This window comes from Rhizobacter koreensis (assembly GCF_013366375.1).
Lineage (GTDB): Bacteria > Pseudomonadota > Gammaproteobacteria > Burkholderiales > Burkholderiaceae_C > Schlegelella_A > Schlegelella_A koreensis.
The window spans coordinates 170384-226375 of record NZ_JABWMJ010000009.1 but is presented as its reverse complement, the minus strand read 5'-3'; the positions used below and the strand labels follow the sequence as shown (position 1 = coordinate 226375).

General features: G+C 72.6%; 49 protein-coding genes and 2 pseudogenes (2 of these 51 only partly in view). 27 read left to right on the top strand and 24 right to left on the bottom strand.

Translation table 11 applies throughout. The annotated features are described in order from the left end of the window. The 3 genes in view from nirB to HQN59_RS19010 are tightly spaced (at most 29 nt apart) and all read left to right on the top strand, a layout consistent with a single transcriptional unit that may run on beyond the window. Positions 1-113, top strand: the end of a protein-coding gene (gene nirB / locus HQN59_RS19020) for a nitrite reductase large subunit NirB (RefSeq protein WP_176070695.1). It extends 2365 nt beyond the left edge of the window; 113 of the gene's 2478 nt are visible here — the last part of the coding sequence; its start codon lies off the left edge, out of view; its stop codon occupies positions 111-113. A 29-nt stretch (positions 114-142) separates the two neighbouring features. Next, positions 143-610, top strand: coding sequence for a nitrite reductase small subunit NirD (gene nirD, locus HQN59_RS19015; RefSeq protein ID WP_176070739.1), 468 nt, complete (start codon positions 143-145; stop codon positions 608-610). A 16-nt stretch (positions 611-626) separates the two neighbouring features. Beyond that, positions 627-3518, top strand: coding sequence for a molybdopterin-dependent oxidoreductase (locus HQN59_RS19010; RefSeq protein ID WP_176070694.1), 2892 nt, complete (start codon positions 627-629; stop codon positions 3516-3518). 273 nt (positions 3519-3791) lie between these two features. On the opposite strand, the gene HQN59_RS19005 is transcribed toward HQN59_RS19010, so the two are convergent. Continuing rightward, on the bottom strand, positions 3792-4436 hold the full coding sequence (locus HQN59_RS19005) for an FMN-dependent NADH-azoreductase (protein WP_176070693.1): 645 nt from the start codon (positions 4434-4436) through the stop codon (positions 3792-3794). Between the two features lie 109 nt (positions 4437-4545). Here HQN59_RS19005 and HQN59_RS19000 point away from each other — a divergent pair, with 109 nt between their 5' ends. Beyond that, the gene (locus HQN59_RS19000) at positions 4546-5463 is read left to right on the top strand and encodes a LysR family transcriptional regulator (protein ID WP_176070692.1); all 918 of its coding nucleotides are present in this window, start codon (positions 4546-4548) and stop codon (positions 5461-5463) included. A 145-nt stretch (positions 5464-5608) separates the two neighbouring features. After that, positions 5609-7324: a PAS-domain containing protein gene (locus tag HQN59_RS18995; RefSeq protein ID WP_342451251.1), complete on the top strand. Its 1716-nt coding sequence runs from the start codon at positions 5609-5611 to the stop codon at positions 7322-7324. Between the two features lie 9 nt (positions 7325-7333). Here HQN59_RS18995 and HQN59_RS18990 read toward each other — a convergent pair whose 3' ends face one another. Together HQN59_RS18990 and HQN59_RS18985 are read right to left on the bottom strand one after the other, a co-directional pair. Continuing rightward, the gene (locus tag HQN59_RS18990) at positions 7334-8389 is read right to left on the bottom strand and encodes an AI-2E family transporter (protein ID WP_176070691.1); all 1056 of its coding nucleotides are present in this window, start codon (positions 8387-8389) and stop codon (positions 7334-7336) included. Positions 8390-8899: 510 nt separating this feature from the next. Further along, positions 8900-9142 carry a hypothetical protein gene (locus tag HQN59_RS18985; RefSeq protein WP_176070690.1) on the bottom strand — a complete coding sequence of 81 codons (243 nt, stop codon included), beginning with the start codon at positions 9140-9142 and terminating at the stop codon, positions 8900-8902. A 294-nt stretch (positions 9143-9436) separates the two neighbouring features. Between HQN59_RS18985 and HQN59_RS18980 the strand changes: the two genes are divergently transcribed. Then, positions 9437-10000, top strand: coding sequence for a DUF4124 domain-containing protein (locus HQN59_RS18980; RefSeq protein WP_176070689.1), 564 nt, complete (start codon positions 9437-9439; stop codon positions 9998-10000). Between the two features lie 101 nt (positions 10001-10101). Here the strand turns inward: HQN59_RS18980 and HQN59_RS18975 are convergent, their stop codons facing one another. The 4 genes from HQN59_RS18975 to ligD all read right to left on the bottom strand — a co-directional run bounded on the left by HQN59_RS18975 (position 10102) and on the right by ligD (position 15535). Further along, positions 10102-10956, bottom strand: coding sequence for a tetratricopeptide repeat protein (locus HQN59_RS18975; RefSeq protein ID WP_342451250.1), 855 nt, complete (start codon positions 10954-10956; stop codon positions 10102-10104). Then, the gene (gene ku, locus HQN59_RS18970) at positions 10953-11882 is read right to left on the bottom strand and encodes a non-homologous end joining protein Ku (RefSeq protein WP_176070688.1); all 930 of its coding nucleotides are present in this window, start codon (positions 11880-11882) and stop codon (positions 10953-10955) included. Before ku ends, HQN59_RS18975 begins: the two co-directional genes overlap by 4 nt. 155 nt (positions 11883-12037) lie before the next feature. Beyond that, positions 12038-12832: an Ivy family c-type lysozyme inhibitor gene (locus HQN59_RS18965; RefSeq protein WP_176070687.1), complete on the bottom strand. Its 795-nt coding sequence runs from the start codon at positions 12830-12832 to the stop codon at positions 12038-12040. An 84-nt stretch (positions 12833-12916) separates the two neighbouring features. Continuing rightward, the gene (gene ligD, locus HQN59_RS18960) at positions 12917-15535 is read right to left on the bottom strand and encodes a DNA ligase D (protein ID WP_176070686.1); all 2619 of its coding nucleotides are present in this window, start codon (positions 15533-15535) and stop codon (positions 12917-12919) included. Positions 15536-15769: 234 nt separating this feature from the next. Here ligD and HQN59_RS18955 point away from each other — a divergent pair, with 234 nt between their 5' ends. The 8 genes from HQN59_RS18955 (at position 15770) to HQN59_RS18920 (ending at position 22669) form a co-directional block, all read left to right on the top strand. Further along, positions 15770-16027 (top strand): hypothetical protein, encoded by a 258-nt coding sequence (locus HQN59_RS18955; RefSeq protein ID WP_176070685.1) that lies wholly within the window; start codon positions 15770-15772, stop codon positions 16025-16027. Then, a complete protein-coding gene (locus HQN59_RS18950) occupies positions 16024-16944 on the top strand; it encodes a diguanylate cyclase domain-containing protein (protein WP_176070684.1) in 921 nt (306 codons plus the stop codon). Before HQN59_RS18955 ends, HQN59_RS18950 begins: the two co-directional genes overlap by 4 nt. A gap of 93 nt (positions 16945-17037) precedes the next feature. After that, positions 17038-17349: a type II toxin-antitoxin system Phd/YefM family antitoxin gene (locus HQN59_RS18945; protein WP_176070683.1), complete on the top strand. Its 312-nt coding sequence runs from the start codon at positions 17038-17040 to the stop codon at positions 17347-17349. Continuing rightward, entirely contained in the window at positions 17346-17744 is a 399-nt protein-coding gene (locus tag HQN59_RS18940) for a type II toxin-antitoxin system VapC family toxin (RefSeq protein ID WP_176070682.1), read from the top strand. The genes HQN59_RS18945 and HQN59_RS18940 overlap by 4 nt, the downstream gene beginning before the upstream one ends. 8 nt (positions 17745-17752) lie before the next feature. Further along, positions 17753-20470: an alanine--tRNA ligase gene (gene alaS / locus HQN59_RS18935; RefSeq protein WP_176070681.1), complete on the top strand. Its 2718-nt coding sequence runs from the start codon at positions 17753-17755 to the stop codon at positions 20468-20470. Positions 20471-20586: 116 nt separating this feature from the next. Then, positions 20587-20940 carry a dihydroneopterin aldolase gene (locus tag HQN59_RS18930; protein ID WP_176070680.1) on the top strand — a complete coding sequence of 118 codons (354 nt, stop codon included), beginning with the start codon at positions 20587-20589 and terminating at the stop codon, positions 20938-20940. Between the two features lie 23 nt (positions 20941-20963). Then, entirely contained in the window at positions 20964-21638 is a 675-nt protein-coding gene (locus tag HQN59_RS18925; protein WP_176070679.1) for a RibD family protein, read from the top strand. Further along, the gene (locus tag HQN59_RS18920) at positions 21635-22669 is read left to right on the top strand and encodes a dienelactone hydrolase family protein (protein ID WP_176070678.1); all 1035 of its coding nucleotides are present in this window, start codon (positions 21635-21637) and stop codon (positions 22667-22669) included. The genes HQN59_RS18925 and HQN59_RS18920 overlap by 4 nt, the downstream gene beginning before the upstream one ends. A gap of 101 nt (positions 22670-22770) precedes the next feature. Here the strand turns inward: HQN59_RS18920 and egtD are convergent, their stop codons facing one another. Both egtD and HQN59_RS18910 read right to left on the bottom strand, forming a co-directional pair. Next, positions 22771-23739: an L-histidine N(alpha)-methyltransferase gene (gene egtD / locus HQN59_RS18915; RefSeq protein ID WP_176070677.1), complete on the bottom strand. Its 969-nt coding sequence runs from the start codon at positions 23737-23739 to the stop codon at positions 22771-22773. 202 nt (positions 23740-23941) lie between these two features. Then, positions 23942-24673 carry an HAD family hydrolase gene (locus tag HQN59_RS18910; protein ID WP_217704214.1) on the bottom strand — a complete coding sequence of 244 codons (732 nt, stop codon included), beginning with the start codon at positions 24671-24673 and terminating at the stop codon, positions 23942-23944. A gap of 69 nt (positions 24674-24742) precedes the next feature. Between HQN59_RS18910 and HQN59_RS18905 the strand changes: the two genes are divergently transcribed. From HQN59_RS18905 to HQN59_RS18895, 3 genes are all read left to right on the top strand, one after another. After that, a complete protein-coding gene (locus HQN59_RS18905; protein ID WP_217704213.1) occupies positions 24743-24970 on the top strand; it encodes a hypothetical protein in 228 nt (75 codons plus the stop codon). 49 nt (positions 24971-25019) lie between these two features. After that, on the top strand, positions 25020-25484 hold the full coding sequence (locus HQN59_RS18900; protein ID WP_176070676.1) for a tellurite resistance TerB family protein: 465 nt from the start codon (positions 25020-25022) through the stop codon (positions 25482-25484). A gap of 115 nt (positions 25485-25599) precedes the next feature. Beyond that, the gene (locus tag HQN59_RS18895) at positions 25600-25998 is read left to right on the top strand and encodes a cupin domain-containing protein (protein WP_176070675.1); all 399 of its coding nucleotides are present in this window, start codon (positions 25600-25602) and stop codon (positions 25996-25998) included. A gap of 81 nt (positions 25999-26079) precedes the next feature. On the opposite strand, the gene HQN59_RS18890 is transcribed toward HQN59_RS18895, so the two are convergent. Continuing rightward, complete coding sequence (locus HQN59_RS18890; RefSeq protein ID WP_176070674.1) at positions 26080-27258, bottom strand: acetyl-CoA C-acetyltransferase; 1179 nt, start codon at positions 27256-27258, stop codon at positions 26080-26082. A 184-nt stretch (positions 27259-27442) separates the two neighbouring features. Here HQN59_RS18890 and HQN59_RS18885 point away from each other — a divergent pair, with 184 nt between their 5' ends. Continuing rightward, the gene (locus tag HQN59_RS18885; protein WP_176070673.1) at positions 27443-28561 is read left to right on the top strand and encodes a Kelch repeat-containing protein; all 1119 of its coding nucleotides are present in this window, start codon (positions 27443-27445) and stop codon (positions 28559-28561) included. A 146-nt stretch (positions 28562-28707) separates the two neighbouring features. On the opposite strand, the gene HQN59_RS18880 is transcribed toward HQN59_RS18885, so the two are convergent. Continuing rightward, a complete protein-coding gene (locus HQN59_RS18880; RefSeq protein WP_176070672.1) occupies positions 28708-30822 on the bottom strand; it encodes an ATP-binding protein in 2115 nt (704 codons plus the stop codon). A 314-nt stretch (positions 30823-31136) separates the two neighbouring features. Continuing rightward, on the bottom strand, positions 31137-32135 hold the full coding sequence (locus tag HQN59_RS18875; protein ID WP_176070671.1) for a DUF72 domain-containing protein: 999 nt from the start codon (positions 32133-32135) through the stop codon (positions 31137-31139). Positions 32136-32432: 297 nt separating this feature from the next. Between HQN59_RS18875 and HQN59_RS18870 the strand changes: the two genes are divergently transcribed. The 3 genes and pseudogenes from HQN59_RS18870 to HQN59_RS18860 form a co-directional block, all read left to right on the top strand. Continuing rightward, positions 32433-33818, top strand: a complete 1386-nt coding sequence (locus tag HQN59_RS18870; RefSeq protein WP_176070670.1) for a toll/interleukin-1 receptor domain-containing protein — start codon at positions 32433-32435, stop codon at positions 33816-33818. A 239-nt stretch (positions 33819-34057) separates the two neighbouring features. Beyond that, a pseudogene (locus HQN59_RS18865) lies at positions 34058-35155 on the top strand (PilT/PilU family type 4a pilus ATPase); the annotation flags it as partial. A gap of 307 nt (positions 35156-35462) precedes the next feature. Then, positions 35463-35744 (top strand): annotated as a pseudogene (locus HQN59_RS18860) (GNAT family N-acetyltransferase); the annotation flags it as partial. Positions 35745-35906: 162 nt separating this feature from the next. On the opposite strand, the gene HQN59_RS18855 reads toward HQN59_RS18860, so the two are convergent. Then, complete coding sequence (locus HQN59_RS18855; RefSeq protein ID WP_176070667.1) at positions 35907-36662, bottom strand: BON domain-containing protein; 756 nt, start codon at positions 36660-36662, stop codon at positions 35907-35909. A 211-nt stretch (positions 36663-36873) separates the two neighbouring features. On the opposite strand from HQN59_RS18855, the gene cuyA reads away from it, so the two are divergent. After that, positions 36874-37890: a D-cysteate sulfo-lyase gene (gene cuyA, locus HQN59_RS18850; RefSeq protein ID WP_176070666.1), complete on the top strand. Its 1017-nt coding sequence runs from the start codon at positions 36874-36876 to the stop codon at positions 37888-37890. A gap of 9 nt (positions 37891-37899) precedes the next feature. Here the strand turns inward: cuyA and HQN59_RS18845 are convergent, their stop codons facing one another. After that, positions 37900-39507 carry a phospholipase D-like domain-containing protein gene (locus HQN59_RS18845; protein WP_176070665.1) on the bottom strand — a complete coding sequence of 536 codons (1608 nt, stop codon included), beginning with the start codon at positions 39505-39507 and terminating at the stop codon, positions 37900-37902. Between the two features lie 306 nt (positions 39508-39813). Here HQN59_RS18845 and HQN59_RS18840 point away from each other — a divergent pair, with 306 nt between their 5' ends. Next, positions 39814-42456 (top strand): DUF6351 family protein, encoded by a 2643-nt coding sequence (locus HQN59_RS18840; RefSeq protein ID WP_176070664.1) that lies wholly within the window; start codon positions 39814-39816, stop codon positions 42454-42456. A 127-nt stretch (positions 42457-42583) separates the two neighbouring features. On the opposite strand, the gene HQN59_RS18835 is transcribed toward HQN59_RS18840, so the two are convergent. The 5 genes from HQN59_RS18835 to HQN59_RS26575 are packed head-to-tail and all read right to left on the bottom strand — an operon-like array spanning position 42584 to position 46305. Then, positions 42584-43282, bottom strand: coding sequence for an ABC-type transport auxiliary lipoprotein family protein (locus tag HQN59_RS18835; RefSeq protein ID WP_176070663.1), 699 nt, complete (start codon positions 43280-43282; stop codon positions 42584-42586). Beyond that, positions 43279-44301 (bottom strand): MlaD family protein, encoded by a 1023-nt coding sequence (locus tag HQN59_RS18830; protein ID WP_176070662.1) that lies wholly within the window; start codon positions 44299-44301, stop codon positions 43279-43281. The genes HQN59_RS18835 and HQN59_RS18830 overlap by 4 nt, the downstream gene beginning before the upstream one ends. Beyond that, positions 44298-45056, bottom strand: coding sequence for an ABC transporter ATP-binding protein (locus tag HQN59_RS18825; RefSeq protein WP_176070661.1), 759 nt, complete (start codon positions 45054-45056; stop codon positions 44298-44300). Before HQN59_RS18825 ends, HQN59_RS18830 begins: the two co-directional genes overlap by 4 nt. Continuing rightward, complete coding sequence (locus tag HQN59_RS18820) at positions 45056-46186, bottom strand: ABC transporter permease (protein WP_176070660.1); 1131 nt, start codon at positions 46184-46186, stop codon at positions 45056-45058. Before HQN59_RS18820 ends, HQN59_RS18825 begins: the two co-directional genes overlap by 1 nt. After that, positions 46183-46305: a hypothetical protein gene (locus HQN59_RS26575; protein ID WP_259372748.1), complete on the bottom strand. Its 123-nt coding sequence runs from the start codon at positions 46303-46305 to the stop codon at positions 46183-46185. Before HQN59_RS26575 ends, HQN59_RS18820 begins: the two co-directional genes overlap by 4 nt. A gap of 310 nt (positions 46306-46615) precedes the next feature. On the opposite strand from HQN59_RS26575, the gene HQN59_RS18815 reads away from it, so the two are divergent. The 3 genes from HQN59_RS18815 to HQN59_RS18805 are packed head-to-tail and all read left to right on the top strand — an operon-like array spanning position 46616 to position 50639. Beyond that, positions 46616-47935 carry a c-type cytochrome gene (locus HQN59_RS18815; RefSeq protein ID WP_217704212.1) on the top strand — a complete coding sequence of 440 codons (1320 nt, stop codon included), beginning with the start codon at positions 46616-46618 and terminating at the stop codon, positions 47933-47935. After that, entirely contained in the window at positions 47932-48402 is a 471-nt protein-coding gene (locus tag HQN59_RS18810) for a (2Fe-2S)-binding protein (RefSeq protein ID WP_176070658.1), read from the top strand. The genes HQN59_RS18815 and HQN59_RS18810 overlap by 4 nt, the downstream gene beginning before the upstream one ends. Beyond that, positions 48399-50639: a xanthine dehydrogenase family protein molybdopterin-binding subunit gene (locus tag HQN59_RS18805; RefSeq protein ID WP_176070657.1), complete on the top strand. Its 2241-nt coding sequence runs from the start codon at positions 48399-48401 to the stop codon at positions 50637-50639. Before HQN59_RS18810 ends, HQN59_RS18805 begins: the two co-directional genes overlap by 4 nt. Positions 50640-50651: 12 nt before the next feature. Here the strand turns inward: HQN59_RS18805 and HQN59_RS18800 are convergent, their stop codons facing one another. The 3 genes from HQN59_RS18800 to HQN59_RS18790 form a co-directional block, all read right to left on the bottom strand. Continuing rightward, positions 50652-52172 (bottom strand): PQQ-dependent sugar dehydrogenase, encoded by a 1521-nt coding sequence (locus tag HQN59_RS18800; RefSeq protein WP_176070656.1) that lies wholly within the window; start codon positions 52170-52172, stop codon positions 50652-50654. A 164-nt stretch (positions 52173-52336) separates the two neighbouring features. Beyond that, positions 52337-53080 (bottom strand): hypothetical protein, encoded by a 744-nt coding sequence (locus tag HQN59_RS18795; RefSeq protein ID WP_176070655.1) that lies wholly within the window; start codon positions 53078-53080, stop codon positions 52337-52339. Between the two features lie 140 nt (positions 53081-53220). Beyond that, a complete protein-coding gene (locus tag HQN59_RS18790; RefSeq protein WP_176070654.1) occupies positions 53221-53604 on the bottom strand; it encodes a VOC family protein in 384 nt (127 codons plus the stop codon). A 372-nt stretch (positions 53605-53976) separates the two neighbouring features. Between HQN59_RS18790 and HQN59_RS18785 the strand changes: the two genes are divergently transcribed. After that, positions 53977-54207: a hypothetical protein gene (locus tag HQN59_RS18785; protein WP_176070653.1), complete on the top strand. Its 231-nt coding sequence runs from the start codon at positions 53977-53979 to the stop codon at positions 54205-54207. Between the two features lie 148 nt (positions 54208-54355). Here the strand turns inward: HQN59_RS18785 and HQN59_RS18780 are convergent, their stop codons facing one another. After that, positions 54356-55198, bottom strand: coding sequence for a 5'-3' exonuclease (locus tag HQN59_RS18780; RefSeq protein ID WP_176070652.1), 843 nt, complete (start codon positions 55196-55198; stop codon positions 54356-54358). 28 nt (positions 55199-55226) lie between these two features. Further along, a protein-coding gene (locus tag HQN59_RS18775) for a response regulator (protein WP_176070651.1) crosses the window boundary here: on the bottom strand, positions 55227-55992 show its 3' portion. Its footprint extends 1394 nt past the window's final position; the window shows 766 of its 2160 coding nt (coding positions 1395-2160); its start codon lies beyond the right edge, outside the window; the stop codon is at positions 55227-55229.

Sequence of the window (55992 nt, the reverse complement as noted above, 5' to 3'; positions counted from 1 at the left end):
GCCGGGCCCTCGCCGAGCGGCTCGCGTTCGCCCTCGACGGCGTCCCCGATCCCTGGGTCGAGCACGAGCAGGCGAAGGTCGACCTGCGCCAGTTCGAGGCGATCGCGCTGTGAGCGCGCGCGACGAGCCCGGGGTGCCGGGCATGACGCCGGCGCCCGATGCGCGTGCCGGCAGCGCGAGCCCTGCCGGCGCGCAGTGGAAGACGATCTGCCGGGTCGACGACATCCCGAGACTCGGCGCGCGGCGCGTGTCGCGCCCACACGGCGCCGACATCGCGGTCTTCCGCACTGCCGACGACCGCGTGTTCGCGCTGCTCGATCGCTGCCCGCACAAGGGCGGGCCGCTGTCGCAGGGCATCGTCTTCGGCGACAGCGTCGCGTGCCCGCTGCACAACTGGACGATCGGCCTGGCCGACGGCTGCGCGGCGGCGCCCGACGTCGGCTGCGTGCAGCGCTTCAGCGTGCGCGTGAGCGCCGGCAGCGTCGCCCTCGACCTCGCCGAGCTCGCGCACCCGCGATCCGACGCCGACCCGGGCTCGGCAAGCCACGCCGCGGGCGGCAACGACGCCGCAGGCGCCTCCGTCGAGAGCCCGGCCAAGACGGCCGCCTGAACCGAGGGCTCCACGCGTGACCGAGACGCGCTCGACCTGTCCCTACTGCGGCGTCGGCTGCGGCGTGATCATCGAGAGCGCCGGGGACGCGATCACCGGCGTGCGCGGCGACCCCGACCACCCGGCGAACTTCGGGCGCCTGTGCAGCAAGGGCAGCACGCTGCATCTCACCGCGACCCGCGAGGTGACGCTGCAGACGCGGCTGCTGCAGCCGATGCAGCGCGCGGCGCGTGGCGCGACGCCGCAGCCGATCGGCTGGGACGCGGCGCTCGAGCTGGCCGCGGACCGCTTCGCCGCGACCATCGCGGCGCACGGCGCCGACGCGGTCGGCTTCTACATCTCGGGCCAGCTGCTGACCGAGGACTACTACGTCTTCAACAAGCTCGCCAAGGGCCTGGTCGGCACCAACAACGTCGACAGCAATTCGCGGCTGTGCATGAGCAGCGCGGTCGCGGGCTACAAGATGACGCTCGGCGCCGACGCGCCGCCGTGCTGCTACGACGACATCGCGCACGCGTCGACGCTGTTCATCGCCGGGTCGAACACGGCGTATGCCCACCCCATCGTGTTCCGCCGCATCGAGGACGCGCGGCGCGCCAACCCGGCGCTGAAGATCGTCGTCGTCGACCCGCGCCGCACCGAGACGGCGGCGAGCGCCGACCTGCACCTGGCGATCGCCCCGGGCACCGACGTGGCCCTCTTCAACGGCCTGCTCCACGTGATGCTGTGGGAAGGCTGGACCGATGCCGCGTACATCGCCGCGCACACGAGCGGCTTCGATGCGCTGAAGGCGCGCGTGCGCGACTTCGCACCCAAGGACGTCGCGCGGCTGTGCGGCATCGACGAGGCCGACCTCGTGCAGGCGGCGCGCTGGTTCGCGAACATCGACGCCACGCAGCCGGCCGGCCGCGCGCCGACCCTCTCGATGTACTGCCAGGGCCTGAACCAGAGCACCAGCGGCAGCCTGAAGAACGCGGCCCTGATCAACCTCCACCTCGCGACCGCCCAGATCGGCCGCCCCGGCGCCGGGCCGTTCTCGCTGACGGGTCAACCGAACGCGATGGGGGGGCGCGAGGTCGGCGCGATGGCGAACCTGCTGTCGGGCCACCGCGACCTCGCCGACGCCCGCGACCGGGACGAGGTCGCCCGACTCTGGGGCGTCGTCGACGTGCCGTCGACGCCGGGCCTCAGCGCGGTGGAGATGTTCGAGGCGGCCGCGGACGGCGCGCTGCATGCGCTCTGGATCGCCTGCACCAACCCTGCCCAGTCGATGCCGGACCAGGCCACGGTGCGGCGCGCGCTCGAGCGCTGCGAGTTCGTGGTGGTCCAGGAAGCGTTCGCGACGACCGCGACCTGCGGCTACGCCGACCTGCTGCTGCCGGCCACCACCTGGGGCGAGAAGAGCGGCACGGTCACGAACAGCGAGCGCCGCATCAGCCGGGTTCGCGCGGCGGTCGCGGCACCCGGCGCCGCCCGCGACGACTGGGCGATCGCCGCCGACTTCGCTCGGCGCCTCGAGGCGCGCCTGCGCGCGAGCGGCGGGTCGCGTGCGGTCGTCGAGCGATCGCTGTTCGAGCACGCGAGCGCCGAGGCGATCTGGAACGAGCATCGCGAGACGACGCGCGGCCGCGATCTCGACATCGGCGGCCTCGACTACGCCCGGCTCGAGCGCGAGCCTGCGCAGTGGCCGTGGCCGGCCGGCGCCGGCGCCGGCCGCAGCCGGCTCTATGCCGACGGCATCTACCCGACCGCCGACGGGCGGGCACGCTTCGTCGACGCCGCTTACGAACCGCCGGCCGAGCGGCGCGACGCCCGCTTTCCGTTCGTGCTGAACACCGGGCGCCTGCGCGACCAGTGGCACGGCATGAGCCGCACCGGCACCGTGGCCCGGCTGTTCGGGCACGTGCCGGAGCCGGCTGTCGAGATGAACCCGAGCGACATGCAGCGGCTTCGGCTCGCCGACGGCGATCTGGTGACGGTGACCTCCCGCCGTGGCGCGATCACGCTCGCGGCGCAGGCGAGCGTGGCGCAGGCGCCGGCGCAGGCATTCATCGCGATGCACTGGGGCGACGAGTTCCTGTCCGGAGCCGCCGGCGGCCCCGCCGAGACGCGGGCGCCCGGGGGTGCAGCCGATGCGCGTCCGGGCCGTGCCGCCGGCGTCAACGCGCTCACCCAGCCGGCGTTCTGCGCGCGCTCGAAGCAGCCCGAGCTGAAGCACGCCGCGGTGCGCATCGCCCGGGCGGACCTGCCGTGGCGGCTGCTCGCGCTGGCCTGGCTGCCCGCCGAGCGCGCGCTTGCGGTGCGCGAGGCCTTGCGGCCGCTCCTCGGCGAGCTCGCATTCGCGACCTGTGTGCCGTTCGGGCGCGAGCGCAGCGGCGTGCTGTTCCGCGCGGCGGCGCTGGCACCGCCGCCCGCCACCCTGGTCGAACGCATGGAGGCCCTGCTCGATCTCCGCGCCGACAGCGCTCCCGCGTCGCGACCCCGGCTGCACTATTCGGACCCGCGGCGCGGCCAGCATCGCACGATCCGGCTGTCGGGCGCCGGCGCCGGTACGCGCGTCGACGGCTTCCTGATCGCGGGCGACATCAGCGCCGAGGCGTGGCTGCGTCCGCTGCTGCAACAGGAGCTGCCGGCGGCCGCGCACGGTCGCGCGCTGCTCTCGGCAGGAGCAACGCCGCCGCAGCCGGTCGTCGCGCGCGGCCGGCAGGTCTGCAGCTGCTTCGACGTCAGCGAGGATGCGGTGGTCGCCTGCGTCGCGCGCGTGCCCGGCCCTCCGGCAGTCCGGCTGGCGGCACTGCAGGGCGAGCTCAAGTGCGGAACCAACTGCGGCTCGTGCCTTCCGGCGCTGCGCGCGTTGGTGGACGCGCCCGCGGCGCAGCACGTCGAGGGCGCATCAGTCGCAGCATGACTCCGTGCACGGGTGGCGCATCGAGAGCCTCGCGACAGGGCAGCCCGCTGACGCAAAAGGCACTCGGGTCCGACCGGCCGCTGGCTCGACGCGTCAACGATGAGCGGCTCTCGACGATCGGCTGGCCGTCGAAACGCTGGCTTGCGTAGGAGACCGCGCGGCCGTTCGAGTCGCTTCACCCTCTCGAGTCGAGCATCTCGAACGTCCCGAGGACCGATTTCCTTGTCTGCCAGTCGCGCCAACCCCCGCGTGCCCGGCTGCGGCGGGGCCGATTCACGCCGCCAGCGCCGCCGCCGCCTCGTTCGCGGCGCGTGCGGTGTGGGCGCGGATGTCCACGGCTGCCGCCGCGAGCGCGCGTGCCTTGGCTTCGTCGCCCATCGACAGGCCCTCGGCGCGCACGATGCGCACGTCGGCGATGCCAAAGAAGCCGAGCACGGCCTTGAGGTAGCTCTCCTGGTGGTCCATCGCCTCGGCCGGCACGCCGGCGTAGCGGCCGCCGCGCGTCGAGACGACGATCACGGTCTTGCCGGTCGCGAGGCCTTCCGGGCCGGCGGCGGTGTAGCGGAAGGTGCGGCCGGCCTGCGCGATGCGATCGATCCACGCCTTGAGCTGGCTCGTCACGCCGAAGTTGACCATCGGCGCGCCGATCACGACCACGTCGGCGGCGAGGAACTGGCTCACCAGGCGCTCCGTGAGGGCGTTCTCGCGCTGCTGCGCGGGGGTGGGTGCCGCGCCGGTGGCGAGCCGGAAGCCGAGGGCGTCGGCGTCCAGGTGCGCAGGGCCCTCGGTCACGAGGTCGAGGTATTCGACGCGGGTGCCGGGATGGCTCGCGGTCCATTGCGCGACGACCTCGCGGCCGAGCGCACGCGAGACGGAGGCGGAGCCCAGCGGGCTCGAATCGACATGCAGCAGCTTCATCGTCTTTCTCCAGGCGGCCACCAGCGGCCACGACAGGAAAGAGTGTGAAGATGATCCGATCTGCCGAGAAGTCGCCAGAATCGCGTTTCACTGTCCTGCAGGTGGAACGATGCAGAACCTCAACGACATGCTGTTCTTCGCCGAGGTGGTCAGCAGCGGCAGCTTCGCGGCGGCCGGACGGCACCTCGGCATTCCGAAGTCGCGGCTTTCCAGGCGCATCGCCGAACTCGAGGCACGGCTCGGCGTGCGGCTGCTGCAGCGGACCACGCGCAAGCTCTCGCTCACCGAGGCCGGAGAGATCTACAACCGGCATTGCGTCGCGATGCGCGAGGAGGCCGAGGCCGCCGACGAGGCGCTCGCGCGGGTGCGCGGCGAGCCACGCGGCACGGTCCGGGTGACGGTGCCGGTCACGCTCGCACAGACCAGCCTCGGGCCGGTGCTCGCGCGCTTCGTTGCGGCGCATCCGCACGTCCGTGTCGAGATGCAGGTGACCAACCGCGTGGTCGACCTGGTGCAGGACGGCGTCGACGTGGCGCTGCGCGTGCGCACCGCCATCGACGACAGCGGCAGCCTGGTCGTGAAGAACCTCGGCGAGACGCGCGCGGTGCTGGTCGCGAGCCCGCGTCTGCTCGAGCGCATCGGCGCGCCCACCACGGTCGACGACCTGCGCGAGCTGCCGACGCTTGCGATGTCGGCGGCGGACGGACGCGCCAGCTGGCGGCTGGTGGGCCCTGGCGGCGGGGGGTTCGAGCTGCAGCACCGACCGGTGTGCACCGTCGACGACCTGTTCGTCCTCAGGTTCGCGGCGCTCGACGCGATCGGCATGACGGTGCTGCCCGACTACCTGTGCGCGAACGACCTGCGCGACGGACGGCTGGTCCCGGTGCTGCCGGGCTGGGGACCGCCGCCGGCCCATGTGCTCGCCGTCTTTCCGTCGCGGCGCGGCATGGTGCCGGCGGTGCGGCGCTTCCTCGATTTCCTGGGCGAGCACGTCAAAGGCGGCGGTGAGCTGCCACGCGGCTGCTGAGCCACGGAGGTGGCGCTCGCGCGCGCACGCCGCTGTAGGAAGGCTGGCGCCGGCGACGTGGGACATTCCCGAACTTGCGCGCACGCGACCGCGTGCCGCGGCTGCCTTCGGTACGCTTGCGCGTCTTCGACTAGGCTTCGCCCTCGTGCCGCACAACGCCGCCGCCAACGTCAGCGCTCTCGTTCGCCCGTCGCTGGAGGCCCTTGCCGAGATGCTCGACGGGCTCGAGCTCGCCCTGTGCGTGTTCGACGAGGCCGACCGCGCGCTGCTGTGGAACCGCACGTTCCTGCGCTTCTTTCCCGAGCACGAGGGCCACGTGCACGTCGGCGAGCCCTACGCCGACAACCTGCGGCGCTTCTACCGGGCGCGGCTGCGCCCCGAGGAGATGGGGGCGCTCGAGCGCTTCGTGGCAGAAGGCGTGCTGCGCCACCGGGGCCAGCAGCGGCCGTTCGTGTTCAAGCACCGCGGCGTCGAGCTGAGGGCGGCGTCGCTGCCGCTGCCGGGCATCGGCCGCGCCCGCATGTGGAAGGTCGAGAACCGCGCCGAGGCTGCGTCCGTGGCGCCGGCGCCCAGCCTCGTCGATGGTGCCGAGCGCTTCCGCTGGCTCGATCACGTGGCCGACGGCGTCGCGATCACCCACCCCGACGGCAGCATCGTCTGGGCCAACGACTCGTTCGCCGATCTGTACGGCTTTGCCCAGCGCGCCGCGGCGATCGGCCTCACCTTCGTCGACGTCTACCGCAGCGCCTGGCAGGGCGATCTCGACGCGGACGAGGAACGCCTCTACGCGTCGGGGCTCGAGGTGCTCGGCGAGCACCTGCGTTATGCCGGCGCCCCGTTCGAGGTGCCGCTGCCGCGTGAGCGCTGGAGCCGCGTCGTCGAGCAGAGCGGGCCCGACGGGCTGCGCTTCTTCACCCACCTCGACGTGACGACCATGAAGCACCAGCAGGAGCTGCTGCGCATCGCCGAGCAGCGCGCGCGGGAGAGCGCCGCGCTGCTCGAGCTGACGCTCGAGCGCATGGAGCAGGGCGTCATCATGGTCAACGCCGACGGCGTCGTCGAGGTCTGCAATCCACAGGCGATGGCCTTGCTCGACCTGCCCGAAGCGCTGATGAAGTCGCGGCCGTCCTTCGAGCAGGTGATCGCTTACCAGTGGGCGCGCGACGAGTTCGCCCCGGCCTCCGAGGATCTCAAGGCGTTCATCCGCGCGGGAGGCGTGCTCGACCGACCGCATGCCTACGAGCGGCAACGCCCCGACGGCCGCGTGCTCGAGGTGCGCAGCGTGCCGATCCACGGCGGTGGCATCCTGCGCACCTACATGGACGTGACGCAGCGGCGGCGCAGCGAAGAGCGCATCCAGCACATGGCGCGTCACGACGGCCTCACCACGCTGATCAACCGCGAAGCGTTCCTCGAGCGCCTGGCCGAAGCGGCGCGGCCGCCCGCTGGTGCCTTCCACGGCTTTGCCGTGCTGTTCATCGACCTCGACGGCTTCAAGCCGATCAACGACCAGCACGGCCACCACGTCGGCGACAAGGTGCTGACGATGGTGGCGAGCCGCTTGCGCGCCGCGGCGCGCGAAGGCGACGTGGTCGGCCGGATGGGGGGCGACGAGTTCGCGGTGCTGCAGCGCGGCGCCTGCACCCGCGCCAATGCGCTCGGACTCGCGCAACGGATCCTCGAGAGCGTGCGCCAGGACATCGAGGTCGAGTCGCACCGCGTGCGGGTGAGCGCATCGATCGGCATCGCGGTCGCTGCCGAGCCCGGCTGCGACCCCGACACGCTGCTGCGCCAGGCCGACGCCGCGATGTACACCGCCAAGGCGCGCGGCCGCAACCAGGTGCAGCTGCACGAGAGCTGACGGCTCGCGCTATCGGCGAGCCTCGGACCCGGCGCCGTGGAGCTGCCAGATCGCGACGAACATCGCCGCCACGACCGGGCCGATGACGACGCCGCTGACGCCGAAGCTCGCGATGCCGCCGAGCGTGGTGACGAGGATCATCGAGCCGGGCAGGTGGGTGTCACGGCCGACCAGGATCGGACGCAGGATGTTGTCGACCGCGGTGAGCACGACGACGCCGAAGAAGACGAGGCCCAGGCCCTTCCACCAGGCGCCCGTGACCAGGAAGTAGAGCGCGATCGGTGCCCACAGCAGGCCTGCGCCGACCGCCGGGATCATCGAGAGCAGCCCGAACAGCACCCCCCAGAACAGCGGCGCCGCGATGCCGAGAGCGCCGAGCACGACGCCACCGAGCGCGCCCTGCGTCGCGGCCATCACGACGCCGCCCTTGACGGTCGCGCGGATCACCGTCGCAAACGTGCGGGCGAGCGCGCCGAGCTCGTCCGGCTCGAGCGGACTGAAGCGCTCGACCTGCGCGGCGAGGCGCCCGCCGTCGGTCAGCAGCACGTAGAACAGGTACAGCATGATCGCGAAGCCGAGCGCGAACGCGAACACGTTGAGCCCGATGCCGAGCAGGTGCGTCGCGACGTACTGGCTCGCCTCGACGGCGTTGGCGGCGAGCTTGTCGCGCAGCGACGCCAGGTCGTCGAGACCGGCACTCTCGAGCGCCTGTCGCGCCGCGGGGGGCAGCGCGTCGACGATGCGGCCGACGTAGGCGCCAATGTCGACCCGCCGCGCCACGATGTCGGCGTAGAGCGCACGCGCCTGGCGCAGCAAGGCGAGCACGAGCAGCATGGTCGGGATCCCGGCAGCGACCGCCACGATCAGCAGCGTGCTGGCGCCGGCGACGCCGCGACGCCCGCCGCTCGCGCGCAGGAGCCATCGGTAGAGCGGCGCGAACACCACCGCGAGGACGATGCTCCAGAAGATCGCGCCCACGTAGGGCCAGATCACCCACAACAGTGCGGCGCTGGCCAGCAGCGTGAGCGCCTGGCGGGCCTGCGTTGAACGGAACGGGCGACTCACCTTGTGGCCTCGTGCCGCGCAGGGCCCCAGGCCATCGGCGAAGCCGGCCCGATGAAGCCTGCCGGCGTGAAAGCGGCTGTGCGCATCCGTGCTCCCGACGGGTTGAACGACGTCGAGCGCCACCCGCTGCGGCGGGCGCTCGAGGCGCGACTTGGGCGGGCAGCGTAACGTGGCGCGGCGCAGCCTTGGGACGGCGGCGCGCGCTGCCGTGCCGGCGCGCCGCCTGGAGATGCTTCTGCACGTGCACGTCGTCGCCGCTTCGGTGTCAACGCGCCGCGCGCGGTCCAGGGCAGGGCACACGAGTCTCGATGCGCGGCTCGCGCGCGCGTGCGCGGTGCCGATCGGCGCGGGCCGCGCTCCGGCGCCGCGTTCAGCCGAGCACCGGCACGAAGACGTACACGAGGACGATCACGAGCGCCACGCCGAGCCAGTCGAGCAGGGCTCCGGAACGATCGTCCATCGGCTGACTTGGTCTGCGGAGCGCGTCGGCGTCGCGCGCGAGCTGGCGCATCAGTGAAGTGGCAGGTCGGCGGAGGCGTCGGCCGCGCGGGCGCTGGCGGCCGCACCGTCGAGCCGACGCTGCGCCGCGGCGAGCAGGTGATGCAGCTCGCGAAACGTTGCGGGCTCGAGGCGCACGCTCAGGTGCTGCAAGGTGACGGTCACCACGCCGCAGGAACAGAAGTCGACACAGCCGACCTCGTTCTCGGCGAGGGTGGCACGCGGTCCGTGGTCGTTGCGGCTGTGGTGCGACATGCGTTGGTTGCGTTATCTGGTCGGGTGGAGCCTGCGGGCGGCCGAAGGTGCAGCCGGGTTCGGGTGCAGTGTAGATGCGAACGATTCGCATTCGCAAGTTTGACGAAACGCCAGGTCTTTCGGTTTGCTCGAGGGACCGACGGCCGGTGCAGGCCCGTCAGCGGCCGCGCGGCGGACGTGCGGCGCGCCGCATGGTGCGCGTGCGCGGTAGATTCGCTGGCGTTCGCAGCGGACGTGCGGCTGGTGCAGGGTGTCGGCCGTCGCACCGTCGGTGTCGCTCGTTGGAGGTGCCTCATGTCCGGTTCCCTGCCGCCGCTCGCCCGCCGCCGCAGCTGCCACACGCGCAGCGGTGCGCCAGCCATGGCGCGCGGACTCGTGCTTTGCGCCGGGCTGCTGAGCGCACTCGCCCCGGCGCTCGCTGCCGACATCTACCGCTGGACCGACGAGAGCGGGCGCACCCATCTCTCGGACGTCGTGCCCGAGCGCTACAAGCGATCGGCGCAGCGCGTCGACTCGCGCCAGTTCGAGCTGAGCGAGGCCGAACGGCGCCAGGGCGAGGCGCGCGCGGCGGCGTTGCGGCAGGCCGCTGCGACGCCGGCGAGCGCCGCGTCCGCGCCGCGTGGCGCGCGGCTCGGCGCCGGGGGCGTCAGGTCGGCTGCCTCGGGCGCGCCGACCGCCGGCAGCACGGCGCCGACAGCCGAGGACTGCTCGATGCTGCAACGCCAGTACCTCGCCTCGCAGGGCTGCTTCGCACCGTGTCGTCAGGCCAACGGCTCGATCAACGCCGAGTGCGCGGCACGCTGCCCGCAGGTCGTCGATCCGTCGCCGCGCTGCGGCTTGCCGACGCTGCAACCGTAGGCGTCGCCGGCAGGCGCCGCGGACGGCGGCCGCGACGTCCGCACGGCTCGTGGTCCCGGTCGGCTCGGCGGTTGGGGTTTGGAGCGCTGCCGCGCGTCCGGTCAGCGCTGCAGGCGCCGATACGCGTTGAAGTGGCGCAGCGCCTTCTGGGTGTCGCCGCTGCGCTCGTAGAGGCGCGCGGCGTTGAAGTGCGCGTCGGCCAGGTCCGGCGCGAGCGCGACCGCGCGCTCGTAGCTCGCGATCGCCTCGTCGACGCGGCCCTCGTCCTCGAGCGCGAGGGCGCGGTTGAAGTGGAGCAGCGCGGCGTCGGGGCAGCGCACGATGGCGTCGTCGTAGAGCCGGGTCGCGGCGGCGAAACGGCCCTGGTCGTGCAGCAGCGCGCCGAGGTTGAGGTAGGCGTCGGCGTAGCAGGGTGCGAGCTCGATCGCGCGCCGGTACGCCGCCTCGGCGGCGGCCGGGTCGCTCGCCTCGGCCGCCTCGGCGCGCGCGAACCACGCACCGGCGTCGTCGCCCAGCTCGTCGGCTTCGGGTGACGACGCGCGCGGTGCCGCCGGTTGCAGGAAGGTCACCGCGCCGTGCACCGGCGCCACCTCGAAGTCGAGCAGCAACTGGCCCGACTCGGCCGCGACCTGGTGCGCGCCGTCGCGCACCGCGATGTCGTTGCCGACGGCGGTCACGCGCAGCCCCGAAAGCGGCAGCGACTCCGGAAGCGTCGCGCGCAGGCGCTCGAGTGCGCGCACGATGCGGCGGTGCGACATGTTGGCCGCCTGCAGCCCGTAGGCGGTGCGCAGCAGGACGACATCGCGAAAGCCGAAGCGGTATTCGTTGCGTGCGCCGCGCGTGGGCGTCACGAAGCCGGCGCGGACGAGACTGGTGACGACGGCGCGCGAGATGCCCAGCATCTCCTGGATGCCGGCGAGCGTGTAGGGCGTCTCGGCGTCCGTCGGCTGGGTCACTTCTTCGTGCGTGCCCGCACCGGCGCGGCCGGGGCTTCGGCCGGCGCCGCACGGCGCACGCCCTTGCGCTTGCCGGCGTTCGCCGCTTCGGCGGGCGCCGCCGTGCTCCGGGCCGGCGCCTTCGTTGGCGCGGCAGCGGACTGGGCGCCGGCGCGCTCGCCGAGGCTCGCGCGCAGCGCTTCCATGAGGTCGATCACCTGGGCGCCGGCGGCGGGCTCGACGTGCTCGGCGGCGACGATCTGCTTGCCCGCGATCTTCTCGTCGATCGCGGCGAGCACGCGCTTCTTTTCCTCGTCCTCGAACGCGGCCGGGTCGTAGCTGTCCTCGGAGATCTGCTCGATCAACTGCAGCGCGAGCTTGAGCTCACCGTCGCCGACGGCGACCTTCTCGATGTCGAGGTCCTTGAGCGAGCGCACCTCGTCGGCGTAGAGCAGCTGCTGCAGCACCAGCCCGCCATCGCCCGGACGCACCTGCACCACGTACTGCTTGCCCTTCCACGCCCACTTAGCGAGCGCGCAGCGCCCGCTCGCGCGCATCGCCTCCATCAGCAGCGTGTAGGGCTTGCCGCCGCGCTTGTCGGGCGCGAGGAAGTACGCCTTGTCGAAGTAGATCGGGTCGACCGCCTTGTCGGGAATGAACGCGACGATGTCGATGGTGTGGCTCGAGCCTTCCTCGAGCGCCTTCAGCTCGTCGGGCGTGAAGATGACGAAGCGGTCCTTCTCGAACTCGTAGCCCTTGACCATCTCGGAACGCTCGACCACGCGGCGGTCCGTCTCGGAGACGTACTGCTGCTTGACGCGGGTGCCGTCCTTGGCGAGCAGGTTGAAGCGGATGCTCGACGAACTCTCGGTCGCCGAGTACAGGCGCACCGGTATCGACACGAGGCCGAAGCTCAGCGTAAGGGAAGCGATCGAGCGTGCAGCCATCGGTCCTCCTGAAGGGCGCGGCCTCGTCGGGCCGTCGTCGGGGCTCGGATGGTGCGTCAGGAATGGCGCGCCGGGCAAGCGCGGCGCGTCGGACGGCGCCGCCGGCGGGAGTCAGGCGTGGCGTCGAGCGGACACTCGGCGCCGCCGGCAGGCGATCAGCGCTGGCGCCACTCTTCGGTCCACAGCCGCTCGAGCTCGCGCGCGCCCAGCGGCGACGCCGTTCCGACCAGCGAGCGGCGGCCGCCTTGCTGGATCAGGGCGCTGACGGTGCCCGCGTCGCGGTTCCAGACGAAGACGAGGCTGTTGTCGCGGCAGTCGTGCGGCTTGCAGGCGGCGCCGAGCACGAGCGAGGCGCCGCCGGCGCCCAGCTCGCGCAGCGGTGGCGCCGGGCCTTCGAGACGCGCGATCCAGCGCTCCTTCGCGAGCGGCCCGAGCACCGTGGTCCAGGCGGCGCGGAAGCGCCGGTCGGCGAGCAGCGAGGTCGGCCCTTGCGGCCCAGCCGCGCCAGCGGCGGCCTCGTGGCCGGGCAGCGCGTTGCAGTTGGGGTCGCAGTGGCGCAGCACCTGTCCTGCCACGCCGGCGCCGAGCGGCGCGAGCGCGCGCTCGCTGCCGTCGATGCGCGCGAAAAGCCCCTGGGCGTTGTGCGTGAGCGTGAGCGCGACGGCAGCACCGCGTGCTTCGCCACGCACGGCGGCCTTGAAATCCGGCGGCGCATCGGCCGGCGGGGTGCGGTCGGCGCGCACCCGGGTGGCATGGACGACGCTGCCGCCGCGCTCGATGTCGAGCGTGTCGCCGAACAGCCGGATCATCAGCTGGCTGCGGTCGTTGCACGCGTTCGAATAGGCGCCGCCGATCCGGCCCTCGGTCGCGGCGTCGAGCGCCGCCTGCGCGGGGCTCCCGAGAGCCAGCAGCCCGAGGCACACCACGATGAGGCGCATGGATCCACGCATGGCCTGCTCCTGCGACACGCCGCGGGATTGTGGTCGCGGGGTGAGCTGCGGACAAGCCGGGCGCGTCGCGGCGACAGCCTGCTTTCAGCTCCTCGCGGGATCGACCCCGAGCGTCTTCATCGCCCGGGTCAGGGTCTGGCGCGCGCTCCAGTAGCCGGCCCACGGATCGTCCCGCTCGAAGCTGAGGTGCTCGCGTGCGGTCGCGATGGTCCACTGTGCGCCGCCCTTCAGCGCCATCAGCTCGTCCCACGGCACCGGCATCGAGACGCCGAGCCCGGGCCGCGCACGCGCCGAGAACGCGACCGCGGTGGTCTGCGCGCGACGGTTGCGGATCCAGTCCACGAAGATCCGGCCGACGCGATTGGCCGCGCCGCTCTTCGCGACGAAGCGCGACGGGATCGTCTTCGCGAGGTGCAGCACCACCGCGCGCGCGAGGTCGCTCACCACCGCGTCGACGTGACGTGGCGTGATCGGCGCGACCACGTGCAGGCCCTTGCCGCCGCTCGTCTTGAGCCAGCTCTCGAGCCCGAGTTCGGCGAGCAGGGTGCGCGTCAGCAGCGCGGCCTCCTGCAGGTGGGCCCAGCTCACGCCCTCGCCGGGGTCCAGGTCGAACACCACGCGGTCGGGCTTGTCGATGCGCGTCTCGGTCGAGTTCCAGGTGTGGAACTCGATGGTGTTCATCTGCGCCGCGGCGAGCAGCGCGTCGGCGTCGTCGATCGCGAGCAGGCGGCCGTGGCCGGGCCAGAGCCCGTCGGCCATCACGCGCAGGCCCGGCAGCCGCGTCTCGGGGTGCTTCTGGAAGAACAGCTCGCCGCCAATGCCGTCGGGCGCACGCACCAGCGACACCGGCCGCGCGGCGAGGTGCGGCAGCATGCGCTCGGCGACGCTCTCGTAGTAATGCAGGAGGTCGCGCTTCTTGAGACCGGTGGAGGCATCGATCACGCGCTCGGGATTGCTGATCTTGAGCGGGGCGGCGGGCCCGCGCGCGCGTCCGGGCGCCGCGGCGGCGGTCGTGCGGGCGGCCACGGATGGCGCCTTCGGCATTGGTGGCGTCGTCGGCGCGGCGACCACCGGCACCGCCTCGGCATCCTCGCGCGTCACTTCGGCCGCATCCTTGTCGTCGCGCAGCGCCTTGAAGAGCGGGTGTCGGACGTGGCCGTCGGGCGTCCAGTCGGTGAACGCGACCTCGGCCACCAGCACCGGCTCGACCCAGCGCTCGCCGCCCGCACTGCGCTTGGACCAGCGCCCGGGTTTGACCGCCTCCGGATCGAGCGTCGGCGTCGCGACCTCGATCGCCACCAGGCGCCGGTGCAGCGCGCTGCCGGTGCGGCCGTCCCAGCCGGTGCCGACGTTGCCGGCGTAGCGCAGCACGCCGTTCGCGTGATAGCCGAGGATCAGGCTGCCGACCTCGTCCTTGGCGCCGCTGCGATCGGTGAACCCGCAGATCACGAACTCCTGGCGCCTCGCGCACTTGAGCTTGAGCCACGTGGTGGTGCGCGCCGACACGTACGGCGCGTCGGCGCGCTTGGCGATCACGCCTTCGAGCTTCATGCGGCACGCGGCCTCGAGCATCTGCGCGGGCGTCGCGGGAAAGTCCTCGCTGAAGCGCACGGCGCTCGGCGGCGCGGCGGCGAACACGCGCCGCAGCGCGGCGCGCCGTTCGGCGAGCGGCAGCGCGCGCAGGTCGCGGCCGTCGAGGAACGGCGCATCGAACACGAAGTACTCGATCTTGTCGGGCGCGCCGCCGTCGATCGCGCTCTGCAGGGCGTTGAAGTCCGGAACGCCCCCGGCGCCCATCACCACGATCTCGCCGTCGAGCCAGGCATCGCCGGTGGCGAGCGCTTCGAGCGCCGCGGCGACGGGCGCGAGGCGGTCGGTCCAGTCGTGGCCGCCGCGGGTGATGAGCCGCGCGCGCCCGTTCTCGACGCGGCTCATCAGGCGGTAGCCGTCGAGCTTGGTCTCGACGATCCAACCGGCACCGTCGGGCGGTGCGGCTGCGAGCGTCGCGAGTTGCGGCGCGAGACGGCGCGGCAGCGCGCTGCGCGGAGCGCCCGCGACGTCGACGTCGATGCGGTCGACGCGAGCCGGCGCCGCACACGCGTCGCGCGGCTCGCGGGCCTCGACCGGCCCGAGCGGGGTCGCGACCACGCTGTCCGGCAGCGCCGCGATCACGTCGTAATCGGCGAGCGCGCGCGCCCAGGCGTCGCGCTTCTTGAAGAGGATCCAGGTGTCCTGGCGGTCGCCCGGCTTGGCGATGCGGACCAGTTCCCACAGGCCCGCGAGCTTCTCGCCGTGCAGGCGGAACACGAGCTTGCCGTCGCGCATGCCGGCAGCCGGGTCGCCGACCGGCTCCCAGGTGCCGCGGTCCCAGACGATCACGCGGCCGGCGCCGTACTGCTTCGGCGGAATCGTGCCCTCGAAGCTCGCGTAGCCGAGCGGGTGGTCCTCGACGTGCACCGCGATGCGCTTCTCGGCAGGGTCGAACGACGGGCCCTTGGGCACCGCCCAGCTCAGCAGCACGCCGTCCCATTCGAGCCGGAAGTCGTAGTGCAGGCGGCTCGCCCAGTGCTTCTGGATCACGAAGCTTGGCGACGTTCCGGCGGAGCGGGCCGCGGGGTCGCCGGCGGGTTCCGGCGTGCGGCCGAAGTCGCGCTTCTGGCGGTAGCGCGCGAGCGGGGCGGCGGGACGCGGGGGTTCGGCCATCGGCTTGGAGCAGGATCGACGCGGGGCAGTATCCCGCAGCGCCGCCCTGCTGCCGGCGGCGGGCTCCCGCAGCGCGGCGCGCTGCCGTGCGTGCGGTGCGCGGTGCCGGGGCCCTCTGGCGCAGCCCGCCGACCCACTTTCAACGCGGGGATCGGAAGGGCTATGCTCTCGCCGCCGCAAGCGGGCGGGCGTCGTCGCCCGCTCGTCGTACCCGCCGCCTGCAGGACCTGCCGCATGCCCGCCGACACGCCGTTCGACCGTACCGAAGTCATCCCCACCAACTGGAGCGCCGGCGCTGCCTACGTGCGCGATACCGACGAGTGGGTCGAGCGTTGCCTGGCGCGCGTGCTCGAACTCGATGCGGTGCTCAAGCCCGAAGAGGCGCGCGCCGTCGTGCGCGAGCTCGCGACGCGGGAACGCTGGCGGACGATGGCGCCGGAAGCGGTCGCGGACCAGCTCTACGCAAAGCCGCCGACGAGAGGAGCGGGTTGAACGCACGCGGCCCCGCGGCGGTCGCACCGTTCCGCGTGCTGGTGCTCGCGGAGGTCGACGACGCGGCGCTGGCGGGCTTCTGCGATTCGCCGTTCGGCCCGTTCACGCTGGCCGATCGCGAGGTGGCATTGCAGACCAACGACGCCATCGCGGCGGCCGGGTTCGACGCCGTCATCGTCGATGCGTCCGTGCGCGCGCTGCTCGACGCCGGCATCCCGCTCAGCGCGGTGCTCGCGATCGACGCCGACCCTGCGCCCGAAGCGGTGCTGCACTGGATCGGCGCCGGCGCGCACGACGTCGTCGAGCCGGCCGGGCTGACCGGCCGCGCGCTCGCGCGGCGCACGCGACTCGCCATCGAGCGCCAGCGCGCTGCGCTGGCGGCGCGCCGCGCGTACTCGACCGACACCGCGACGGGCCTGCCGCATCGCGAGCAGTTCGTCGAGCACGTGAGCCATCTGCTCGCACTGCGCGAGCGCGAACCGTCGCCGATGGCCGTGCTCGGCATCCGCATCGAAGGGCTCGCCAGCGTCGCGGCGCGCTTCGGCACGTCGGTGGCCGACGTGCTGCGGCGCCGCGTCGCGGTGCGCCTGCGCGCCGGCGTGCGCGCGAGCGACGTCGTCGCCTCGATCGGCGAGGACCGCTTCGCGGTCCTGCTCGGCAGCCTGCTCGCACCGGCCGACGCCGATCGCGTCGCCGCCAAGGTGACCGAGACGCTGCTGCGCACCTTCAGCGTCGGCGGCAACGACGTCTCGGTCGCGGTCGCGGTCGGGCAGTCGACCTACCCCGAGGACGGCGTCGACGCCGAGCGGCTGCTGCGCAAGGCGCTCGCCTTCGCCGCCGCCGCCCCGGCCGAGGGCCGCAGCGGCTTCTCGAACTTTCACGAGCACCAGGTCCGCGACGCCGCCAACGACGAGTGATCGAGTGCGCGATCCGCGTCGGCGCAGCGGGCTGAAGGCACGGGCCGCCGGCGCACCCGCCGTAGAATCTGGTTGGTTCAACCAGAACCCCCCATGAGCAGCACGACCATCGGCCTCTTCGAGGCCAAGACGCATCTTTCCGAGCTCGTGGCGCGCGCCGAGCGCGGCGAAGAGGTCGTCATCACGCGCCACAACAGGCCGGTCGCCAAGCTCGTGCCGGTCAGGAGCGAGCCTGCGTTCGACCGTGAGAAGCGCATGCGCGCGATCACGGAGATGCAGCGGATCGCCGCCGAAGCACGCGCGAAGTACGGCCCGATCACGAGCGATGAGATCGTCTCGTGGATCCGCGAGGACCGCGACAGCCGCGGCGACCAGATCCTGAAGGCTGCGACGGGTCAGCCATGACCGTGGTCGTCGACAGTTCGTACGCGCTGGCTTGCGTGCTGCCCGATGAGCCGACGCCGACGTCGATCTCCGATGTGTTCGGCGACGCGTTGCTGGTCCCCTTCATCTGGCCGCTCGAAGTCGCCAACGCGATTCGCAGCGCCGTGCGCAGCAGGCGTTTCGATCGCGACGACGCGGCCGCGTTCATCGCCGAAGTCGCCAGCCTCGACGCGCGTGTCGCGGCGCCGTGGCACGACGATGCCGCACGCTATCTGGAACTTGCGCTGGTCCATGACCTCAGCGCGTACGACGCGATCTACATCGACCTGTGCCTCGGCGAGCGCGTGCCTCTGGCCACCCGCGACGCCAAGCTGGCGCGCGCGGCCGAGCGCGTCGGCATCCGAACGTTGACCTGAGAAATGCGATGAAAGCCTCCGAGATCCGCTCCACCTTCCTCTCGTTCTTCGAGGGCAAGGGCCACACCGTCGTGTCGTCGAGCCCGGTGATTCCGGGCGACGACCCGACGCTGCTGTTCACCAACGCCGGGATGAACCAGTTCAAGGACGTCTTCCTCGGCTTCGACAAGCGGCCCTACATGCGCGCGGCGACCGCGCAGAAGTGCATCCGCGCCGGCGGCAAGCACAACGACCTCGAGAACGTGGGCTACACCGCGCGCCACCACACGTTCTTCGAGATGCTCGGCAACTTCTCGTTCGGCGACTACTTCAAGCGCGACGCGCTGGCGTTCGCGTGGGAGCTGCTGACCGAGGTCTACAAGCTGCCGAAGGAACGCCTCTGGGCGACCGTGTACGCCGAGGACGACGAGGCCTACGACATCTGGAAGGACGTGATCGGGCTGCCGGCCGAGCGCATCGTGCGGATCGGCGACAACAAGGGCGCGCGCTACGCGTCGGACAACTTCTGGATGATGGGCGACACCGGTCCGTGCGGGCCGTGCTCGGAGATCTTCTACGACCACGGCCCCGACGTGGCCGGCGGCCCGCCGGGCTCGCCCGAGCAGGACGGCGACCGCTACATCGAGATCTGGAACAACGTGTTCATGCAGTTCAACCGCCAGTTGGACGACAAGGGCGCGTACCAGATGCACCCGCTGCCCAAGCCGAGCGTCGACACCGGCATGGGCCTCGAGCGCCTGACGGCGGTGCTGCAGCATGTGCACTCGAACTACGAGATCGACCTCTTCGTGACGCTGCTCGCGGCGGCCAAGAAAGCGGTCGACGAGTCCGGCGCGAAGGACTGCGACGCCGCGAGCCCGTCGCTCAAGGTGATCGCCGATCACATCCGCGCCTGCGCGTTCACGGTCGCCGACGGCGTGATCCCGGGCAACGAGGGGCGTGGCTACGTGCTGCGCCGGATCACCCGGCGCGCGATCCGTCACGGCTACAAGCTCGGCGCGCGGCAGCCGTTCTTCCATCGCCTCGTCGTCGACCTCGCTGCCGAGATGGGCGACGCCTACCCCGAGCTGCGCCGCGAGAAGCAGCGCGTGATGGACGTGCTCAAGCAGGAGGAGGAACGCTTCTTCCAGACCATCGCGACCGGCATGGAGATCCTCGAGCGTGCGCTCGCCGAGCTCGGCGCGCCGGGCGCGACCGACGCGGCCGGGGTGCGCGCCGCCGAGCAGGCGACCGACGCGATCGGCAGCTCCGCGAAGGTGCGAACGCTATCGGGCGAGCTCGCGTTCCAGCTCCACGACACGTACGGCTTCCCGCTCGACCTGACCGCCGACGTCTGCCGCGAGCGCGGCGTCGCAGTCGACACCGACGCCTTCGAGGCGGCCATGAAGCGGCAGCGCGAGCAGGCGCGCGCAGCCGGCAAGTTCAAGGTCGCGCAAGGCCTCGACTACACCGGCGGCGACACCAGCTTCCACGGCTACGACAAGCTCGTGCACGACGCCGCCACGGTGGTCGCGCTCTACGTCGACGGCAGCCAGGTCGAGGTCGCGCGGGCCGGCGACGACGCGGTGGTCGTGCTCGACCACACGCCGTTCTATGCCGAGTCGGGCGGGCAGGTCGGCGACACCGGCGAGCTGCGCAACGGCACCACCCGCGTTGTCGTCGAGGACACCATCAAGATCCAGGCGGCGGCGTTCGGCCACGAAGGCCGCGTGATGGAGGGCGAGCTGCGCGTCGGCGACGTCGTCGACGCCAAGGTCGACGTCGAGCGGCGCGCCCGCACGATGCGCAACCACAGCGCGACCCACCTCATGCACAAGGCGCTGCGCGAGGTGCTCGGCGAGCACGTGCAGCAGAAGGGCTCGCTCGTCACGCCGGAGCGCACGCGCTTCGACTTCGTGCACCAATCGCCGCTGACCGACGAGCAGATCCGCGCGGTCGAGCAGAAGGTCAATGCCGAGATCCTCGAGAACCGCGCCACCGTCGCGCGCGTGCTGCCGATCGGCGAGGCGCAAAAGCTCGGCGCCATGATGCTGTTCGGCGAGAAGTACGGCGACGAGGTTCGCGTGCTCGACATCGGGTCGAGCCGCGAGCTCTGCGGCGGCACCCACGTGCAGCGCACCGGCGACATCGGCCTCTTCAAGATCGTCGCCGAGAGCGGCGTCGCCGCCGGCGTGCGGCGGGTCGAGGCGGTGACCGGCGAGAACGCGCTCGCCTACCTGCAGTCGCTCGAGACGACGCTGCAGCGCCTGGCCTCGGCGCTGAAGGCGGCGCCGGCCGAAGTGCCGGCGCGCGTCGGCCAGGTGCTTGAACAGGTGCGCACGCTCGACAAGGAGGTCGCGGCGCTGAAGGGGCGCCTTGCCTCGTCGCAGGGCGACGACCTGGTGGCGCGCGCGGTCGACGTGAAGGGCCTCAAGGTGCTCGCCGCGCGCCTCGATGGCGCCGATGCGAAGACGCTGCGCGACACGCTCGACAAGCTCAAGGACAAGCTCAAGACCGCAGTGATCGTGCTGGCCGCGGTCGACGGCAGCCGGGTCCAGCTCGCGGCCGGCGTGACCGCCGACGCCACCTCGCGCGTGAAGGCGGGCGAGCTCGTCAACTTCGTTGCCGGCCAGGTCGGCGGCAAGGGTGGCGGCAAGCCCGACCTCGCGATGGCCGGCGGCACCGACGCCAGCAAGCTCGAAGCGGCGCTGGCGTCGGTCGGCGGCTGGGTCGACGCGCACGCCTGACGCAGCGGCGACGCGCCGGAAGCCTCTCTCGCGCGGCTCGCCGGCGCCGCCAACGCTTCACCCGGCGCCGACTTTCGGCGCCGCTCTCCCGACATCCTCGAACCGGAAGGCCACCGATGGACGTGCTCTTTCTCGAAGGCCTGGAAGTCCCGTGCCGGGTCGGCTGTTCGGCGCCCGAGCGCGCGACCCCGCAATCGTTGCGCGTCGGCGTACGCCTCTTCTGCGGCTCGCTGCAGAAGGCCGGCCTTGCCGACGACCTGGAGGCGACCGTCGACTACCGTCTCGCCGGCGACATGATCGATGCGGTGCAGGACGGCGAGTACCTGCTGATCGAGCGGGTCGCCGAAGTGCTGGCGGAAGTCGCGCTGCGCCATCCGCTCGTGCAGTCGGTCGAGGTCACCGTGCGCAAACGTCCACCGGTGCAGGGGCTCGAGTGGGCCGGCGTTCAGATCACCCGCGACCGCGGCTGATGCTGCACTGATGCGGAGGCCGCATGAAGGTCTTCAGCAACAACGCGGTCTCGCTCGACGGCCGCATCAACACGCGCGAGGGTCGCTTCACCTCGCTCGGCAGCGCGCACGACCTCGTGCGCATGAGCGAGCTGCGGGCCCAGGCCGACGCCGTGCTGGTCGGCGGCGCGACGTTCCGGCGCTGGCCGAACCCGTCGCTGGTCGAGCCGCCGGTGCCCGCGCCGCCGGGCCACCGGCCGTGGAACGTCGTCGTCACTCGCGCGCTCGACGTGCCGCTCGAGCGTGCGTTCCTCACCGACGCGCGGGTCCGCCCGCTTTTCATCACCCGTGCGGCGGCGTTCGAGCGCCCGGAGGCGCGCGACGTGCGCGACGCGTTTCCGGACGCGTTCGAGGCGTGGCCCGGCGGGGACGAGGATCTGCCGATCGGCTGGATCGTCGACGTGCTGCGCCGGCGTGGCGTCGAGCGCGTGCTCGTCGAAGCCGGCGGCGACCTGGTGTTCCAGTTCCTCGCTGCCGACGCCCTCGACGAGATGCACGTGACGCTCTGCCCGCTGGTGATCGGCGGCCGGACGCCGTCGCTCGCCGGCGGCACCGGCTTCACGTTCGACGAGATGCGGCGGCTGCGCCTGCTCGACGCGAAGCAGGTGGGTGACGAGCTGTTCCTGCACTACCGCGTCAGCCGCACGGAGCCGCGATGAAAACCACCGGCGCCGAGCGTGCCGACGCCTCAGCCCCTATCGTGCGGGGCACGCCGCTGCCGGTCGTCGCGCCGGCTCGCATGGCGCGCCCGCCCGGCGTCCGTCCGGTCCGTCGGGCGGGCCGTGCGCTGCTGGCGCGCCTGGGTTCTGCTGCCTCGCGCGTGTTGCCCGCGCTCGGCCTCACGGTAGCGATGACCACCGCGTCGGCCGCCGAGCGGGTGACGCTGCCGAGCCTCGACGCGGGCGCCACCGGTGCCGTCGAGCTCGTCGGCTGGTGGTTCGCCGCGCCGGCTGTCGGTGCAGCCGGGGCGGCATCGGAGCCCGCGGTGGCGGCGCGGCGCGCACCCGCGGTCGCGCTGTTCCACGGTTGCAACGGCGCCTATGCGCCGCGCAGCCAGCGCCTCACCCGGCAGATGCTCGACTACGCCGCGTTCTTCAACGCGCAAGGATTGCATGCGCTCGTCGTCGATTCGATGCGGCCGCGCAGAGTGGTCGAGGTATGCACCCGCGGTCGCGGCGAGCAGCCGGCGGTGACGATCGCCGCGCGCCGCCTCGACGCTCTCGGCGCGGTGGCGTGGCTTGCGACGAGGGCCGACGTCGACTCCCGGCGCATCGGCATCGTCGGTTTCTCGCACGGCGGCAGCACCGTGCTCGCGGCCGTCAACCGACGCGACCCGGCGGTTGCGGCGGCGCCGGCGCAGCCGGCGTTCGCGGTGGCGTTCTACCCGGGCTGCGCACCGGCGCGCCGGCACGGCTTCGAGGCGGCGCTGCCGCTACTCATCCTGATCGGCGACGCGGACGACTGGACGCCGGCCGCCCCCTGCGTGGCGCTCGTGGCCGAGGCGCGTGGGGTGCGGCCGCAGATCGAGCTCTATCCGGGCGCTGCGCACGCGTTCGACATCGACGCGGCGCTGCGCTTTCGCACGGACGTGTCGAACGGCGTCGACCGCGCCGGCGTTCACGTCGGCCGGGACGAGTCCGCGGCGCGTGCGTCGCGCGAGCGGCTCGCCGCGTTCGTCGCGGCGTTCTGAGGCGGCCGACGATGGGCCGCGCGAGCACCTGCGGCTCGCCCGGCGCTGTCATGCCTCCGACGTCGCGCGGGCTCCGGCCGGCGAGTGATCGCCCCGACGTGCTAGTCGGCCGGCGCCCAGAACACCCCGAACCAGCCCTGCGCGTCGGTCCACTGGCGCGGTTTGCCGAAGCCCGCGCGGCCGAGCAGGGCCGCGAACGACTCGGGGGTGTACTTGCACGAGTTCTCGGTGTGGATGCGCTCGCCGGCGGCGAAGCGGCGCGCGATGCCCGGGCAGCGGACGGTGAGCTCGCGCCGCGCCTCGAGGTGCATCTCGACGCGGCTCGCCGCGGCGTCGAAGAACGCCACGTGGCGCCAGTCGGCGGGGTCGAAGTCGCTCGCGAGCAGGCGGTTGAGGTTGCGCAGCGCGTTCAGGTTGAACGCCGCCGTGACGCCGAGCGCATCGTCGTACGCTGCGTTCAGCAGCGCAGCGGGCTTGACGAGGTCGACTCCGACGAGGAGGCCGCCGCCGCTTGCCTGCTTTCGCACGCCGCGCAGCAGCTCGACTGCGGCGTCGGGCGTGAAGTTGCCGATGCTCGACCCCGGATAGAAGAACACCGGGCGCTCGCCGGCGAGGCCCTCGGGCAGCGCGAGCGGCTCGGTGAGGTCGAGCCCGATGCCGACCACGTCGACCGCCGGGTGCTCGTGCGCGACGCGTTGCAGCGCATGGCGCAGGAACTCGGCCGAGATGTCGACGGCGACGTAGCGGCGCGGCTCGAGCAGCGGAAAGAGCCGCAGCGCCTTCTCGCAGTTGCCCGCACCCAGGTCGACCAACGTCGCACCGCTGCCGATCGCCTCGGCGATCGCTGGTCCGTGCGTCTCGAAGATCGCGGCTTCGGTGCGCGTCGCGTAGTACTCCGGCAGCTCCGTGATCGCCTCGAAAAGACGCGAGCCGAGCCCGTCGTAGAAGTGCTTGGGCGAAATCGTCGCCGGGCTCGCCATCAGACCGGCTGCCGCCGCGTCGCGCTCGGCCGCGGAGTCGCCGACGTGGAGCTGGATGAAACGGGCGGATCGATCGGCGGCAGGACGCATGCGCGGGGGCTCCTCGCCCGGCGCGAGGGCCCGGCTGTCGCCGCATTCTCGCGCGGTGCGTCGCCGGGGGCCGGCCGGGTCGTCATGCCCGTTCCGCCGGACGGCCATGCGAGCTCGCGGCAGCCGGATCGACCGGCTCGGTAGCCGCCTGGGTGCCCGCTTGGCGCTGCCCGCGGCGGCTCGGCGGCGCCGCCGCGCGGGCTCAGCGTCGGCTGGCGCGCCGCGCGAGCGGCGACTCGTCCCAGTGCGCGAGGAGGTCCGCGGGATCGTCGTAGATCGCGACCGCGCCCGCGAGCGCGGCATCGTTCCACCAGCCACCCGAGCGCAGCGCGATGGTACCGACGCCGGCGCGGCGCGCCGCCTCGATGTCGTACGGCGTGTCGCCGAGCATCAGCACCGCCTCGGCGTCCAGGTCGGCCTTGGCGAGCGCCGCGCACACGATGTCGGGGTCCGGCTTGGAGTGCTCGGCGTCGCCCGAGCTCGTCGCGATGTCGACGAGGTCGGCGATGCCGGCCTGGCGCAGCAAGCCGTCGAGCTCGGATTCGCCCGCCGAGGTCGCGATCACGCGCTCGATGCCGGCGGCCTTCAGACGCTCGAGCAGTTCGCGCGCGCCGCGCGTCGGCGCGAGCTTCGGCAGCCAGTCCGCGACGAAGCGGCGGCGGCGGTCGGCGACCAGTCGTTCGCCGAGCGTGCCGTCGGCGTCGATGCCGAGCAGGTCGGGCAGCAGATGGTCGGACCCTTTGCCGATGAGGCTGCGCACACGCTCGTACGGAACCGGGCAGCCGTGCTGCTCAAGGGTCTGGGCCCAGGAACGCGCGTGCGCGTCGTTGCTGTCGAGGAGCGTGCCGTCGATGTCGAGCAGCAGCGCGCGCAGGGGTGGTCGATCGTTCATGCCGGGGACGATGAAGGTGTCGCCAAGGGCAGCAACCCGCATGCCGGCATGCCGCATGCGGGTTCGGCGCGCGCGGGGGCGGGCCTGCCCGATCGGCGCTATCTTCCGCGCATGAGCCTTCGCGTCGAGTGCCAGCCCGGTTACCGCGGCGATCCGGAGCCGCTGGCGATCTGGTTCGGCGAGCGGCGCGTCGCCGTGCGCGGCATCGTCGACCGCTGGTTCGGCGCCACCCAGCGCTGGTTCAAGGTCGACGCCGACGACGACCAGCTGTACGTGCTGCGCCACGACGAGGCCGAGGGGCAGTGGGAGCTCGCCGCGCTCACCCGGCAGAGCGACTGACGCCACCGACCGCGCCTGGCGCAGGCGCGGCTGGCATCATCCGGACCCCATGCTCTCGAGCCTCAAGGACTTCATCGACAGTCTGCGGCCGGCACCCGCCGACGCGAGCCCGAGCGTCGCCGAGCACCTGCTGCAGCTCGCCACCGCGGTGATGCTGGTCGAGGTGATGCGTGCCGACGCCACCTTCCACGCCGACGAGCGCGACGCGGTGCTTGCCGCCCTGCGCGACAAGTTCGCGCTCACCCAGACCGAGGCGCGGCGCCTGGCCGAAATCGCCGAGACGACCGCGCAGAAGGCGACCGACCTCTTCACCTTCACCTCGCGCATCAACGAGCGCTTCGACATGGCGCAAAAGCTCCGCATGATCGAGCACATGTGGAACGTGGCCTATGCCGACGGGCACCTGTGCGAGCACGAGCGCCACGTGCTCTGGCGCGTCGCCGACCTGCTGCATGTGCCCAAGGGCGCCTACGTGCAGGCGCGCCTGCGCGCACAGGCGGCGGCCGGCGTCTAGGAGCGACCGGCGCCGGCTCGAGCGCGCCACCCGCGCCGTCGGTGCGCGCGCAGCGTCGGCCGGGCACTCTCCGTGCTGGCGAGCGGTCAGCAACGCAGCTACCGGAGACCGATCGATGGCGCTTCCCCATGCCCAACTGCTCGACATCATCAACGTCAGCCCGCTCGGCGACGCGCTCGGGACGAGCGTCAGCACGAGCCTCTTGAAGTCCGACCGCATCCAGCTCCTGCACCTCGTGCTGCGCGAGCACGAGGACCAGCCCGAGCACCACGTCGGCGACGAGTGCACGATCCACTGCCTCGAGGGCGACGTCGAGGTCGTGATGGCGCTCGGCGTACGTCGCCTGCGCGCCGGGCAGCTGGTCGTGCTGCCGGCGCGTCAGCGCCACTCGTTGCGTGCACGCGCCGACTCGGCGGTGCTCGTCACGCTGCTGCTGCGCGACGGCGACGCGGGTGACGGCGGCGGCGCCGGCGCGCGCACGCTGAAGGAGGGCGGGGCGACGCCGGCGAGCTGAGTCCGCGCCTGCCACGGCGTCGCAGGGACGGCCCGCCGGGCGGGCGCTCGGGCTGCCGGGCAGGTCCGTCGACGCTCGGCCCTACACCCGCTCGACGATCGTCACATTGGCCATGCCGCCGCCTTCGCACATCGTCTGCAGCCCGTAGCGGCCGCCGTCGCGCTGCAGCCCGTGCAGCAGCGTGGTCATCAGGCGCGCGCCCGACGCGCCGAGCGGATGGCCGAGCGCGATCGCGCCGCCGTCGGGGTTGAGACGCGCCGGATCCGCGCCGGTCGCCTGCAGCCACGCCAGCGGCACCGACGCGAACGCCTCGTTGACCTCGAAGCGGTCGATCGCGTCGATCACCAGGCCCGCCTTCTTCAGCGCCGCCGCCGTCGCCGGGATCGGCGCCTCGAGCATGATCACCGGGTCGTGGCCGAACACGCCGAGGTGATGAACGCGCGCGAGCGGACGCACGCCGAGCGTCCTGAGGCCACGCTCGCTGACCACCATCAGCGCCGCCGCGCCGTCGGCGATCTGGCTCGCGCTCGCGGCGCTGAGGCGCCCGCCGGGCGCGATCAGCTTGACGGCGCGGATCGCCTCGAGCGACGCGTCGAAGCGGATCCCCTCGTCGACGCGGTGACGGTCGCCGGTCGGCTGGCCGTCCGCCGACCGCACGCCCACCTCGACGATCTCGGCGTCGAAGCGGCCGGCGCGACTCGCCTCGGCGGCGCGCCGTTGGCTCTCGCAGGCGTAGGCGTCGAGTGCGTCCTTGGTGAGGTCGTAATTCTCGGCAAGGCGCTCGGCGCCGACGAACTGGCTGAACTCGACGTCGGGGTAGCGTGCCGCCATCGCCCGCCCGACGTAGGTGCCCATGCCGGCCTTCTGCGCCAGGCTGGAGGGCGAGAACATCGGCACCCGCGTCATGCTCTCGACGCCGGCGGCGATGACGACGTCCATGCTGCCGGCCATCACGGCCTGGGCCGCGAAGTGCAGCGTCTGCTGCGACGAGCCGCACTGCCGGTCGACGGTGGTCGCCGGCACCGACTCCGGCAGGCGCGACGACAGCACGATGTTGCGGGCGACGTTCATCGCCTGCTCGCCGACCTGGCTGACGCAGCCCACGATCACGTCCTCGACCAGCGCCGGGTCGGCGCCGGTGCGGTCGAGCAGGGCGTCGATGACGGCGCCGCCCAGGTCGGCGGGGTGCCAGCCGGCGAGGCGGCCGCCCCGGCGGCCCGTTGCGGTGCGGACGGCAGCGACGATGAAGGCTTCGGGCATGGCGGCGACTCGCGGCAACGGGGCGGAGACGCGAGCTTCGCATAAGGGGCGCTACGGGCACACGCCGGCGTGGCCGCAGCCCCAAGGTACCCGCGCGGCCCGCGAGCCATCCGGGCTTCGGCACCGCGCGGGCTGCGCCGTCGGCGGGCGTGCACGTAGACTGCGCCCGACCCACGAGGACGGCATGCAGAGGCGACTCTTTCTCGGCGGCGGCGCCGCGCTCACCCTCGGCGCGTGCGCAGGCCCGACGCCGCACCACCACGCGGGCCCGTCGCCGGCAACGCCGTCGCCCGAGCCGTATCACAACCTGCGCGGCGGGGTTCCGCACCACCTCACGCCCGAGCAGGAGGCGCAGCGGGTCACCGCCAGCCCGGCGCCCGCCGGTGCGCCGGGCCGTTGGGTCGGCCGCGCCGCGCTGCCGCTGCCGCGCAGCGAGATGGCGTGGGCGACCATCGCGCAAGGCCGCATGCACATCGTCGGCGGCTACGGCGAGGGCGCGGTGAACCGGCCGTACCACCACATCTACGATCCGGTGGCGGACCGCTGGCTGATCGGCGCGCCGCTGCCGCGCGGCGCCAACCACGTCGCGGTGGCGAGCGACGACGCACGCGTCTACGCGTTCGGCGGCTTCACCGAGCAGAACCGCGGCGCCGACAGCCACGCCTATGCGTACGAGGTGGCGACGAACCGCTGGCAACCGATCGCGCCGCTGCCGCGGCCGCGCGGCGCCGCCGCGGCGGTGCTGCTCGACGGCCGCATCCACCTGATCGGCGGGGCGTCGGAGCCGGCGGCCGAGCGCGCGAGCGTCGGCTGGCACGAGGTCTACGACCCGAAGGAGGACCGCTGGACCACGCGAAAGCCGCTTCCGGGTGCGCGCGACCACGTCGGCTGCATCGCCGACGCCGGCCGCATCCACGTGATCGGCGGGCGCTTCAACACCTTCGAATACAACACCGAGCTGCACCACGTGTACCTGCCCGCTGCCGACACCTGGGAGCTGCGCGCGCCGCTGCCGACCGCGCGCAGCGGCCACGGTCTCGTCGTCTATCGCGGGCGCTACTTCGCGATGGGCGGCGAAGGCGGTTTCCTGACCGGCGGCGTGCCGCGCCAGGCCAAGGTGTTCGGGCAGATGGAAAGCTACGACCCCGCGAGCGACAGCTGGCAGCACCACGCGCCGATGCCCACGCCGCGCCACGCGGTCGGCGCGGTGACGATCGGCGACTGGGTCTACGTCGCCGGGGGCGGCGCGGTGCTCGGCGGCTCGGTGCAGTCAGCGATCCACGAGGCGTTCACGCTGGGGTAGCCCCTCGTACGGCGCTTGCCGGCAGGTCGCGGATGAGCCGGAGGCGCCGCGGCAGGCGGCGCAGTGCCGCACCCCGAGCCCGGAGCCGCCGCGTACCCCGGGGGTTCGAAGCCGCGCCTTCGACTCGGCGCGCGAGCCGAGCGCGCTCAGGCCCGAGGAACCGCCTGCTCCGCGCGGATGCGCTTCAGGAACGTCTGCAGCGCCGCCGGGTCGACCGGCTTCGTGAGGTGGTGGTCGAACCCGGCGTTGCGCGTGCGCTCGCGGTCGCGCTCGGCGCCCCAGCCGGTGAGCGCGACCAGCACCGCACCGGGCGCCGCGCCCTCGGCACGCAGCGCGCGCGCGACGTCGCAGCCGTCCATGCCCGGCAAGCCCAGGTCGAGCAGCACGATGTCGGGCGCGAAGGCACGCGCCGCAGCCAGCGCCGCCGGCCCGTCGGCCGCCGCCTCGGCGGCATAGCCGAACGCCTCGAGCAGGCTGAGCAGCGACCGCAGTCCGTCGGGGTTGTCCTCGACCACCAGCACGCGGCCGCGGGGCGCCGGCGCGCGTTCGACCGACGCTGCCGGCGCGGAACCGGCATCGGACGGCCCGTGCGGCAGTGCCTGCTCCAGACGCTCGCCCCCGGTGTCGGCGGGCACCCCGTCACGGCCTTCGGGTGCCCCGGCGAGCGGCAGTTCGATCGTGAACGCGGTCCCGGTGCCCGGGCCCGCGCTGCGCACGCGCACCGCCCCGCCGTGCATGTCGGCGAGGCGCTTGACCAGCGAGAGGCCGATGCCGAGGCCGCCCTTGGCGCGGCTCGCGCTGTGCTCGAGCTGCGAAAACATCTCGAACACGCGCGCCTGCTGGTCGAGCGGGATGCCGATGCCGTTGTCGGCGACTTCGATCTCGACCCGGGCACCGACCGGGCGCGCCGCCAGCACGATGCGGCCGCCGTCGGGCGTGTACTTGGCGGCGTTGTTGAGCAGGTTGCCGATCATCTGCACGATGCGCGCCGGGTCGGCGTCGAGCTCCAGATCGGCGGGCGCCAGGCGCACGTCGAGCGAGTGGCGCGCCGCCTCGATCTCGGGGCGAGACGCCTCCACCGCCTGGCGCATCAGCGCTGCCACGCCGATGCGCTCGCGGCGCAGCTCGATCATCCCGCGGTTGATGCGCGACTGGTCGAGCAGGTCGTCCACCAGGCGGGCCATGTGCGTGACCTGGCGCTCGACCACGGCGCGGGCATCGGCCACCTTCGCGGGATCCTGGGTGCGCTGCATGATCGCGAGTGCGAAACGCATCGGCGCGAGCGGATTGCGCAGCTCGTGGGCGAGCGTCGCCAGGAACTCGTCCTTGTGGCGGTCCTGCTCGCGCAGCAGCGCAGCGTCGCGCACGCGCTCGATGTGGGCCCAGCAGCGCTCGACCACCTCGCCGACCAGCGCGATGTCGCCGTCGCTCCAGCGGCGCGGGGTCGTCTCGTGCACCGCCATCATCGCGACCAGCCGGTCGTCCTTGACGAGCGGCGCGCAGATGATCGCCTTGATGCCGATCGCGTTGAACATGCGGCCGCCGCCGTCGTCGCCGAGCTCGCGGTCGACGTCGTTGACGACGAGCTTGCGGCCGCGGCGCAGGTTGCTGGTGGCCTGCGGCCCGAACAGGTCGAGCGAATAGACGCCGGCGCTGGTGGCGACCCCTTCGGCCGACCAGTCGCTGCGGATCGTGAAGCGGTCGTTGTCGGCCTCGACGTCGGCATAGGCACAGCGCTGCGCGTCCAGATGGCGCCCGAGCAGCTCGGCGCTGACGGCCATGATGCGCGTCGCCTCGTTCTCGCTGCGCGTCGCTTCGCTCAGCCGGTCGAGAAAGCGCAGGCGTTCCTCGCTCGCCTGCAGCGTCTCGCGCGCTGCCTTGCGGTCGGTGACGTCGATGCAGACGCCGACCCACTCGCGCACCTCGCCGTCGGCGAGCACCGGCACGCCCTGCGCCTCCATGTCGCGCCAGACGCCGTCGCGCCGGCGCAGCCGGTACTGCATCTCGACCAGCGCACGGCGGGCGACGCCATCGCGCCAGCTCGCCACCACGTACGACACGTCCTCGGGGTGGATGGCCGCGAGCCAGCCCCAGCCGGCGGACTGCTCGGGCGACTGGCCGGTAAAGGCCGACCACGACGGGTTGACCTCGACCGCACTGCCGTCGGGGGCGGTATGCCAGAGCACCGCTGACGTATGCGTCGAGAGCGCGCGCAGGCGCGCCTCGAAGGCATCAGGCGGCGGGTCGACGGGGGCGGTCACGGCGAAGAAGGGAGTGGCACGGAGGCGGCCGGCCGGCGAAAGCGGCATCGATGGAGGAAGGGCCATGGTGAGACAGCGCAGAACGCGGCTTGAAGCGCCGGGGCCCGGACGAGAGTGACGTTGCCAGGAAGGATCGGCGGATCAGCAGTCGGCGTGCCCGCGCGCCGGGAGGCAGCGCCGTCGGCCCCGGAACCGTGCGTCATTTCACGAAGAGCGCCGGCCGCCGGCGCGCATGGCTTTTCGCCGCGGTCGCGGCGTGCCGCCTCGCCCTGGACGCCGCGCCGCGGCTCCGCGTCAGCGCGCGCTCGGCGGCCTCAGAACACCCACTCGCTCGCCGCGACCGCCTCTTCGCTTTCGGGATGCTCGGCGCCGACCGGCTGCGGCGGTGTCGCCACCAGGTGCGGCACGCGGGCACGGCGCCGCGCCTCGAGGATCCGCGTCAGCGTCGCGGCGTTGCGCTGGCCCTGATCCTCCATGTTGTTGTTCATGATCACGTGCGTCGTGAAGGTCTCCGGCGCGAGGCGCTCGACACGCGCGGCGATGTCGGCGAGCTCGACATCGGGGTAGTCGTAGTTGAAGCGCTCGGACGCCACGCTGGCGCCCTTGATGTTCCAGGTCTCGTGGTTGCGCCCGTGCAGGCGCACCAGCGAATACTGCATGTGGGTCGACTCCCACACCGGCGGCACGCTGCTGGAAAAGCCCTGCGGCGCGTCGATCACGGTGTGGACGACGTCCAGTTCGCGCTCGAACGCCAGCGTCTGCCCGAGGTGGGCGTCGTCGAACCACGTCCGGTTGCGGAACTCGACGCTCACCGTGTAGTCCTGCATCTGCTCGACGCAGTGGGCGACGTGGGCGTGACCGGCGCGGTTGCGCAGCAGCCAGGGCGCGAACTGAAAGTGCACCATGCCCAGCTTGCCGCTGGCGCGCAGCGGCTCGAGCGCGTCCTTGAAGCGCTGCCAGAGCGCGTCGCGCAGGACCGGCGGCACGTCGCGGTAGTAGAAGGTCGCCTTGTCGAACTTCGGCAGCTCGGCGCGCAGGTCCGGCGGCAGCACGTTCGGCGCCGTCGCGTGGCCCGTGAACAGGCGGAACGCCTTCATGTTGAGCGTGAAGTGGGCCGGCGTGCGGTCGACCCACGCCTGCGCCGTCGCCGCCAGCGGAATCGCGTAGTACGAGGTGTCGACCTCGACCAGCGGGAACTGCGTCGCGTAGAAGCGCAGCCGCGCCTCGGGCGTGTTCGCCTCGCGCGGGTAGAACTTCTTCGACGCGACCAGCGACTTGTCGCTCCACGACGCGGTGCCGACGAGGACCTTCATCGCAGGTGTGCGCGGAGCCGACCGCTGCCGTTCTGGGCGCTGCGCGGGCGGCCGCGCCGGGGAACCGCGCGGCGCCGCGACGGTCCGTCCAAGCCGACCCGGGTGGCGGCAGCGTCGGAGGCGAAGGCGCAATCGGGCGTCGTCATGACCCGCGAGTTTGCGCGAACGAGGCGGCGCGCGCTCTTTCGCGCCCCTGGGGCGCCGGTGTAACGTGCGCGCCGCACGCCCGAGAGTCGCCGGGCGTCGCGCCGGCCCGCGCCCGGGCGACCACCTCGCGGCTCGCTGCGGGAGCTGTCGATGGGAATCGTGTTCATCAGCTATCGGCGTGAGCAGACCGCCGGCGAGGCGCGCGCACTCTACAACGACCTCGGCGAGCTGCTCGGCCCCGGCCGCGTCTTCATGGACGTCGACGACATCGCGCTCGGCCGCGACTTTCGCGAGGTGCTGCGCAGCCGCCTCGACGACTGCGAGCTGCTGCTCGCGCTGATCGGGCGCGACTGGCTGAACGCGCGCGACGCGGCCGGCGCGCGTCGCCTCGACGGCGCTTCCGATTTCGTGCGCCTCGAGATCGCGACCGCGCTGCAGCGCGGCATCGCGGTCACCCCGCTGCTGCTGCAGGGTGCGCGCATGCCGTCGCCCGAGGAGCTTCCAGCCGATCTGAAGGACCTCGCGTTCCGCAACGGCTTGGAGATCACCCACGCGCGCTGGGAGTCGGACGTGCGTGAACTGGTGCGGCGGCTGGAGCTGGCGACACCGAGCGAGCCGACGCGGGCAATGCCGGCGGCGGCGGCGACCGCGAGCCTGCCGGCGGCACGGCGCTCGCCGGCGACGCCGCTGCTCGCGTTCGCCGCGGCCGCGCTCGTGGTCGCCGCCGGCGTGGCGTGGCTCGCGTTCGGGCGGTCGAGTCCGGCGCCGACCGTCGCGATCCCGGCGAGCATGCACGAGCCGGTCGAACCGGCCGCGGCGGGCGTGCCGGTGGCAGCCGCCGTGTCGCCCGGCGGGGCCAGCGCGCCGCTGGCGTCCATCGCGCCGGGCAGCGTCGCCCGGGACTCGCCGGGCGCACCGCGCCCCGGCGCGGGGGCGCTGCCCGGCGTACCCGGCGCGGCGGCGGTCGCGCTGTCGCCCGCGCCCGGCGGCACGCCGGCGGCGTCAGGGGCTGCCGCCGCGAGCGCCGCTCCGACGCCGGCCTCGGCAGCGAGCTCGGAGACGCGCGCTGCGCCGCTGGCGGCACCGCTGCGCGGTGGCGGGCCGGCGCCCGAGCGGACCGCCCCCCAAGGGGCTGCTCGCGATCCGGCGCCGCGCGCGGCTGCCAGGGCGCCGCGCGACGCGGCGGTCACGGCCGAGATCGAGCGCCTGATCACCGAGCTCCACGACCGCTCGCCGGCGGTGCGGCGCTCGGCGAGCGAGCGTCTGCAGAGCGAGCACGCGGGCTCGCCGCTCGCGGTACGGCTGGCGGTCGACCAGCTCGGGCTCGGCGCGTTCCAGCAGCTCGGCAAGGAAGGGCGCGTCGGGACGCTGCAGTTCCTGCTCGCCACCCGTGACAGCGCCTGGAACGCCGCCCAGCGCGCCGAAGCCGCCGAAGCGGTGCGCCGCATCCGCGGCCGGGTCGACCGCGGTCAGGCGCGGCTGCAGCCCGAGGTGCTCGACCTCGTCGAACGGCTCGGCGCGCGCGTCGGCGCCTGAAGGCGCGGCCGCACCGCAGCGCGCTGTCCGCTGCGGGTCGTCGATAGGCGCGCGGCCGTCGACGCCACGCAACGTCGGCCGAGCCTTCCGTCCGCCACGCCCGCCGGCGCGTGCGATCTCACCGCAGCCGGTCACGGCGCGCGGCGGCCGTGCTGGCAATCTCGCTCGCCATCGCCGCGCGGCGCTGTCGCCGTCATTCCGCCCGTGATCCCGACCGGAGAACCATGTCTGCTCCCGCCCTGACCGAAGAACAAGCCCGTGCCTACATGCACAAGTTGCTGGGGGCGATGAGCCAGGCCGGCGGCTCGGACCTCTTCATCGCGACCGACTTCCCGCCGAGCATGAAGGCGCACGGCAGCATGCAGCCGCTCACGGGTCAGAAGCTCACCGCCGAGGTGACGCGCATGCTGGCGCACGCGCTGATGAACGAGGCGCAGCGCGCCGAGTTCGTCAAGGAGCTCGAGTGCAACTTCGCGATCTCGATCCCGGGCGTGTCGCGCTTTCGGGTGAACGTGTGCCAGCAGCAGCGCTGCGTCAGCATGGTGATCCGCACCATCGCGGCGGAGATCCCGAGCTTCGAGAAGCTCAAGCTCCCCGAGACGCTGAAGGACGTGGTAATGACCAAGCGCGGGCTCGTGCTGGTGGTCGGCGCGACCGGCTCGGGCAAGTCGACCACGCTCGCGGCGATGATCGACCACCGCAACCGCTCGTCGGCCGGTCACATCATCACGGTCGAGGACCCGATCGAGTACGTGCACCCCTCGCAGAAGTCGCTCGTCACGCATCGCGAGGTCGGCATCGACACGCATTCGTGGCATCACGCGCTCAAAAACACGCTGCGGCAGGCGCCCGACGTGATCCTCATCGGCGAGATCCGCGATGCCGAGACGATGGAGCACGCGATCGCGTTCGCCGAAACCGGTCACCTCTGTCTCGGCACCCTGCACGCGAACAGCGCGAGCCAGACGATCGAGCGGATCATCAACTTCTTCCCCGACGAGCGCAGGAAGCAGCTGCTGATGGACCTGTCGGCGAACCTGCGCGCGATCGTCTCGCAGCGCCTGGTACGCCGCGAGGACGGCAAGGGCCGCTCGGCGGCGATCGAGATCCTGCTCAACACGCCGACCATCGCCGAGCGGATCTTCGAAGGCGAGTTCCACGAAATCAAGTCGATCATGGCGAAGTCGCGCGAGCTCGGCATGTGCACCTTCGACGCCGCGCTGTTCGACCTCTACAACGCGGGCCTCATCAGCTTCGACGAGGCGATCCGCAACGCCGACTCGGCCAACGAGCTGCGCCTCAACATCAAGCTCAAGAGCCGGCGCGGCGAGCCGCCGCCGAGCGGCTACGCGGCGCTCGCGCTCGACGCGATGACGACGCCGGGCGAACTCGCCGAGCGCGAGCACCGCAAGGCGCAGGAGGCGCACGAGGCGCGCCGGCGCGCCGAGGAGGAGCAGCTGCGCCAGCTGCGCGAGAAGAAGCGGGCGGCGGAACTGGCGATGCGCGGCTGAGGCCGACGGCGCCGCGGGGTCGCGGTATCGACGTCCCGGGCCGCGCGCCCGGGGCGCGCTTCCACATCGCGCAAGCCCGGGCACACGGCGGCACGGTACGTGCCACACGAGGGCCTTCGTTCAGCCCCTACGCCGCACCATGCAGCCCACGATCACGCACCAGCCCGACCAGCATCGCTTCGTCGCCGAACTCGACGGCGCCCGGGGCAACCTCGCTTACGAGCTTGGCGACGGCCTGATGACGATCACGCATACGCACGTCGCGTCCGAACTCGAGGGGCGGGGCGTCGGCGCCGCGCTCGTCGAAGCGGCGCTCGACCTTGCGCGCAGGCAAGGACTCAAGGTGCGGCCCGTCTGCTCGTACGCGAACGCGTACATGAAGAAGCACCCCGAGGCCGACAAGCTGCGCGCCTGAGCGGGGCTCGACGCGCCTGCCGATCGGCCCGCGGTCGCCCGCTCGGCGCGGACCACGCGGACGATCGCGCCGAGGTCGGCAGCCTCGGCGTCTGCCGGAGCACTTGACCGGCCCGGCTCGTGCGGCAATCGGCAAGGGCCGATCACCGCTGCCGCACGACGATCAGCCCGGCGACTTGAAGGTCAGCCGGTTGTTCACCGACTTGACGCCGTCGACGCCCTTGGCGATCGACTCGGCGCGCTGGGTGAGCGCGCGTTGCTCGAGCGAGCCGTTCAGGGTGACGACGCCATCCTTGCTGTCGACGTCGATCGCGAGACCCTTCACGTCGGGATCGGCGAGCAGCGCCGTCTTGACCTTGGCGGTGAGCGCGGCGTCGCCGAGCACCTCGCCGGCACGGTCGGCGGCGCGGCCGGCGCTGTCGGCCGCGCGGTCCATCGCACGTCCGGCGCTGTCGCCGGCGCGGTCGAGCGCGCGGCCGGTGCGATCGGCCGCCGACGAGGCCGAGCCGGTCACCACCGCCGAGGTCGCCGGCGCCCCGACCGTCAGCCGGTTCTCCACCGAACGCACGCCGTCGACGCCGCGCGCGAGCGTCTCGGCGCGCGTGACGTTGTCGGCACTGTCGGCGGTGCCGTTGAGCGTGACGACGCCGTCGCGCGAGTCGACGTCGATGCGCATGCCCTTGACGCTCGCGTCGGCGAGCAGTGCGGACTTCACCTTGGCAGTGAGGGCGGCATTGGCGACCGCGCCCCCGGCGGCATCGAGGGCGGCCGACGCGCTCGTGCTCGGCGCGATCGTCGTCGTGGTGGTGGTGCCGGTCGGCGTCTGGACGGTCGTGGTGCGCTGTTCGCAGGCGCTCAGCAGCGCGGCGGCGATGGCGATCGCGGCCGTGATCGGGGTCGTGACGTTCGGGCGAGACATGTCGATTCCTTTCGAACGGCCGCATGGGAAGCGCGGCCCGTTTGGACAGCCCGCACGATGCCCGCGTGCCCGGCCGACGTGTGTAGGTCGCCTCAGCGCGCTCGTGTAGGTGCGGATCGGCGCGCGGCGTCCGCGCGCGGACGAGCAGGCTCGCGCCGCGTCCCCGCTGCACGAGCCGGACGCCGGCAGGGCCGCTCTACACTTGCGCCCCATGGACCTCTCCCGCTTCCCCCGCCGCATCTACACCGAACACCCGACTCCGATCGAGCCGCTGCCGCGCTTCAGCGAATGGCTCGGCGGCCCGGAGATCTGGATCAAGCGCGACGACCTGCTCGGCCTCGCGCCGGGCGGCAACAAGACCCGCAAGCTCGAATTCCTGGCCGCCGACGCGCTCGCCAAGGGCGCCGACACGCTCGTGACCTGCGGCGCGCCGCAGTCGAATCACTGCCGCATCACGCTCGCCGCCGCGGTGAAGGAAGGCCTGCGCTGCCGCTTCGTCATCGAGGAGCGGGTGCCGAACAGCTATCGCGAGGACGCGAGCGGCAACAACTTCATGTTCCGCCTGCTCGGCGTCGAGGCGGTCACCGTCGTCCCGGCCGGCACCGACATGACTGCCGCGATGCAGAAGGTCGCGGACGATCTCGCCGCCGAAGGTCGCAAGGGCTACATCATTCCCGGCGGCGGCTCGAACGCGCTCGGGGGGCTCGGCTACGTCGCCTGCGCGCAGGAGATGCAGCAGCAGTGGTTCGAGAAGCAGCTGCGGTTCGACCATTTGGTGGTCGGCTCGGGCAGCTCGGGCACGCACGGCGGCCTGCTCGCCGGCTTTCTGGGCAACCGCATCGACGTGCCAATCACCGGCGTCGGCGTGAGCCGCGACCCCGCCGACCAGGAGCCGCTGGTGCACCGCGAGGCGCAGGCAGTGGTCGACCTGCTCGGCCTCGACATCCAGGTTCCGCGCGAGGCGGTGGTCAGTGTCGGCGGTTATTGGCAGCCGAAATACTCGGTGCCGAACGCCAAGATGGTCGAGGCGGTGCAGGCGCTCGCCCGCACCGAGGCGATCCTGCTCGACCCGGTCTACACCGGCAAGGTGATGGCCGGCCTCATCGGCCTCGCGCGCCAGGGCCGCTTCAAGGCCGGCGAGCGCGTGCTGTTCCTGCACACAGGCGGCGCGCCGTCGGTGCACGCGTACGAAGCCGAGCTGCTGGGCTCGATGCCGGTCGCCGACTGACGGCAAGGTTCACAGCAGGTCCTCGCTGACCAGGCGCGCCGCGAGGCGCAGCCACAGCGAGTGACGTGCCCCGCCAGCCGGTTCGCTCGCGTGCACGGCGCCGCGGGCGGCGTCGCCGGCGACCCACTCGATGCGCCGGTCGTCCTGCGCAAGGCGCAGGCGCCAGCTGCTCGGCAGGCGCTCGTGCTGCAGCAGGCTCGTCACCTCGGCGGCGAGCGGCGCGCTGTCGATGACGAGCCCGATCTCGGTGTTCCAGCGCGCCGAGCGGCGGTCCATGTTCATCGAGCCGATGAAGAGGTGCCGGTGGTCGACCACCGCCACCTTGGCGTGCAGGCGGCCGAGCGAGCCGTGGAAATCGAGCGTGGTCTCGTTGCGCCGGTTCTGGTCGGTCGGCATCAGCTCGTAAAGGCCCACGCCCATGGCGAGCAGGCGGCTGCGGTGGCGTGCATAGCCGAGGTGGACCAGCGGCTCGTCGGTGGTGGCCAGCGAGTTGGTCACCACCGAGAGGCGCACCCCGCTCGCGACCGCCTGCCGCATCACATCGACGCCGCGCGCGCCGGGAATGAAGTAGGGCGTCGCGATCAGCACGTCCTCGCGCGCGCTGCCGATCAGGTCGAGCGTCGCGCTGCTGACGGCGCTCTCCTGCGGCGCCGCTTGCGTGGCGACAGCGACCTTGCCGGGCAGGTCGGCGAGCACGCGGGCGCGGCCGAGGTGCTGGTCGATGCGGCCGGCGTCGAGCTCGGCGCTCACGGCGCCGGCCGCGTGGCGGTCGTCGCCGTGGCCGGCGAGCGCTCGCGCGAGGCTGTCGCGCAGCGCCGGAGCCGTGCGACCGCTGACCACGCTGCGCGCGGGGTATGCCTGCTCGCTGTTCCAGTAGCGGTCGAACACCGCCGACAGCTCGCCGACGACGGGGCCGGAAGCCAGCACGTCCATGTCGATGAAGTTGGCCGGCGCGCCGCGCCCGAAGTATTCGTTGGCGACGTTGCGCCCGCCGGTGACCGCGAAGCTGTTGTCGGCGATCAGCAGCTTGTTGTGCATGCGCCGGTTGATGCGCGAGAACTCGTGCAGCGACAGCAGCACGCGCGAGGCGACGCCGCCGCGCCGTGACGGCAGCGGGTTGAAGAGGCGGACCTCGACGTTCGGCAGCGCTTCGAGACCGGCCAGCAGCGCGTCCTGCCCGCCCGCGTAGAGGTCGTCGATCATCAGCCGCACGCGCACGCCGCGCGCCGCGGCGTCGCGCAGCTCGCCGAGGAACTCGAGCCCGGTGGCGTCGCTCGCGATCAGGTAGTACTGGACGTCGAGGCTCTTTTCGGCGCGGCGCGTCAGGCCGATGCGCGCGTCGAGCGCGTCGGCACTCGAGGCGAGCAGGCGAAAGCCCGAGCGTGCGTCGCCGCCGTCCGGCAGCGACGCGGCGGCGACGCGCGCCAGCGCCGTCGAGGCGACGTCGTCGAGCGCGTGCGAGGTCGGGCGCTCGACGGGGCTCGGCAGGCTCGCGCAGCCGGCGAGCGCGAGCATCACCACGGGCAGCGCGCGCAGCAGCGTGCGCAGGGCGCCGAGCCATCGTGGGCGCGCAGCGGCGGGCGGTGGGTCGTGACCGGCTTGGTGGAGGTGGTTCATCGCAGCTCCTTCGTTCGCGGCGCGGGCAGCGCCTCGCAGGGTCGGCAGTGTTCGAGCGCCCGGCCGAGCGTTCCATCGCTCGGAAGAGCCATCCGGCGCGTGCCGTTGCTCGGTTTTCGGTCAATGCCGCGGTGCGCGCATCCGCAGTCGGCATGACGGCGCGCTTGCCGAGTCGCCACCGCGCCAGCGTGCTCGGCCTGCGCGACGCATACTCCAGAGAGCCGCGATGCATCCATGGCTTGGGTGATGAAGGGCGGCGTATACAAGGGCGTGCGCGGCACGGCCCATCAGGAGGAGACAGAACCGATGAAACGAGGAACCTGGGGCGCCGTCGTGCCCGCGCTGGCGCTGGCCGGCGTGCTCGGCGGCTGTGGCGGCAGCGACGACGACAGCTCGCCGGTCGCGGTGACGAGCCTCTCGTCGCCCGAGAACCTGACCAGCGGCGGCGACTCGCTGCTTCGCATCACGTCGACCATCACCGACGCGCTGCCTGCGGTGGTCGTCACGCTCAACGGCAGCGACGTCAGCACGAGCTTCCAGAAGGCCGCGGACGGGCGCACGTCGACGGGGCTCGTGACGGGCATGAAGCTCGGCGAGAACACGGTCGAGGTGCGCGAGGCCGGCGCCACCGGGCGGCGCCTGGCCAGCCTCACCCTCACCAATCACCCGTTGCAGGGGCCGGTGCTGTACGCACCGCAGGAGGGAAGCTTTCACTGCCAGACGCACCAGTTCACGGTGTACCCGGGCGGGCCGCGGCTGAGCGAAGCGCCGAGCACCGACCCGAACTGCGTCGTGCCCACGCGCATCGACTGGGTCTATCACGACAGGACCCGCGCCGGCACCGCGGTCTGGCAGAAGTACGACCCGGCGGCGCCGCCGCCGAGCGTCGAGACCACGACGCTGCAGGACGGCCGGCAGGTGCCGTACATCGTGCGGGTCGAGACCGGCGTGATCAACCGCGGCATCTACCAGATCGCGATGCTCGCGAATCCGGCGACCGACACGGCGCCGAGCCCGCTCAAGGCGCCGAGCTACTGGAACGGCAAGCTGGTCTATCCATTCGGGCAGAGCTGCGGCAGCGGCTGGTACGTGCAGGGCACCGCGATGGGCCCGGTCGGCGGCTCGGCGAACTCGTCGAACGGCGCCAGCGGCGACAACAACGCACTCAACGACCTGCCGCTCGGCAAGGGTTTCGCGGTCGCCAACTCGACGCTCAACTACTTCGGCCAGAACTGCAACCACATCATCTCGGCCGAGACCATGATGATGGTCAAGGAGCGGGTGGTCGAGGGCTACGGGCCGGTGCGCTACACCATGGGCTGGGGCAACTCGGGCTCGGCGATGCAGCAGAGCATGATCGCGGACGCGTACCCGGGCCTGCTCGACGGCAGCGTCACCCTCAACGGCTTTCCGGACAACACCAACCCGGCGAGCGTCGACAGCCGCCTGCTCTACAACTATCAGCTCAACCACACCAAGGGCGGCACGACCGAGAACGGCACCTACACGCCGGTGCCGAACACCGCGTACAGCCCGGTCTACGACAACGCGACCGCGGCGCGGCGCGCGGCCGACCCGACGCTGCCGCTCTGGAGCAATGGCGAGATCGCGGCGGCGTCGGGCTTCTCGACGTACCACAGCGTGCGCCAGCAGGCGAGCTTCTGGGCGGGTCGGACCGATTCGGTGCTGCGCCCCGCGAATGCCGGCGACCGCGACAACGTGACCGGCGGCGCCGGCAACAGCTCGGTGTTCAACGCGATCATCGGCGCGCAGGAGAAGTACAGCCCGCCGAACGCGGTGACGAGCGCACCGCTCGGCCAGCTGCCGGCACCGCCGGTCAGCACGCTGGCGCCGAACCCGACCGGCCTGCGGCCCAACGTGGCCGACCACAACCGGAACACGCTCGGCGTCGACGCCAACGGCTTCGGCCGCTCGTACACCGCCAACGTCGGCGTGCAGTACGGGCTCAATGCGCTCAACAGCGGCCAGATCACGATGGCGCAGTTCATCCACCTGAACCAGCGCATCGGCGGCTTCGACATCGACGGCAACCTCACCGCCGCGCGGGTGCAGCCCGACGCGACCGGCCTGCGCAACGCCTACCGGAGCGGGATGATCATGTGGGGCGGCGCGGGCCTTTCGCAGACCGCGATCCTCAACATGGACGGCCTCAACAACGAGGCCACCGGCGCCGGCGACCTGCACCTCAAGTTCTTCCACTTCATGGTGCGCGCGCGCCTGATCGCCGCCGCCGGGCACGCCGACAACCACGTGATGTGGAATGGTCAGGCCAATGTGGCGGCCTTCACGCAGGACCCGCACGCGCATCCGGCGAGCCCGGTGCAGGCACCACGCCCCGCGTCGAGCGGGCGCACCGTGATCGTGGCCCAGAAGGCGTTCGACGCCATGGATCAGTGGCTGACCGCGGTCAGCAACGACCGCTCGAATCTGAGCCGTGCGCAGAAGGTGGTCCGCAACAAGCCGACCACGCTGGTCGACGGCTGCTACGGCGCGACGACGCCGGGCGCGGCCGACGACTTCATCGCGGAGCGCCAGCTGTTCGGCGGCTACAACAGCGTGTTCCGGCGCGGCAACGGCAGCAACTCGCCGGCCGGCACCCTCGACATCGGAGCGACGCCGACGCGCTGCAACGCGAAGTACCCCGCGTCGTCGTATCCGCGCTTCGAGGCCGGCGAGCCGCTGCAGGGTCGCACCATGCAGTGCACGTTGAAGGCGGTGAGCGCGGCCGACTACGCCGGCTATGCGGCGCTCGACCCGACGTGGACCGGCAGCCGGCGCGACGGCGACCTCGCGGCGATCGCGGCGGCGTTCCCGGGTGGCGTGTGCGACTACTCGAAGCCCGGGCTCGAGGAGCAGCCGCTCGCGGGCACCTGGATCCAGGTGACCGGGCTCGGCCAGATGCGCGCGCTGCATCCGCTCGAGCGCTGAGCACGGTGCTGCGTCACCGGCTCGTGCCGGCGGCGCAGCTCGCGAACCGCTGCTCGCGCCGTCCCGCGACACGCTCGCGCGGCGACCGCTCGAAGCGCCTCGCCCAGCTGCGCGTCGGCGAACCGCTCTACCGCATGCGCGGTGCGCTGGCTTCGAGCGCGGCCAGGTCGAGCCGCCCGAGGTCGTCGGCGAGCGTCGCCAGCACCTGGTCGAGCGCCGCGCCGAGGCCGTCGACGACGGCGCGCGCGGACGTGTCGGGCAGGGCGACGCGCTGCTCGACGAGGCGGTCGTAGACCAGCCGGTCGGCGGGTGGGTCGGTCGCGACCAGGTAGAAGTGGATCGCCAGCACGGCGGCCGGCGCCGCCTTGTGGCGCACGTCGCCGAGCATCTGGGTGACGACGCCGCGCAGCTGGTAGCGCCCGGCCACGCGCGGATCGAGCGCGATGCTGCGGAACGGCCGCGCAGCCGTCAGGTAGGCGCCGACGCGCTCGCGGACCATTGCGCCGGGCGCGACGAAGAACTCGTTGTAGAAGTCGGACTGGTAGTTGACTTCCGTGGTGCGGAACACGATGCCGCGGCCCTCGAACGGCGCGACGACGCCGAAGCTGCCGATGCGCAGCGTCGCCGCGTGCGGTCGCGGCGAAGCGGTCGGCGCCGCCCGCGACGCCAGCATGAAGGACTCCTTCACCGGCGGCGGCTGGGTGAGGCCGCAGCCGGCGAGCAGCACCAGTCCGACGAGGACCGCGGCGACCTGGCGCGTGCGCGCGCCCACGCGCCAGGTGGTGTGCGGCAGGGAGAGGTGCTGCTCGGTCATCGGGATCGTCACGGTTCGATACGGCGCGGCGGCTCGCCGCGCAGGATCTGCGACGGGTTGCGCCGCAGCTCGTCGGTGAGGATGCGCAGGTTGTCGGTGGCCTGGCGCAGGTTGTCGACCGTCGTGCCGATGTCGTCCTGCTCGGCGTCGACGAGTCGATTGAGGCGCTGCACCAGCTGCTGACCTTGCCCGAGCGTGGTCTGCAGGCCTTCCGATTCCGCGAGGCGCCGCAGCTGCGCCGACGCCGCGGCGGCATCGCGTGCGGTCGCCGCCAGGTCGGCGGGGATGCGCTTGAGCGCCGGGTCGCCGAGCACCGCCTGCACGCTGCCGATCGTGCCCTGCAGGCGCTGGTTGGTGGTGCGCAGCTCGGCGAGCAGCTGCGTCGTCTGCGCGCCGAGCCGCTCGACCGGCAGCTGCTGCAGCAGGTTGTCGGCGGTGCGGGTCAGCGCGATCACGTTGTTGACCATGCCCTCGATGTCGAGCGCGTCGAAGCGGCGCGCCAGGCCCTCGGCCACGCTCGTGATCTGTGCGACCAAGCCCGGCGCCGACGGCACGTAGAGGTTCTCGGGCACCCAGGCGATCGGCAGCACCGGGCTGCGCGCAGGGTCGGTGTAGTCGAGCTCGAGGAAGTAGATGCCGGTCACGCCCTGCAGCGTGTTCTTGACGCGCAGACCCCGGTCGACCTGGCGCTGCAGCGCCTCGCGGCCGACGTCGCTGCCGCGCAAACCGACGAGCTTGGGCTCGACCTCGCCGATCACCAGCACGTACGACCTGCGATCGGCGAGCGGCTTGTCCTGCTCGTAGCGCACGTAGCTGAACGAGATGTTCTTGACCCGTCCGACCGTCACGCCGCGGTACTTGATCAGCGAGCCGACCTCGAGGCCCTGGATCGTCGAGTCGAAGTAGGTCTCGATCAGCAGGCGTTCCTTGAACAGCGAGCCGGCGCCGAGCGCGACGACCAGGGCGACCAGCGCCACCACGCCGCCGATCATGAACAGCCCCAGTCGGAAGTAGCGCGGCTTCTCGGTCATGGATTGACGACCTCCCGGTGAAAGAACCGTCGGACCCAGGCGTGTTCGCTGTGGTCGCGCAGCTCGCGCGGATCGCCGGCCGCGACGATACCCTTGCTCGCCCCGTCGAGCATGACGACGCGGTCGCCGATGCCGAAGATGCTTTCGAGCTCGTGGGTCACGATGACGAAGCTGACGCCGAGCTCGCGCGAGAGGCGCAGCAGCAGCTGGTCGAGCTCGGCCGAGGTGATGGGGTCGAGCCCGGCCGAAGGCTCGTCGAGGAACAGGATCTTCGGATCCAGCGCCATCGCGCGTGCGATCGCGGCGCGCTTCTTCATGCCGCCGCTCAGCTCGGCCGGCATGCGTGCCTCGGCTCCGCCGAGCCCGACCTGCGAGAGCTTCATGCGCGCGACGAGATCGATCGCGTCCGGCGGCAACGCGGTGAACGCCTCCAGCGGCAGCACGATGTTCTCGAGCAGCGTCATCGAGCCGAAGAGGGCGCCCGACTGGAACGAGACGCCGAACTTGCGCAGGATCCGTTCGCGCGCCGCGCCGGTGGTGCCCACGAGGTCGTCGCCGTCGATCAGAACGCGCCCGGCGAGCGGCTCGTACAGGCCGATGATGTTCTTGAGCAGCGTGCTCTTGCCGCTGCCGGAGCCGCCGAGGATCATGAAGATCTCGCCGCGTGCGACGTCGAAGGTCACGTCCTTCATCAGGATGCGATCGCCGAAGCCGGCCGCAAGGCCCTCCACGCGGATGATCGGCGCCGGGTCCATCAGATGCCGAGATAGAAGAAGACGACCGCGAAGATGCCGTCGGCGACCACGATCAGCACGATGCCGCTGACCACCGCGCTCGTCGTCGAGAGGCCCACCGCCGCGGCCCCGGTGCGCGTCTGCAGGCCGCGCAGGCAGCCGACGCCGGCGACCAGCAGCCCGAACACCAGCGACTTGCCGAGGCCGGTGAAGAGGTCACTCAGGTCGACGATGTTGATCACCTCCCGCCAGTAGCTCGCGATCGTGATGTCGAACGTCGCCATCACGAGCGAGCCGCCGAAGAGGCCGATCAGGTTGGCGAAGATCGAGAGAACCGGGATCACCGCCACTGCCGCGATGACGCGGCTCACGACCAGGAAGCGCGTCTTGTCGAAGCCCATCGTGTCGAGGGCGTCGATCTCCTCGTTGATCTTCATGGTGCCGATCTCGGCGGCGAACGCGGCGCCCGAGCGGCCGGCCAGCATGATCGCCGTCATCAGCGGGCCGAGCTCGCGCAGCAGCGACAGGCCCACGAGGTCGGCGACGAACACCTCGGCGCCGAAGCGCTGCAACGCCGTCGCGGCCTGGAACGCGAGGATCACGCCCATCAGGAAGGCGATGAGGCCGACGATCGGCAGCGCGTTGACGCCCGCCTCCTGGGCGGTGCCCAGCACGTCGCGCCACCGCACGCTCGCCGGCCGGCGCGCCGCGCGGGCGAGGGCGAGCGTGGCCTCGCCGACGAACTCGATCACGCTGCGGGTGTCGCGGCCCCACTGCGCGGCCGCGCGGCCGATGCGTTCGGTGGCGCGCGGCGAGGCGCCTTGCGTGCGTTGCGGCGCACGAAGGTCCGCGGCGTCGAAGCGGGCGACGAGTTCGCGCACTGCGTCGGGCAGTGACCGCACGTGCACCGCGGCGCCGGCGCGCCGCGGCTGGCGAAGCAGGTTGATCAGCAGCGCTGCACCGGCGGTGTCGCAGTACGTGATGCCCGCGCCGTCGATCCCGACCGGTTGGTCGGGGTGACGCGCCAGCGTCGCGAGCGCGTCGCCCCAGAGCCTCGCCAGGGCGCGGGCGTCGAGCCGACCGGCGATGCGCAGCGTCGGCGCCGCCGGGTCGGTCACGTCCTCTTCGATCGACGCCGCCGCGTCGGTCATCCGTGCAGGCCCGGGCCGCGCGCCTGCGGGCCGGCGCCGATCTGCGCCGCCGCCTCGCAGCCGAAGGGCTGCCGGCGTATGCGTGCCGGTGTCGGGCGTGCGGCGGTGCGCGAATCCATGAACCCATGATAGGGGTCCGACCCCGCCGACTCGGCTCGCCACCCGGCGCTCGAGGTCGCGGGAATGTCCGGCTCGACGTTCAGCGGGTTGAACTCGCGCCCATTTCGGGCACGTGCATTGCCGACCTGCCCGACCGCCCGTGCCGACGGCACCCGCGGGGACCCGTGCGGCACGAGGCCGTGCGGCGAGGATCCCGATGCCCGGCTGCGGTCGGCGCGGCAAGCCGCCACCCGTCGCCGCTCTGAGGCAGCCCGCGCCCGCATGCGTGATGCATCTCCACCCCGCCGACGCCGCCGCGCCGGCGTCGTCGTGCTGGCCCTCGTCGTGCTCGCGATCGTCGCGTTCGCGGCGCTGGCCTGGCGCCCGGCGATCGACCCGGTCGCGCCGCCCGCCCGCACGAGCTTCGACGCGGCCCTCATCCAGCGCGGCGCCGTGCTCGCGAATGCCGGCAACTGCACCGGCTGCCACACGGTCGCCGGCGGCTTGCCGTTCGCCGGCGGTCTTGCGCTCGCGACGCCGTTCGGCACGCTCTACTCGACCAACATCACGCCCGACCGCGACACCGGCATCGGCCGCTGGTCGTTCGAGGCGTTCGAGCGCGCGATGCGGCGCGGGGTCGATCGCGCCGGCTCGCATCTCTATCCGGCGTTCCCGTACACGCACTACACGCGCCTCACCGACGACGACGTGCGCGCGCTCTACGCGTACGTGATGACGCGCACGCCGGTGCGTGCCGAGGCGCCTGCCAACCAGCTCGCGTTCCCGCTCGGCTTCCGGCCGCTGCTCGCCGGCTGGAAGCTGCTGTTCTTCCGCGAGGAGCGTTTCCAGGCCGACGCGAGCCAGGCGGCCGAGTGGAACCGCGGCGCGTACCTGGCGGAAAGCCTCGGCCACTGCAGCGCGTGCCACTCGCCGCGCAACGCGCTCGGCGCCGAGCGCCGCGGCGAGCACCTCGGCGGCGGCGATGCCGAAGGCTGGCATTCGCCGGCGCTCAACGCGAACTCGCCGTCGCCGCTGCCGTGGACGGTCGACGCGCTCGCGACCTACCTGCGCACGGGCATCGCCGCGGACCACGCGATCGCCGGCGGGCCGATGCAGGGCGTGGTGCGCAGCCTGCAGCAGATCCCTGCCGACGACGTGCGCGCGATCGCGACCTACATCCACGCGCGCATGGGACCGGCGGCCGAGCCGCGCCAGGCACGCGCCACGGCGAGCGTCGAGCGCGCGCGGCAGGCGCCGTTTGCGGTAACCGGCATCGGCACCGGCGCGTCGGCACCGGCACCGGCGGCCTCGGGTCCGGGCGACGACGCGTTGCTGCAGCTCGGCGCGCGCGTCTATGCCGACGCCTGCGCGAGCTGCCACGCGATGGGCCGCGAGCTCTCGTCGGGCAGCGGGCTGCAGCTGCCGCTCGCCATCGCCCTGTACGAGCCCACGCCGGCGAGCCTGATCCGCATCGTTCGCGAAGGCATCGCGCCGGGCGAAGGCGAGCGCGGCCGCTGGATGCCGTCGTTCGCCGGCGCACTGACCGACGAGCAGATCGCCGCACTCGCCCAGTACCTGCGTCGCGCCGGCGCCGGGGCGCCCGCCTGGCCCGACGTGGCCGGCGAAGTCAGGAAAGCCCGCCACCCATGATCACCCTCCACGTCAACGGCGCCGCGCGCCAGGTCGACGCCGAACCGGATACGCCGCTGCTCTACGTGCTGCGCGACCACCTCGAGCTGAACGGCGCCAAGTACGGCTGCGGGCTCGGCCAGTGCGGCGCCTGCACCGTCATCGTCGACGGCGAGCCGGTGTTCTCGTGCCTGACGCCCGTCTCGGTGCTGCCGGGGCGCCGCATCACCACGCTCGAGGGCCTGGGCGACGCCGCGAACCCGGGCCCCGTGCAGGCGGCGTTCATCGAGGAGCAGGCCGCGCAGTGCGGCTACTGCATCCCCGGAATGATCATGCGGGCGCAGGCGCTGCTGCAGAAGAACCCGGCGCCGACCGACGCGCAGATCCGGACGCACATGAACCCGAACCTCTGCCGCTGCGGCACCCACACGCGCATCCTGCGCGCGGTCGGCCGCGCGGCCGAGCGCATGAAGGGCAGCGCGACATGAGGCGACGCGGCTTCCTGGGCGCCGGCGGCGCGCTGGTGATGAGCTTCTCGCTGCGCGCGGCGCAGCCCGCCGCCGGCACCACGACGCCGCGCGCCGAGCCGCAGAACCTCGGCGAGGTGCCGGTGCAGAACGCCAAGCTGCCGGGCAGCCTCGAGCAGCAGCCGCTGCTCGACGCCTGGATCCGCATCGCCGCCGACAACAGCGTGACGGTCGTCACCGGCAAGGTCGAGCTCGGTCAGGGCATCAAGACCGCGCTGCTGCAGGTCGCGGCCGAGGAGCTGATGGTCGACCCGGCGCGCATTAGGCTGATCACCGCCGACACCGGCGACACGCCGAACGAGGGCTACACCGCCGGCAGCTCGTCGATGTCCGACAGCGGCACCGCGCTCATGAACGCGGCGTCGCAGGTGCGCGCGATCCTGCTCGGCCGGGCCGCCGAGCGGCTCGGCGTGGCCGTCGGCGAGCTGACCATCCAGGACGGCACCGTCGTCGGGCCCGGCGGCAAGCGCGTGACCTACGGCGCGCTGGTCCAAGGCGACGTGCTGCACGTCAACGCCGAGCCGCGCTCGCCGCTGCGCGACCCGCGCTCGCGCAGCGTCATGGGCAAGCCGATGCGCCGCGTCGACATCCCGGCCAAGGTGACGGGCCAGCCGATCTACGTGCAGGACTTCCGCCCGCCCGGAATGGTGCACGCGCGCGTGATGCGGCCGCCGAGCTACACCGCGCGCCTGGTGTCGATGGACGAAGCGGCGGTGCAGCGCCTGCCCGGCGTGCTGAAGATCGTGCGCAACGGCAGCCACGTCGCGGTCGTCGCCGAGCGCGAGTACCAGGCCGTCAAGGCGGTGCGCGCGCTGGCGCGAAGCGCGCGCTGGGAGCAGCGCGCCGAGCTCGCCGGTCCGGCCGACGTGTTCGCGCAGCTCGAGCGCCTGCCGGCCGAGCGGCGGCTCGTCGTCGACAGGCCCGAGGGGGCGCCGGGCGGCCGCACGATCGAGGCGACCTACCGGCGCCCGTACCAGATGCACGCCTCCATCGGTCCCTCGTGCGCGGTCGGCCTCGCCAGGGACGGCGGCGTCACGGTGTGGACCCACAGCCAGGGCGTCTATCCGCTGCGCGGCGCGCTCGCCGAGATGCTGTCGCTGCCGCCCGAGCAGGTGCGCTGCATCCACATGGAAGGCTCGGGCTGCTACGGCCACAACGCCGCCGACGACGTCGCGGCCGATGCCGCGCTGGTCGCGGTCGGCTTTCCAGGCCGCCCCGTCCGGGTGCAGTGGATGCGCGAGGACGAGCACGGCTGGGAGCCGTACGGCTCGGCGATGGTCGGCACCGTGAGGGCGCGCCTCGGCGACGCCGGCGAGGTGCTCGACTGGCGCTACGAGGTGCGCAGCGGCTCGCACCTCACCCGGCCGGGCAAGGCCGGCAACCTGGCGCCGGCCTGGCACCTCGACCCGCCGTTCGCGCTGCCGACGCCCAAGCCGCTGCCGCAGCCCGCGGGTGGCGGCGACCGCAATGCGATCCCGTACTACACGTTCCCCGTGTCGCAGGTCGTGCACCACTTCATCCCGGCGATGCCGATGCGGGTGTCGGCGCTGCGCGGGCTCGGCGCGTATCTGAACGTGTTCGCGCTCGAGTCGTTCATGGACGAGCTGGCGGCCGCCGCGAAGGTCGACCCGGTCGAGTTTCGCCTGCGCAACCTGTCCGACCCGCGCGCGCAGGACGTCATCCGAAAGGCGGCCGAGCGCTTCGGCTGGAGCAGCTTTCAGCGCGCGCCCGGCCGCGGCCGCGGCTTCGCGTTCGCGCGTTACAAGAACTACGCCGGTTACTGCGCGATCGCGGTCGAGGTCGCGGTGCAGCGCGACACCGGTCGCGTGCACGTGCGGCGTGCGATTGCGGCGGCCGACAGCGGCGAGGCGGTCAATCCCGACGGCATCCGTAACCAGATCGAGGGCGGCATCGTCCAGTCGCTGTCGTGGACGCTGTACGAGGGCGTCGTCACCGATACCACGCGCGTGACCAGCCTCGACTGGGGCGGCTATCCGATCCTGCGCTTCCCGGCGGTGCCCGACCACGTGGAGGTGCACCTGATCTCGCGTCTCGGCACGCCGTTCCTCGGCACCGGCGAGGTGTCGCAGGGGCCGACCGGCGCGGCGGTCGCCAACGCGATCGCCGATGCGGTCGGCGTGCGCCTGCGCGACCTGCCGCTCACCCGCGAGCGCGTGCGGGCGGCGGTCGGCGTGTAGCGACCCGCCGCGTCAGGGCGCCCGGCTGATCCGGTAGATCGCGTTCGACGTCACCGAGACGACGTAGAGGTTGCCGTCGGGCCCCTGCTCGATGCTCGGGGTCGCGCCGAAGCCCTGCCCGACCTTCAGCGATTCGCTTTCGGTGCCCTCGAACTTCTGCGCGCGGAACAGGTTGTCGGCGACCTTGTCGGCAAGGCGCGGGTCGGCACTGGTGTCGATGTTCAGACGGTCGGCCGTGAGGCGCAGCCGATAGAGGCTGCCGCCGTTCGCGCCGACCTGCGTGAACGAGCGCGCCGAGCCGATCCAGAGCGTGCCGGCGTACTCGGCGCCGAGGGCATTGCCCTGCACGAACGTCGTTCCCGAGGGGCCGGTCTCGTAGCGCCAGCTGAACTCCGGGTCCTTGTAGACCGCGCCCGGCAGCATGAAGAGGCGCGACAGCGCGAGGTTGGCGGTATAGGCCGCGCGGGTGGGCGGATAGCGCACCTGCTGCAGCGCGCTGCCGAACTGCGTGGTCTCGATCGTCTTCCAGTCGGGCATTCGCGCGGTCGGGCCGGCGAACTGGATCCAGCCGCCGTTGAGGCCGGGCACCACGCGGTTCACCTCGGCGTAGGCGTCGTCGGCGTTCTCGGTCTCCCAGAGGAACCCGCCCTGCGGGTCGAACGCCATCCCGAAGCCGTTGCGCATGCCGTAGGCGAACACCTTCTGGATGTTGGCGCCGACCTCGCCGCCCAGCGTCGCGCCGGCCGTGAAGAAGGGGTTGTCGGCCGGCGCGCTGCCGTCGTCGTTGAGACGCAGGATCACGCCGGTGAGGTGCGCGTTGTCGGGCTGCGGCCCGCCGAAGGTGTCGTCGACGAGCGGCGGGGTGAGGAAGGGGCCGTTCACCAGGTTCTGCATCCAGCCGCGCCGGCCCTGGTCGCCCATGTAGATGTAGAGCTTGCCGTCGGGGCCGAAGCGCATCACGCCGCCGTTGTGGTTGCCGTTCTCGTTGCCGTTGGCGGTTCCGGGGTGGCCCGTGACCGGCACGTTGTCGGTCTGGCGCGAGCGCAGCTGGACGATGTTGATGTCCTGCGCCAGCGTCGTGCCGTTCCACACGAAGCGATCGACGCGGTTGCCGAGCAGCGGCACGTCGGCGACGGTGGTCGAGTCGGCGCCGGTCGAACTCTGCGTCCAGCGGATGTAGACGTGTGGCGTCGCCGGGAAGTTGGGGTGCAGCACCAGGCTGAGCAGCCCGCGCTCCGAGTTCGAGTTCACCGGCAGGTCGAGCACCGGCGTCGTCTGCAGCACGCCGCCGAGCACCCGCTTGACCTGCCCGGAAGCCTTCTCGAGCACCCAGTAGTCGTTGACGCCGTTCACGAAGACGATGCCGATCGGCTGCGCGATGCCGGTGTTCAGCACGGTCGTGACCCGCAGGTTGGGGTCGAGCATGTTCGGCACTTCCTGCGCGACGGCAGGCAGCGCGAACGCGGCGAGCGCGAGCGCGGCGACGGCTCCGCCGTGACGGCGGCCGCTCGGGCCGGAACGAAACTTTTTCATCGGGGCCTCCTGTCGGTGGGTCGGCTCGTGAACGTCGGCGAGCCCGGGCGATCGGACGAGCGATCGAAACGAGGAAAGCGGAACGAGGAAACGGAACGATGCCCTCGGCACGGCCGCGGTCGGCTCGCGAGCCGCCCGGCCGCGCGCCGGCGACGCGGGCGAGCTCAGGTGCGGCGCGTGCGGACGGCGGCGCGGCCGCCGCGCCAGCCGAGCCACAGCGGCAGGGCGGCGGCGAGCAGCAGCAGCGTCGAGCCGGGCTCGGGCACCGCCGCGACGATGGACACGTTGTCGACGCCGGCGCGCAGGGTGAACACGTTGTCGGTCTCGGCGAAGCGCAGGCGCAGCGTCTGCCCGGCGTTGGCCGCGAGCAGGTCGCCGATGTAGGTGGAGATGGTGGTGTAGCCGCTGGTCAGCGGGCTGCCCGGCGTCGACACGAAGAGCGTGCGCAGGATGTCGCTGCCGGCCATGGTGAACGGGTCGACGGTCGGCCGCACGATGTCGACGCGCACCTGCTGGTTGAGTGTCGGCGTCGCGAAGTCGAGGGTGTTCGGCGCGAAGAAGGCGCTCGCGTCGTTGGCGATGAAGAGGTCGAAGCGCAGCAGGCCCGAGCCGGCGCTGGCGACGAAGTCCTGGTACAGCAGGTGCGCGCCCGGACCCTGTGCGTCGGTCATCGCGGCCGTCGTGCCGCCGGGCGGCGGCGGCACGCTGAAGCCGTTGACCGGACTCGCGGTGCCGGTCTGCGCCGCGAAGGTGCCTTCGCTGCCGAGCTGGTCGACGCGGGTCCATCCCGCCAAGCCCGACTCGAAGCCGCCGTTGGCGATGACCGGCAAGGCATGGCTCGGCAGCGTGGCGCCGACGAGGAGCAGGGCAGCAGCGGTCAGCCGGATCGACCCGTACAGGTTGCGCATCGAACGTTCCTCCAGCAAGCAGTTGAAGCCGTGGCGGTGCGCTCGAGAGGACGAGAGCGGCCGTGGGCCGCTCCGGCGAGCGCCGGGGCGATCCTTATAGCACCGCGGGGGCGGGGCGAAAACAGGGTTGCCGAGGCGGGTCAGCCGGCACTTGCGTAGGGCCGCGTGATGATCTCGAGAACGTGCCCGTCGGGGTCGTCCCAGTACACGCCGCGGCCGCCGTCATGGTGGTTGATGCGACCCGGCTGGCGGTGGGCCGGATCGGCCCAGTACGCGAGGCCGCGCGCCTGGATGCGCCCGAAGATCGCGTCGAACGCCGCGTCGTCGACGAGGAAGGCGTAGTGCTCGACGGTGAGCTGCGGCCCGGCCTCGATGAAGTCGAGCGTGACGCGATTGTCGAGCGCGACCGCATGGAACGGCCCGAGGCGCACCGGCGCCGGTCGCCCGAGCAGGTCGGCCAGCCAGTGCGCCGACGCTGCCGGGTCGCGCGCGTGCACGATGGTGTGGTTGAGTTCGATCGGCATGGCGTGGCGAGCCCGAGGTGCGGTGGATGCCCGCGCGGCGGGTCTCGCTGCCTGCAGCGGTCCGGTACGCGGGCGCGTGCGCTCATCGTCGGCCCGAGCGAAGGCTTGCGTCAACCTCGTCGATCGAACGCTGTCGCAGCGAGCGCGGTGCTCGCCTTCGATCGCAAGCCCGTTGCGCCGTGCGTCGTCAGCGTGAGCCCGTGCGATCGCGCACCTCAGGTCGCGCCGGTCGGCACTCGCACGAGGCTTGCAACGCCTGTCGGCGCGTGCACGCTGCAGCGCCGCGCGGGTCGACACCGCGTCGCGGGCATCCGTGTTGCCGACGCACCGCAGACGCGGCGAGCCGGCCCGCACGAGACGAAAGGAATGCCGATGGACACCAACTGGTTCGAACGCTTGCGGCAACTCGACGAGCAGCGCCCGAGCGTGCCCGGCGAGCACTGGGTCACCTTGCTCGCCGGCATCTGGCTGCTGACCCGCGGGGGCGGTTCGGGCCTGGCTCGCGCGGCGCGGCTGGCGGCCGGCGCCGCGCTGGTGTGGCGCGCGGCAAGCGGTCGCGACGGCCTGGCCGGCGTGCTCCGCGAGGCGCGGCGCGAACCCTGACCTCGCGGGACTCGGGCGGCACGTCAGCGCCGCTCGGCGCCGCGTCAGCGGCAGCTGGCAGGCGTTCGGCGGCGCGCGTGTGGCTCGATGCGCAGCACCGCGGCGGGCCGCCGCGCGCTGGCGATCGTGCGCTGCGCGCAGGTCTGCGTCATCCGGCCGCTCGTTCGACCTTCATCCACGCCTTGCGCGCGCGCTCCACGAGGCGCGGCGACCCGGCGTGCTCGGCCCACGCCTCGAACGCCGGCGTCGGCCCCGCCCAGCGCAGCTCGTCGACGTCGTCGAACAGCGCCGCGTCGGCGCGCAGGGTTGCCAGGTCCTTGAAAAGCAGCGCGAGCTCGCGCTGCGCGCCGAGCACGCTCTGCGGGAACGACTCGATCGGGCCGTGGCGGTTCAGCAGCTGCGCCGCGCCGACCGGGCCGATGCCGCGGATGCCCGGGTAGCCGTCGGCGGTGTCGCCCACCAGCGCCAGGTAGTCGGGGATCTGCGCCGGGACGACGCCGAACTTGACGCGCACCGCGTCGGCGTTGCGGATCTGCTTGCCCTTGCGGTCGACCTGCACCACGCGATCGCCGTCGACGCACTGCGCGAGATCCTTGTCGGGCGTCCAGATGCAGACCTTGTCGACGCGCGGGTCGGCGCTGGCGAGATGCGCCGCCGACGCGAGGGCGTCGTCGGCCTCGAGCTCGGTCATCGCCCAGGTCGCGACGCCGAGCGCGCGCAGGCCCTCTTCGAGCGGGTGGAACTGAGCGAGCAGCGCCGGCTCGATGCCTTCTCCGGTCTTGTAGCCGTCCCACAGCCGGTTGCGGAACGACTCGATCACGTGGTCGGTCGCGACGCCGAGGTGCGTCGCGCCCTGTTCGATCATCTCGAGCACCGTCTGCAGCACGCCGACCGCGCCGCCGAACGGCCGGTCCTTGCCCTTGGTGAAGCGGCGCAGTCCGTGGAAGTGACGGAACAGCTCGTAGGTGCCGTCGACGACGTGGACGATCATCGGCGCCGGGGGCTCGTTTCGGAGTTCATCACGCGACCGATGCCGCCTGGCCCGCGCCGGTCGGCGCCGCGCCGTCGGTGCCGCGCTCGATCGCGGCGGCGAGCACCTCGACCGAGCACGGCTTGGGAATGATCGCGAAGCCGTGCCCGGCGATGGTGTCGAGCTGCTCGGCGTGTCCCGTCATGACGACGATGCCGACGCCGGGGTAGGTCGCGCGCACGTGCCGGGCGAGCTTGAGGCCGTCGACCTCGCCCGGCATCACGACGTCGGTGAGCACCAGGTCGGGCAGGCGCGACTGGCGCGCCAGCCACTCCTCGGCCGCGCGGCCGCGGTCGAGGCGGACGACGCTGCAGCCGATCGACTCGAGCAGCGGCTGCAGTGCGGCCGCGACGGCGTCGTTGTCCTCGACGACCAGCACCTTCTTGCCGAGCGCGCGCCGCGCCGCCGGTGCGGGCGCGACCGCATCTTCGGCGGGCTCGTCGGCGGCAGGGAAGTAGAGCCGCACGGTGGTGCCGCGGCCGGGCTCGCTCTCGATCGTCGCCGTGCCGCCGGCACGCCGGCACAGGCCGTACACCTGGCTGAGTCCGAGCCCGGTGCCTTCGCCCACCGGCTTGGTGGTGAAGAAGGGCTCGAACACCTTGTCGATCACCGCGCCGTCGATGCCGGTGCCGCTGTCGACCGCCTCGATCAACACCGCCGGGCCTTCGCGCATGGCTGGCACTGCGTGCCCGACGTTGCAGGCCGAGAGGCGAAAGCGCCCGCTCGCCGGCATTGCGTCGCGCGCGTTGATCGCG

Coding starts and splice junctions, on each gene's coding strand:
- nirD (WP_176070739.1), top strand. CDS start 143: ATGACGCCGGCGCCCGATGCGCGTGCCGGCAGCGCGAGCCCTGCCGGC.
- HQN59_RS19005 (WP_176070693.1), bottom strand. CDS start 4,436: ATGAAGCTGCTGCATGTCGATTCGAGCCCGCTGGGCTCCGCCTCCGTC.
- HQN59_RS19000 (WP_176070692.1), top strand. CDS start 4,546: ATGCAGAACCTCAACGACATGCTGTTCTTCGCCGAGGTGGTCAGCAGC.
- HQN59_RS18985 (WP_176070690.1), bottom strand. CDS start 9,142: ATGTCGCACCACAGCCGCAACGACCACGGACCGCGTGCCACCCTCGCC.
- HQN59_RS18980 (WP_176070689.1), top strand. CDS start 9,437: ATGTCCGGTTCCCTGCCGCCGCTCGCCCGCCGCCGCAGCTGCCACACG.
- ku (WP_176070688.1), bottom strand. CDS start 11,882: ATGGCTGCACGCTCGATCGCTTCCCTTACGCTGAGCTTCGGCCTCGTG.
- HQN59_RS18965 (WP_176070687.1), bottom strand. CDS start 12,832: ATGCGTGGATCCATGCGCCTCATCGTGGTGTGCCTCGGGCTGCTGGCT.
- ligD (WP_176070686.1), bottom strand. CDS start 15,535: ATGGCCGAACCCCCGCGTCCCGCCGCCCCGCTCGCGCGCTACCGCCAG.
- HQN59_RS18955 (WP_176070685.1), top strand. CDS start 15,770: ATGCCCGCCGACACGCCGTTCGACCGTACCGAAGTCATCCCCACCAAC.
- HQN59_RS18945 (WP_176070683.1), top strand. CDS start 17,038: ATGAGCAGCACGACCATCGGCCTCTTCGAGGCCAAGACGCATCTTTCC.
- HQN59_RS18940 (WP_176070682.1), top strand. CDS start 17,346: ATGACCGTGGTCGTCGACAGTTCGTACGCGCTGGCTTGCGTGCTGCCC.
- alaS (WP_176070681.1), top strand. CDS start 17,753: ATGAAAGCCTCCGAGATCCGCTCCACCTTCCTCTCGTTCTTCGAGGGC.
- HQN59_RS18930 (WP_176070680.1), top strand. CDS start 20,587: ATGGACGTGCTCTTTCTCGAAGGCCTGGAAGTCCCGTGCCGGGTCGGC.
- HQN59_RS18925 (WP_176070679.1), top strand. CDS start 20,964: ATGAAGGTCTTCAGCAACAACGCGGTCTCGCTCGACGGCCGCATCAAC.
- HQN59_RS18920 (WP_176070678.1), top strand. CDS start 21,635: ATGAAAACCACCGGCGCCGAGCGTGCCGACGCCTCAGCCCCTATCGTG.
- egtD (WP_176070677.1), bottom strand. CDS start 23,739: ATGCGTCCTGCCGCCGATCGATCCGCCCGTTTCATCCAGCTCCACGTC.
- HQN59_RS18910 (WP_217704214.1), bottom strand. CDS start 24,673: ATGCGGGTTGCTGCCCTTGGCGACACCTTCATCGTCCCCGGCATGAAC.
- HQN59_RS18905 (WP_217704213.1), top strand. CDS start 24,743: ATGAGCCTTCGCGTCGAGTGCCAGCCCGGTTACCGCGGCGATCCGGAG.
- HQN59_RS18900 (WP_176070676.1), top strand. CDS start 25,020: ATGCTCTCGAGCCTCAAGGACTTCATCGACAGTCTGCGGCCGGCACCC.
- HQN59_RS18895 (WP_176070675.1), top strand. CDS start 25,600: ATGGCGCTTCCCCATGCCCAACTGCTCGACATCATCAACGTCAGCCCG.
- HQN59_RS18890 (WP_176070674.1), bottom strand. CDS start 27,258: ATGCCCGAAGCCTTCATCGTCGCTGCCGTCCGCACCGCAACGGGCCGC.
- HQN59_RS18885 (WP_176070673.1), top strand. CDS start 27,443: ATGCAGAGGCGACTCTTTCTCGGCGGCGGCGCCGCGCTCACCCTCGGC.
- HQN59_RS18875 (WP_176070671.1), bottom strand. CDS start 32,135: ATGAAGGTCCTCGTCGGCACCGCGTCGTGGAGCGACAAGTCGCTGGTC.
- HQN59_RS18870 (WP_176070670.1), top strand. CDS start 32,433: ATGGGAATCGTGTTCATCAGCTATCGGCGTGAGCAGACCGCCGGCGAG.
- HQN59_RS18855 (WP_176070667.1), bottom strand. CDS start 36,662: ATGTCTCGCCCGAACGTCACGACCCCGATCACGGCCGCGATCGCCATC.
- cuyA (WP_176070666.1), top strand. CDS start 36,874: ATGGACCTCTCCCGCTTCCCCCGCCGCATCTACACCGAACACCCGACT.
- HQN59_RS18845 (WP_176070665.1), bottom strand. CDS start 39,507: ATGAACCACCTCCACCAAGCCGGTCACGACCCACCGCCCGCCGCTGCG.
- HQN59_RS18840 (WP_176070664.1), top strand. CDS start 39,814: ATGAAACGAGGAACCTGGGGCGCCGTCGTGCCCGCGCTGGCGCTGGCC.
- HQN59_RS18830 (WP_176070662.1), bottom strand. CDS start 44,301: ATGACCGAGAAGCCGCGCTACTTCCGACTGGGGCTGTTCATGATCGGC.
- HQN59_RS18825 (WP_176070661.1), bottom strand. CDS start 45,056: ATGGACCCGGCGCCGATCATCCGCGTGGAGGGCCTTGCGGCCGGCTTC.
- HQN59_RS18820 (WP_176070660.1), bottom strand. CDS start 46,186: ATGACCGACGCGGCGGCGTCGATCGAAGAGGACGTGACCGACCCGGCG.
- HQN59_RS26575 (WP_259372748.1), bottom strand. CDS start 46,305: ATGGATTCGCGCACCGCCGCACGCCCGACACCGGCACGCATACGCCGG.
- HQN59_RS18810 (WP_176070658.1), top strand. CDS start 47,932: ATGATCACCCTCCACGTCAACGGCGCCGCGCGCCAGGTCGACGCCGAA.
- HQN59_RS18805 (WP_176070657.1), top strand. CDS start 48,399: ATGAGGCGACGCGGCTTCCTGGGCGCCGGCGGCGCGCTGGTGATGAGC.
- HQN59_RS18800 (WP_176070656.1), bottom strand. CDS start 52,172: ATGAAAAAGTTTCGTTCCGGCCCGAGCGGCCGCCGTCACGGCGGAGCC.
- HQN59_RS18795 (WP_176070655.1), bottom strand. CDS start 53,080: ATGCGCAACCTGTACGGGTCGATCCGGCTGACCGCTGCTGCCCTGCTC.
- HQN59_RS18790 (WP_176070654.1), bottom strand. CDS start 53,604: ATGCCGATCGAACTCAACCACACCATCGTGCACGCGCGCGACCCGGCA.
- HQN59_RS18785 (WP_176070653.1), top strand. CDS start 53,977: ATGGACACCAACTGGTTCGAACGCTTGCGGCAACTCGACGAGCAGCGC.
- HQN59_RS18780 (WP_176070652.1), bottom strand. CDS start 55,198: ATGATCGTCCACGTCGTCGACGGCACCTACGAGCTGTTCCGTCACTTC.